The 55,151-nt window shown below is 65.2% G+C and carries 56 protein-coding genes, 1 tRNA gene and 1 other RNA gene (2 of these 58 running past the window's edge); 35 read left to right on the top strand and 23 right to left on the bottom strand.

Annotated features, from left to right (window positions below):
• Together DKT70_RS00820 and DKT70_RS00815 are read left to right on the top strand one after the other, a co-directional pair.
• Window positions 1-929, top strand: the 3' portion of a protein-coding gene (locus DKT70_RS00820; RefSeq protein ID WP_233490358.1) for an aldo/keto reductase. 58 nt of this gene lie to the left of the window's left edge; the window shows 929 of its 987 coding nt (coding positions 59-987); its start codon lies beyond the left edge, outside the window; it ends in the stop codon at window positions 927-929.
• Window positions 930-944: 15 nt separating this feature from the next.
• A complete protein-coding gene (locus tag DKT70_RS00815; RefSeq protein WP_111557386.1) occupies window positions 945-2,009 on the top strand; it encodes a patatin-like phospholipase family protein in 1,065 nt (354 codons plus the stop codon).
• On the opposite strand, the gene DKT70_RS00810 is transcribed toward DKT70_RS00815, so the two are convergent.
• The 3 genes from DKT70_RS00810 to DKT70_RS00800 are packed head-to-tail and all read right to left on the bottom strand — an operon-like array spanning window position 2,006 to window position 4,150.
• Entirely contained in the window at window positions 2,006-2,920 is a 915-nt protein-coding gene (locus DKT70_RS00810) for a pseudouridine-5'-phosphate glycosidase (protein ID WP_111557856.1), read from the bottom strand. The genes DKT70_RS00815 and DKT70_RS00810 overlap by 4 nt on opposite strands.
• Window positions 2,921-2,925: 5 nt before the next feature.
• Window positions 2,926-3,810 carry a PfkB family carbohydrate kinase gene (locus DKT70_RS00805; RefSeq protein WP_111557385.1) on the bottom strand — a complete coding sequence of 295 codons (885 nt, stop codon included), beginning with the start codon at window positions 3,808-3,810 and terminating at the stop codon, window positions 2,926-2,928.
• Complete coding sequence (locus tag DKT70_RS00800; RefSeq protein WP_072297714.1) at window positions 3,791-4,150, bottom strand: ArsR/SmtB family transcription factor; 360 nt, start codon at window positions 4,148-4,150, stop codon at window positions 3,791-3,793. Before DKT70_RS00800 ends, DKT70_RS00805 begins: the two co-directional genes overlap by 20 nt.
• A 230-nt stretch (window positions 4,151-4,380) precedes the next feature.
• On the opposite strand from DKT70_RS00800, the gene DKT70_RS00795 reads away from it, so the two are divergent.
• The 5 genes from DKT70_RS00795 (at window position 4,381) to DKT70_RS00775 (ending at window position 7,071) form a co-directional block, all read left to right on the top strand.
• A complete protein-coding gene (locus DKT70_RS00795; RefSeq protein ID WP_111557384.1) occupies window positions 4,381-4,728 on the top strand; it encodes an AtpZ/AtpI family protein in 348 nt (115 codons plus the stop codon).
• A gap of 44 nt (window positions 4,729-4,772) precedes the next feature.
• Window positions 4,773-5,480 (top strand): F0F1 ATP synthase subunit A, encoded by a 708-nt coding sequence (locus DKT70_RS00790; protein WP_199559520.1) that lies wholly within the window; start codon window positions 4,773-4,775, stop codon window positions 5,478-5,480.
• Window positions 5,481-5,568: 88 nt separating this feature from the next.
• The gene (locus DKT70_RS00785) at window positions 5,569-5,805 is read left to right on the top strand and encodes a F0F1 ATP synthase subunit C (protein WP_042244507.1); all 237 of its coding nucleotides are present in this window, start codon (window positions 5,569-5,571) and stop codon (window positions 5,803-5,805) included.
• Window positions 5,806-5,878: 73 nt separating this feature from the next.
• On the top strand, window positions 5,879-6,511 hold the full coding sequence (locus tag DKT70_RS00780; protein ID WP_111557382.1) for a F0F1 ATP synthase subunit B': 633 nt from the start codon (window positions 5,879-5,881) through the stop codon (window positions 6,509-6,511).
• Complete coding sequence (locus DKT70_RS00775; RefSeq protein ID WP_111557381.1) at window positions 6,508-7,071, top strand: F0F1 ATP synthase subunit B; 564 nt, start codon at window positions 6,508-6,510, stop codon at window positions 7,069-7,071. Before DKT70_RS00780 ends, DKT70_RS00775 begins: the two co-directional genes overlap by 4 nt.
• Window positions 7,072-7,200: 129 nt before the next feature.
• On the opposite strand, the gene DKT70_RS00770 is transcribed toward DKT70_RS00775, so the two are convergent.
• Complete coding sequence (locus tag DKT70_RS00770; protein WP_111557380.1) at window positions 7,201-7,869, bottom strand: OmpA family protein; 669 nt, start codon at window positions 7,867-7,869, stop codon at window positions 7,201-7,203.
• Window positions 7,870-8,105: 236 nt separating this feature from the next.
• Between DKT70_RS00770 and nth the strand changes: the two genes are divergently transcribed.
• The 5 genes from nth to DKT70_RS00745 all read left to right on the top strand — a co-directional run bounded on the left by nth (window position 8,106) and on the right by DKT70_RS00745 (window position 12,916).
• A complete protein-coding gene (gene nth, locus DKT70_RS00765) occupies window positions 8,106-8,768 on the top strand; it encodes an endonuclease III (RefSeq protein ID WP_111557379.1) in 663 nt (220 codons plus the stop codon).
• On the top strand, window positions 8,765-9,772 hold the full coding sequence (locus DKT70_RS00760; protein WP_111557378.1) for an adenosine kinase: 1,008 nt from the start codon (window positions 8,765-8,767) through the stop codon (window positions 9,770-9,772). The genes nth and DKT70_RS00760 overlap by 4 nt, the downstream gene beginning before the upstream one ends.
• 168 nt (window positions 9,773-9,940) lie before the next feature.
• Window positions 9,941-11,203: a beta-ketoacyl-ACP synthase II gene (gene fabF / locus DKT70_RS00755; RefSeq protein WP_111557377.1), complete on the top strand. Its 1,263-nt coding sequence runs from the start codon at window positions 9,941-9,943 to the stop codon at window positions 11,201-11,203.
• Window positions 11,203-12,384 carry an endolytic transglycosylase MltG gene (gene mltG, locus DKT70_RS00750; RefSeq protein WP_199559519.1) on the top strand — a complete coding sequence of 394 codons (1,182 nt, stop codon included), beginning with the start codon at window positions 11,203-11,205 and terminating at the stop codon, window positions 12,382-12,384. Before fabF ends, mltG begins: the two co-directional genes overlap by 1 nt.
• Window positions 12,385-12,475: 91 nt before the next feature.
• Window positions 12,476-12,916 (top strand): hypothetical protein, encoded by a 441-nt coding sequence (locus DKT70_RS00745; protein ID WP_111557375.1) that lies wholly within the window; start codon window positions 12,476-12,478, stop codon window positions 12,914-12,916.
• Between the two features lie 2 nt (window positions 12,917-12,918).
• On the opposite strand, the gene rnpB is transcribed toward DKT70_RS00745, so the two are convergent.
• From rnpB to gatC, 5 genes are all read right to left on the bottom strand, one after another.
• An RNA gene (rnpB, locus tag DKT70_RS00740) (RNase P RNA component class A) lies at window positions 12,919-13,293 on the bottom strand.
• Between the two features lie 67 nt (window positions 13,294-13,360).
• Window positions 13,361-13,996 (bottom strand): N-acetylmuramoyl-L-alanine amidase, encoded by a 636-nt coding sequence (locus DKT70_RS00735; RefSeq protein ID WP_111557374.1) that lies wholly within the window; start codon window positions 13,994-13,996, stop codon window positions 13,361-13,363.
• A gap of 17 nt (window positions 13,997-14,013) precedes the next feature.
• Window positions 14,014-14,355 carry a hypothetical protein gene (locus DKT70_RS00730; RefSeq protein WP_146612578.1) on the bottom strand — a complete coding sequence of 114 codons (342 nt, stop codon included), beginning with the start codon at window positions 14,353-14,355 and terminating at the stop codon, window positions 14,014-14,016.
• A gap of 31 nt (window positions 14,356-14,386) precedes the next feature.
• Entirely contained in the window at window positions 14,387-15,871 is a 1,485-nt protein-coding gene (gene gatA, locus DKT70_RS00725) for an Asp-tRNA(Asn)/Glu-tRNA(Gln) amidotransferase subunit GatA (RefSeq protein ID WP_111557372.1), read from the bottom strand.
• Window positions 15,868-16,155, bottom strand: coding sequence for an Asp-tRNA(Asn)/Glu-tRNA(Gln) amidotransferase subunit GatC (gatC, locus tag DKT70_RS00720; protein ID WP_072297727.1), 288 nt, complete (start codon window positions 16,153-16,155; stop codon window positions 15,868-15,870). Before gatC ends, gatA begins: the two co-directional genes overlap by 4 nt.
• A gap of 302 nt (window positions 16,156-16,457) precedes the next feature.
• On the opposite strand from gatC, the gene DKT70_RS00715 reads away from it, so the two are divergent.
• Window positions 16,458-16,532: transfer RNA gene (locus DKT70_RS00715), tRNA-Glu, on the top strand.
• Between the two features lie 259 nt (window positions 16,533-16,791).
• On the opposite strand, the gene eutC is transcribed toward DKT70_RS00715, so the two are convergent.
• The 3 genes from eutC to eat are packed head-to-tail and all read right to left on the bottom strand — an operon-like array spanning window position 16,792 to window position 20,394.
• Window positions 16,792-17,574, bottom strand: coding sequence for an ethanolamine ammonia-lyase subunit EutC (eutC, locus tag DKT70_RS00710; protein WP_111557371.1), 783 nt, complete (start codon window positions 17,572-17,574; stop codon window positions 16,792-16,794).
• Window positions 17,571-18,956 carry an ethanolamine ammonia-lyase subunit EutB gene (locus tag DKT70_RS00705; RefSeq protein ID WP_111557370.1) on the bottom strand — a complete coding sequence of 462 codons (1,386 nt, stop codon included), beginning with the start codon at window positions 18,954-18,956 and terminating at the stop codon, window positions 17,571-17,573. The genes eutC and DKT70_RS00705 overlap by 4 nt, the downstream gene beginning before the upstream one ends.
• A gap of 58 nt (window positions 18,957-19,014) precedes the next feature.
• Entirely contained in the window at window positions 19,015-20,394 is a 1,380-nt protein-coding gene (gene eat, locus DKT70_RS00700; RefSeq protein ID WP_111557369.1) for an ethanolamine permease, read from the bottom strand.
• 278 nt (window positions 20,395-20,672) lie between these two features.
• Here eat and DKT70_RS00695 point away from each other — a divergent pair, with 278 nt between their 5' ends.
• The 5 genes from DKT70_RS00695 (at window position 20,673) to DKT70_RS00680 (ending at window position 27,964) form a co-directional block, all read left to right on the top strand.
• Complete coding sequence (locus DKT70_RS00695) at window positions 20,673-21,572, top strand: helix-turn-helix domain-containing protein (protein WP_111557368.1); 900 nt, start codon at window positions 20,673-20,675, stop codon at window positions 21,570-21,572.
• Window positions 21,573-21,851: 279 nt separating this feature from the next.
• Complete coding sequence (locus DKT70_RS17975; RefSeq protein ID WP_158529920.1) at window positions 21,852-23,342, top strand: DUF6212 domain-containing protein; 1,491 nt, start codon at window positions 21,852-21,854, stop codon at window positions 23,340-23,342.
• A gap of 2 nt (window positions 23,343-23,344) precedes the next feature.
• Complete coding sequence (locus DKT70_RS00690; protein WP_158529918.1) at window positions 23,345-26,005, top strand: glycosyltransferase; 2,661 nt, start codon at window positions 23,345-23,347, stop codon at window positions 26,003-26,005.
• Window positions 26,006-26,007: 2 nt separating this feature from the next.
• Window positions 26,008-26,748, top strand: a complete 741-nt coding sequence (locus DKT70_RS00685) for a sulfotransferase (RefSeq protein ID WP_158529916.1) — start codon at window positions 26,008-26,010, stop codon at window positions 26,746-26,748.
• 133 nt (window positions 26,749-26,881) lie between these two features.
• Window positions 26,882-27,964 (top strand): polysaccharide pyruvyl transferase family protein, encoded by a 1,083-nt coding sequence (locus tag DKT70_RS00680; RefSeq protein ID WP_111557365.1) that lies wholly within the window; start codon window positions 26,882-26,884, stop codon window positions 27,962-27,964.
• 141 nt (window positions 27,965-28,105) lie between these two features.
• Here the strand turns inward: DKT70_RS00680 and DKT70_RS00675 are convergent, their stop codons facing one another.
• Together DKT70_RS00675 and DKT70_RS18605 are read right to left on the bottom strand one after the other, a co-directional pair.
• The gene (locus DKT70_RS00675) at window positions 28,106-29,194 is read right to left on the bottom strand and encodes an endonuclease/exonuclease/phosphatase family protein (RefSeq protein WP_233490357.1); all 1,089 of its coding nucleotides are present in this window, start codon (window positions 29,192-29,194) and stop codon (window positions 28,106-28,108) included.
• Between the two features lie 81 nt (window positions 29,195-29,275).
• On the bottom strand, window positions 29,276-29,407 hold the full coding sequence (locus DKT70_RS18605; RefSeq protein WP_267895636.1) for a hypothetical protein: 132 nt from the start codon (window positions 29,405-29,407) through the stop codon (window positions 29,276-29,278).
• A 72-nt stretch (window positions 29,408-29,479) separates the two neighbouring features.
• On the opposite strand from DKT70_RS18605, the gene DKT70_RS00670 reads away from it, so the two are divergent.
• The 7 genes from DKT70_RS00670 (at window position 29,480) to DKT70_RS00640 (ending at window position 36,403) form a co-directional block, all read left to right on the top strand.
• A complete protein-coding gene (locus DKT70_RS00670) occupies window positions 29,480-30,295 on the top strand; it encodes a P-loop NTPase family protein (protein WP_111557364.1) in 816 nt (271 codons plus the stop codon).
• Window positions 30,296-30,482: 187 nt separating this feature from the next.
• Window positions 30,483-30,827: a hypothetical protein gene (locus DKT70_RS00665; RefSeq protein WP_111557363.1), complete on the top strand. Its 345-nt coding sequence runs from the start codon at window positions 30,483-30,485 to the stop codon at window positions 30,825-30,827.
• Window positions 30,824-33,613 carry a response regulator gene (locus DKT70_RS00660; protein ID WP_111557362.1) on the top strand — a complete coding sequence of 930 codons (2,790 nt, stop codon included), beginning with the start codon at window positions 30,824-30,826 and terminating at the stop codon, window positions 33,611-33,613. The genes DKT70_RS00665 and DKT70_RS00660 overlap by 4 nt, the downstream gene beginning before the upstream one ends.
• Window positions 33,610-34,560 carry a diguanylate cyclase gene (locus DKT70_RS00655; protein WP_111557361.1) on the top strand — a complete coding sequence of 317 codons (951 nt, stop codon included), beginning with the start codon at window positions 33,610-33,612 and terminating at the stop codon, window positions 34,558-34,560. The genes DKT70_RS00660 and DKT70_RS00655 overlap by 4 nt, the downstream gene beginning before the upstream one ends.
• A 137-nt stretch (window positions 34,561-34,697) precedes the next feature.
• Complete coding sequence (gene rpmG, locus DKT70_RS00650) at window positions 34,698-34,865, top strand: 50S ribosomal protein L33 (RefSeq protein ID WP_072297912.1); 168 nt, start codon at window positions 34,698-34,700, stop codon at window positions 34,863-34,865.
• Window positions 34,866-35,033: 168 nt separating this feature from the next.
• The gene (locus DKT70_RS00645; RefSeq protein WP_111557360.1) at window positions 35,034-35,867 is read left to right on the top strand and encodes an XdhC family protein; all 834 of its coding nucleotides are present in this window, start codon (window positions 35,034-35,036) and stop codon (window positions 35,865-35,867) included.
• Complete coding sequence (locus tag DKT70_RS00640) at window positions 35,864-36,403, top strand: nucleotidyltransferase family protein (protein ID WP_111557359.1); 540 nt, start codon at window positions 35,864-35,866, stop codon at window positions 36,401-36,403. Before DKT70_RS00645 ends, DKT70_RS00640 begins: the two co-directional genes overlap by 4 nt.
• 72 nt (window positions 36,404-36,475) lie before the next feature.
• Here DKT70_RS00640 and DKT70_RS00635 read toward each other — a convergent pair whose 3' ends face one another.
• From DKT70_RS00635 to DKT70_RS00625, 3 genes are all read right to left on the bottom strand, one after another.
• Window positions 36,476-37,846 (bottom strand): aspartate aminotransferase family protein, encoded by a 1,371-nt coding sequence (locus DKT70_RS00635; protein ID WP_111557358.1) that lies wholly within the window; start codon window positions 37,844-37,846, stop codon window positions 36,476-36,478.
• 28 nt (window positions 37,847-37,874) lie between these two features.
• Window positions 37,875-39,332 carry an NAD-dependent succinate-semialdehyde dehydrogenase gene (locus tag DKT70_RS00630; RefSeq protein WP_111557357.1) on the bottom strand — a complete coding sequence of 486 codons (1,458 nt, stop codon included), beginning with the start codon at window positions 39,330-39,332 and terminating at the stop codon, window positions 37,875-37,877.
• 121 nt (window positions 39,333-39,453) lie between these two features.
• On the bottom strand, window positions 39,454-39,942 hold the full coding sequence (locus tag DKT70_RS00625) for an Lrp/AsnC family transcriptional regulator (RefSeq protein ID WP_111557854.1): 489 nt from the start codon (window positions 39,940-39,942) through the stop codon (window positions 39,454-39,456).
• A 73-nt stretch (window positions 39,943-40,015) separates the two neighbouring features.
• On the opposite strand from DKT70_RS00625, the gene ehuR reads away from it, so the two are divergent.
• The 9 genes from ehuR to doeB all read left to right on the top strand — a co-directional run bounded on the left by ehuR (window position 40,016) and on the right by doeB (window position 49,434).
• Window positions 40,016-41,416, top strand: coding sequence for a MocR-like ectoine utilization transcription factor EhuR (gene ehuR, locus DKT70_RS00620; RefSeq protein ID WP_158529914.1), 1,401 nt, complete (start codon window positions 40,016-40,018; stop codon window positions 41,414-41,416).
• Window positions 41,417-41,575: 159 nt separating this feature from the next.
• Entirely contained in the window at window positions 41,576-42,586 is a 1,011-nt protein-coding gene (locus DKT70_RS00615) for a TRAP transporter substrate-binding protein (RefSeq protein ID WP_111557355.1), read from the top strand.
• An 82-nt stretch (window positions 42,587-42,668) separates the two neighbouring features.
• On the top strand, window positions 42,669-43,337 hold the full coding sequence (locus DKT70_RS00610; protein WP_111557354.1) for a TRAP transporter small permease: 669 nt from the start codon (window positions 42,669-42,671) through the stop codon (window positions 43,335-43,337).
• Window positions 43,334-44,629: a TRAP transporter large permease gene (locus DKT70_RS00605; RefSeq protein WP_111557353.1), complete on the top strand. Its 1,296-nt coding sequence runs from the start codon at window positions 43,334-43,336 to the stop codon at window positions 44,627-44,629. Before DKT70_RS00610 ends, DKT70_RS00605 begins: the two co-directional genes overlap by 4 nt.
• A complete protein-coding gene (locus DKT70_RS00600; RefSeq protein WP_158529913.1) occupies window positions 44,629-45,324 on the top strand; it encodes a maleate cis-trans isomerase family protein in 696 nt (231 codons plus the stop codon). The genes DKT70_RS00605 and DKT70_RS00600 overlap by 1 nt, the downstream gene beginning before the upstream one ends.
• Window positions 45,318-46,286 carry a hydroxyectoine utilization dehydratase EutB gene (gene eutB / locus DKT70_RS00595; RefSeq protein WP_233490356.1) on the top strand — a complete coding sequence of 323 codons (969 nt, stop codon included), beginning with the start codon at window positions 45,318-45,320 and terminating at the stop codon, window positions 46,284-46,286. The genes DKT70_RS00600 and eutB overlap by 7 nt, the downstream gene beginning before the upstream one ends.
• The gene (locus DKT70_RS00590) at window positions 46,283-47,251 is read left to right on the top strand and encodes a cyclodeaminase (RefSeq protein WP_111557351.1); all 969 of its coding nucleotides are present in this window, start codon (window positions 46,283-46,285) and stop codon (window positions 47,249-47,251) included. The genes eutB and DKT70_RS00590 overlap by 4 nt, the downstream gene beginning before the upstream one ends.
• Window positions 47,252-48,448: an ectoine hydrolase DoeA gene (gene doeA / locus DKT70_RS00585; protein ID WP_111557350.1), complete on the top strand. Its 1,197-nt coding sequence runs from the start codon at window positions 47,252-47,254 to the stop codon at window positions 48,446-48,448.
• The gene (gene doeB, locus DKT70_RS00580) at window positions 48,445-49,434 is read left to right on the top strand and encodes a N(2)-acetyl-L-2,4-diaminobutanoate deacetylase DoeB (RefSeq protein WP_111557349.1); all 990 of its coding nucleotides are present in this window, start codon (window positions 48,445-48,447) and stop codon (window positions 49,432-49,434) included. The genes doeA and doeB overlap by 4 nt, the downstream gene beginning before the upstream one ends.
• On the opposite strand, the gene DKT70_RS00575 is transcribed toward doeB, so the two are convergent.
• The 6 genes from DKT70_RS00575 to DKT70_RS00550 are packed head-to-tail and all read right to left on the bottom strand — an operon-like array spanning window position 49,431 to window position 55,029.
• Entirely contained in the window at window positions 49,431-50,486 is a 1,056-nt protein-coding gene (locus DKT70_RS00575; protein WP_111557348.1) for an AbrB family transcriptional regulator, read from the bottom strand. The genes doeB and DKT70_RS00575 overlap by 4 nt on opposite strands.
• Entirely contained in the window at window positions 50,452-50,751 is a 300-nt protein-coding gene (locus DKT70_RS00570) for a DUF4387 domain-containing protein (protein ID WP_111557347.1), read from the bottom strand. Before DKT70_RS00570 ends, DKT70_RS00575 begins: the two co-directional genes overlap by 35 nt.
• Window positions 50,748-52,097, bottom strand: a complete 1,350-nt coding sequence (locus DKT70_RS00565) for an acyclic terpene utilization AtuA family protein (RefSeq protein ID WP_111557346.1) — start codon at window positions 52,095-52,097, stop codon at window positions 50,748-50,750. Before DKT70_RS00565 ends, DKT70_RS00570 begins: the two co-directional genes overlap by 4 nt.
• 1 nt (window position 52,098) lies before the next feature.
• Window positions 52,099-53,625 carry a tripartite tricarboxylate transporter permease gene (locus DKT70_RS00560; protein WP_111557345.1) on the bottom strand — a complete coding sequence of 509 codons (1,527 nt, stop codon included), beginning with the start codon at window positions 53,623-53,625 and terminating at the stop codon, window positions 52,099-52,101.
• Between the two features lie 4 nt (window positions 53,626-53,629).
• On the bottom strand, window positions 53,630-54,073 hold the full coding sequence (locus tag DKT70_RS00555) for a tripartite tricarboxylate transporter TctB family protein (RefSeq protein ID WP_233490354.1): 444 nt from the start codon (window positions 54,071-54,073) through the stop codon (window positions 53,630-53,632).
• Window positions 54,070-55,029 (bottom strand): Bug family tripartite tricarboxylate transporter substrate binding protein, encoded by a 960-nt coding sequence (locus DKT70_RS00550; protein WP_111557344.1) that lies wholly within the window; start codon window positions 55,027-55,029, stop codon window positions 54,070-54,072. The genes DKT70_RS00555 and DKT70_RS00550 overlap by 4 nt, the downstream gene beginning before the upstream one ends.
• A 107-nt stretch (window positions 55,030-55,136) precedes the next feature.
• Between DKT70_RS00550 and DKT70_RS00545 the strand changes: the two genes are divergently transcribed.
• Window positions 55,137-55,151: the 5' portion of a response regulator transcription factor gene (locus tag DKT70_RS00545; RefSeq protein ID WP_072297896.1), read on the top strand. 651 nt of this gene lie beyond the right edge of the window; the window shows 15 of its 666 coding nt (coding positions 1-15); the start codon lies at window positions 55,137-55,139; its stop codon lies beyond the right edge, outside the window.

Here is a 55,151-nt window from a genome sequence, read left to right as displayed (position 1 = left end):
GCACGATGAACTTTCTGGGCACCTATGGCGCGGCCGATCCCGGTGCCAGCCTGCGCTGCATGGCCGAATGCGTCGAGATGGGGATCGATCACATCGACACCTCGGATGTCTATGGCGCGGGCGGGGCCGAGGAATTGCTGGCCGGTTTTCTGAAAAACCATGGTGACCGCGTCACCTTAGCGACCAAAGGCGGGATCACCCGTCAGCCCGACCATCCTTTCGACAACAGCGACGCCTATCTGACCCGTGCCCTGGAAGCGTCGCTGAAACGGTTGGGGGTCGAACGGGTCGATCTGTACTATCTGCACCGCCGCCAGGCCGACCACCCCATCGAAGAGACCATGCAGACTCTGCTGCGCCTGCGCGATCAGGGCAAGATCGGGGCGATCGGCCTCTCGGAAATTGCGCCCGCGACGCTGGAACGCGCTGCTGCGGTGGGGCCTGTCGCGGCGGTCCAGTCGGAATATTCGCTGTGGACGCGCCAGCCCGAGCTGGGCCTGACCCAGGCATGCGCACGGCACGGGGCCGCGATGGTGGCCTTTTCCCCCGTCGGCCGCGGCGTCTTCGCCGACACGCCCCCCAAACCGACAACTTTTGCGCCGGGCGATCTGCGCGCCACCATGCCGCGGTTCCAGCCCGACAACTGGGCGCGGAACCTACCGCGCCTGCAGGCCTTCGGCGACTTGGCCCGCGACATGGGCCATAGCCCCGCCAGCCTGGCCATCGCCTGGGTGCTGTCGCGCGCGCCTCATGTCATCGCCCTGCCGGGGTCGCGCGACATCGCCCATTGGCGGCAACTGGCGCAGGGGGCGGACCTGTCGCTGGACGCCAAACAGCTGGCCCGGATCGAGGCCGTGCTGCCGGCCGGTTGGGCGCATGGTGCGCGCTATGGCGGTGCCATGGCCATCGGTCCCGAAAGCTATTGCTGAGGAGAGGGTCACCCCATGGAAGACAAGCGGATCAATCTGGCCCTGCAGGGCGGGGGTGCGCATGGGGCCTTTACCTGGGGCGTGTTGGACCGGCTGCTGGATGAACCGTGGTTGCAGATTGCGGCGGTCAGCGGGGCCTCGGCGGGGGCGCTGAACGGGGCGGCGCTGAAGGCGGGGCTGGCGGCACATTCCGGTCGCGCGGGCCGCGAGGCCGCCCGCCGCAATCTGGACGCGCTCTGGTCCGAGGTCGGCACCATGAGCGACAACCGCGTCATCCGCTGGATGCAATCGCTGATGCCCATGCCGCGCGGGATGCAGCGCTGGACGCAGATGGTCTCGCCCGCCGCCTGGCTGGACAACCTGACGCGGATCTTCAGCCCTTATGATTACGGGCCGTTCTATACCAACCCCTTGGGCAAGCTGCTGCGCGGGCTGCCCTATCCCGACTTCGCCCGCGACGGCGGCCCGGTGCTGTTCGTGGCGGCGACCAATGTCCGCACGGGGCGGGTCCGGGTCTTTACCGGCAGCCACGCGACGCCCGACGCGGTGATGGCATCGGCCTGCCTGCCGACGCTGTTCCAGGCGGTCGAACTGACCGATCCCCTGACCGGCCTGACCGAGGCCTATTGGGATGGTGGCTATTCGGCGAACCCGGCGCTGTTCCCGCTTTACGGCGCCCGCTTCCCGCGCGACGTGATGATCGTGGCACTGAACCCGCTGATGCGCGACGTCCTGCCCCGCACCCCGGTCGAGATCGCCGACCGCGTGAACGAGATCAGCTTCAATTCGTCCCTGATGGGTCAGCTGCGGGCGGTGAATTTCGTCAAGCGGCTGTTCGAACAGGGTCGCGTCGATGATGCGAACCTGAAGAACGTGCTGGTCCACCTGATCGACGATGACGCGCTGATGACCGACCTGACGGCCCGGACCAAGCTGATGCCCGGACCGGGGATGCTGGCATCGATGAAATCGGCGGGACAGGTGGCGGCGGACCGGTTCCTGACCGACCACGCCGACAAGCTGAACGTGGCCGACAGCTTCGACCTGTCGCAGTTCTTCCCGCCGACCCCCTTCGATTAGGCCATGGCCCGCGCGATGGCCGCGGCCAAACGCGCATTGTTCAGCACCAGTTCGATATTCGAGGCCAGCGAGCGACCTTCGGTCAGTTCGAAGATGCGCTGCAACAGGAAGGGCGTGACCTGCTTGGCGGCGATCTTCTGATCCTCGGCCTCGGCCAGGGCCTGTTCGATCACCGGCAAGATGACGTCGCGGGTGATCTCGTGTTCGGCGGGGATCGGGTTCGCGACCAGCTGTCCGCCCGTCACGCCAAGACGCGCCCGCATGGCGGCGGCGGCGGCGATGTTTTCGGGGCTGTCCATGCGCAGCGGCGCCTTGATCCCCGAGGCGCGCGACCAGAAGGCCGGCAATTCGTCCTGGCCATAGGCGATGACCGGGACGCCAAGCGTTTCCAGCACCTCCCAGGTCTTGGGCAGGTCCAGGATGGCCTTGGCACCGGCGGCCACCACCGTCACTGCCGTGCGGCCCAGTTCCTGCAGGTCGGCGGAAATGTCGAAGCTGGTTTCCGCGCCGCGATGCACGCCGCCGATCCCGCCGGTTGCAAAGACCTTGATGCCCGCCAGTTCGGCGCAGATCATCGTGGCGGCCACCGTCGTGGCGCCCGTGCGGCCATTGGCCAGACAGACGGCCAGATCGGCCCGGCTGAGCTTCATCGCCTGATCCGATGGCGTCTGCGCCAGCGCGGTCAGTGCCTCGGTGGTCAGGCCGATATGGATCTGGCCGCCCATGACCGCGATGGTGGCGGGCACAGCGCCGTTCTGGCGGATGGTGTCCTCGACCTTCTGAGCCATTTCCAGGTTCTGTGGCCAGGGCATCCCATGGGTGATGATGGTCGATTCCAGCGCGACGACGGGGCGTCCGGCTTTCAGCGCCTCGGCCACTTCGGGGGCGAAGGTCATGGGGGCATCGGTCATATGGGTCACGGAACGTCCTTTCCAGAGACATGGGCCGCGGCGGCCTCGACCGCCTGGCGCAGCGCCGCATCACGCGGCTGGTTCTTCAATTCGGCGGCCAGATGGGCGGCTAGGAAACAATCGCCCGCGCCGGTGACGCGGGCCACGGTGACGCGGGGCGGGGTGACGACCAGCGTGGGGCCGTTCGCCATGGCATCGGCCGCGCTGTGGGGTCCGTCGGTGACCAGCACGCGGGCGGCGCCGCGCGCCACCACGGCCTCGGCCGCGGTGGCGGCATCCGGGCAGGCGCGCCCGGCCAGGATCTCGGCCTCCAGCCTGTTCAGATAGAAACAGCCCCGGCGGGCGGCGATCAGGGGTTCCAGCCGTTCTGCCTTGCCGGGGCTGGCGGGCACGACGCGCAGATCGGCCCCGGCCAGCCGCCGGTCGCGCGACATGGTGGCCAGCAGATCCTCAGTCAGGTTGCCGTCCAGCACCACCGGGCCGGTCCAGTCGGCCAGCGCACCCGACAGCGGCCCAAGGATGGTGTCGCCCGCGGCCTCCAGGCTATGGGCATCGGCGATGGCGGCGATCAGCCCCTCGCTGTCCTCGATGCCCATATAGCAGTCGGTCGGCAGGCCGCTGTCGCGCGTCAGCCAGTCGGTGCGCACGCCAAGGCGGCCGGCCTGCGCGGTCAGGGCCTCGCCCTCGGGGTCGCGGCCGACGGCGGACAGGACGGCGGGCGTCAGCCCCCACCGCGCCAGTGCCACGGCCACGTTCAGCGCGACGCCGCCGGGGATGTGGCGGATGCGGCCCGGCACGTCGGCGCCTTGGGCCATGCGGCGCGGCGCGCGTCCGATCACGTCCCACAGCATCGCGCCTATGCACAGGATGTCAGGGTGCTTGTCGGTCATCGTCATCCCTCAGCTCGGTTTCCAGGAACCGTTCGAAATCGTCCAGGTCGATCGGGTCGAACTGCCCGAAGCCCTGCATCCAGACCGAGGCGCTGCGCATCCCGTCGGGGTCCAGCTTGCACCATGTGATCCTGCCGCGCCGCTCTTGCCGGATCAGACCGGCGGCTGCAAGCACCGCCAGGTGTTTCGAGATCGAGGCGAGACTGGTGTCGAAGGGCGCGGCCACGTCGCTGACCGCCATGTCATCCTCCAGCAGCATCGACAGGACCCGCCTGCGGGTCGGGTCGGCAAGGGCCGCAAAGATCAGGTCCAGCCTGTCGGGGGGTGGGATCGGGGTCATCGAGATGCCTGTCGGTCTGTCGCCAAGGGGGCAGGGGGCCGCCCGCGGGGGCTGACGCTCAACCGGGCGGTTGAATAATGTCTGCGCGCGGGGGGGATTGCAACCCTTGGAGCTGAATTGTGAGAATTGCAAAGTGAAGCATTTTCAATGGCTTGCCGTTGAGAAACGTGCGCTTGACTTGGGCGGGTCTTGCCCCTAGACAGCCCCCAACGAACACGAGGGCGTGAAAGATGGCCAGCGGGTCCCAAGGCGACAAGGACAGGGCGGCGGATGCCGAACGTCTGGCCGCCCTGGAAGCCAAGCTGGCCGCCAAGGCGCCCAAGCCGTCGGGTGCCAACCCGATGGGAAAATACGAACAGGCCAATCTGGCCTGGCGCATGGTGATCGAATTCGTGACCGGCTTGGGGCTGGGTTTCGCGGTCGGTTACGGGCTGGACTATCTCTTGGGCACCAAGCCCTTCCTGATGGTCCTCTTCATATTCTTCGGTCTTGCGGCCGGCGTCAAATCGATGATGCGGACCGCGGCCGAGCTTGACCGAAAATCCGGCGACCAGCCGGGCAGTGACGAGAGGGATTGATCGTGGCGACGGAACCGACTGGCGGCGGCCTTGAATTCCACCCTATGGACCAGTTCATCGTCAAGCCGCTGTTCGGTGCTGGCGAGGTTCACTGGTACACCCCGACCAACGTGACGCTGTGGCTGGCGCTAACTGCGCTGGCGGCGATCGCGTTGCTGGTTCTGGGCACCCGTGGCCGCGCCATCGTGCCGAACCGTGCGCAGTCGATGGCGGAAATGGCCTATGGCCTGGTCTACAAGATGATCGAGGACATCTCGGGCAAGGACGGTCTGCGTTACTTCCCCTATGTCCTGACGCTGTTCATGTTCATCGTCTTCGCCAACCTGCTGGGCCTGCTGCCGATGGCCTTCACGGTCACCTCGCATATCGCCGTCACCGGCGTGCTGGCGATGGCGGTGTTCCTGGGCGTCACGGCGATCGGCTTCATTAAGAACGGTTCGCATTTCCTGGATCTGTTCTGGGTCCGCTCGGCTCCGCTGGCCGTGCGTCCGATCCTGGCCGTCATCGAAGTCATCAGCTACTTCGTGCGCCCTCTTTCGCTGTCCATTCGTTTGGCCGGCAACATGATCGCCGGTCACGCGGTCATCAAGGTTTTCGCGGGTTTTGCAGCCATCGCAGCTGTTGCCCCCGTCGCAATCATCGCGGTCGTCGGGATGTATGCCTTCGAGGTGCTTGTCGCCTTCGTGCAGGCCTATGTCTTCACCATCCTGACCTGCGTGTACCTCAAGGATGCGCTGCACCCGTCGCACTGAGGTGACGGGCCGCGGCCCCCGGGCGATGTCGTCCTGATATCGCCACAACACGTTTAAAGCCAAACTTCCAACCGCAAGGAGAAATACCATGGAAGGCAATATCGGAGAACTGGGCCAGTACATCGGCGTCGGCCTGACCGCATTCGGCATGGGCATGGCTGCTCTGGGTGTGGGCAACGTTGCCGGCAACTTCCTGGCCGGCGCCCTGCGCAACCCTTCGGCCGCTGCAGGCCAGACCGCCACGCTGTTCATCGGCATGGCATTCGCCGAAGCACTGGGGATCTTCTCGTTCCTCGTCGCGCTTCTGCTGATGTTCGCGGTCTGATCCATCGCCATCCTTGCGGCGGGGTGGGGGCAACCCCCACCCCATCGTGATATTCAAGGCCATGGGGTAGGATATGTTCAGCCTGTTGCAAGAGGCCGCCACCACCGCGGTCGAAACCACTGAGGGCGTCGTCGTCACCGACGAAGCAGCCCACGGCGCCGATGCCGCGACCCACGGGGTCGATGCAGCGGGCCATGCCACCGAAGCCGCGGGTCTTCCGCAGCTGGATATCGCCACCTTCGGCAACCAGATCTTCTGGCTGGTCGTCACGCTTGTGGTTCTGTATCTGGTGCTGTCGCGGGTCGCTTTGCCGCGCATCGCCGCGGTGCTGTCCGACCGTCAGGGTGCCGTTACCGGCGATCTGATGGCCGCAGAGGAATTCAAGCAGAAGGCCAAAGAGGCCGAGGCAGCTTATGACAAGGCTCTGGCCGACGCGCGCAGCGAAGCCCAGGCCATCGTCGCGCAGAACCGCGCCGAGATCCAGACGGAACTGGACGCCGCCATCGCCAAGGCGGATGCCGAAATCTCGGCCCGCGCCGCCGAATCCGAGGCCCGCATCCGCGAGATCCGCGCATCGGCCGACGAAAGCGCGCGTGAGGTTGCCCGCGACGTCACCGCCCAGCTGGTCTCCAGCTTTGGTGGCAATGCCGATGATGCCGCTGTCGCGTCCGCCGTCGATGCTCGCATGAAAGGGGCCGTGCAATGACCCGCTTGTTCGCAATCGCCGCTGCCGCGGCTGTGGCGGCAGGTCCTGCCGCCGCAGCGACCGGCCCGTTCTTCTCGCTCCGCAACACGGATTTCATCGTGCTGCTGGCCTTCATCGCCTTCATTGCGGTGCTGGTCTATTTCAAGGTTCCGGCACTGATCGGCGGTCTTCTGGACAAGCGGGCCGATGGCATCCGCAATGATCTGGACGAGGCTCGTCGCCTGCGTGAAGAAGCGCAGGAGATCTATGCCAGCTATGAGCGTCGCCAGCGCGAGGTGAAGACCCAGGCCGACCAGATCGTCGCCAACGCCAAGCGTGAAGCCGAAGCGCAGGCAGCCAAGGCCAAGGAAGATCTGGCGACCTCGATAGAACGTCGCCTGCAGGGCGCGCGCGATCAGATCACCAGTGCCGAGAATGACGCGGTGCGTGCCGTTCGCGACCGTGCCGTTCAGACTGCCGTTGCGGCGGCCTCGGAAATCCTGATCCGGCAGGTCCATGCCGGTCAGCGTTCGGCCGGGATCGACGACGCCATCGAAGACGTGGCGCGCCGCCTGAACTGAGCCTTTCTTCAGGGACAGCGATCCAGACCCTCGGCGCTTTGTCGCCGGGGGTTTTTTCATGGCAGGTACAAGCCCATGAAAAAGGCCGGGCAGCGATGCCCGGCCTTTCAGATATTGCCTCCGGCGCCCTTACTGGGTGGGGCGGATGATGATTTCCACGCGACGGTTCTGTGCGCGACCGGCGGCCGTATCGTTCGATGCGACCGGTTGGGTCAGGCCACGGCCCGTGGCGGCAAGGCGGCTTTGCGACACGCCTGCGGCGGCCAGGATGCCTGCCACCGATTGCGCGCGGCGCTGTGACAGGTCCTGGTTGTAGGCTGCGGCACCGGTGTTGTCGGTATGGCCGATGACCTCGACCCGGCTGTTCGGATATTGGTTCAGGTTGCGCGCGACGGCATAGAGATCGCTTTGGGCCGGTCCCGAAACGGCGGCGCTGTCGGTGGCGAACAGGATGCCTTCGGGAAGCACGACCTGCAGGTAGGAGCCGTGGTTCACGATCTGGACATTCGGGTTCGAGATCGAGGATTTCAGCGCCGCCGCCTGGCGGTCCAGAATGTTGCCGGCCAGCGCACCGGCAGCGGCACCGACGATCGCACCGCGTGCGGCGTCGCGGCCTTGGTTGTTGCTGTCGCTGTCGCGCGTGGCGCCGTAAAGCGCGCCGACGGCGGCGCCGGCAAGGGCGCCCTGCTGGGTGCGGCTGGTGTCGCCGCCGGTGGTGCCCATCATGCCGGTATCGGCGCAGGCGCCGAGGACCAACAGGCTGGAGGCTGCAAGGACGGACGTGGTGCGGAGTTTCATCGGGCTCCCTTTCCTCTGACTGCGCGGCCTTGGGTCATGCCCGGCTGCGCGCGACGTTCTGATGGCGTTCCCGATTCCGGGATACGCGGCTAACGCGTGGCACGCTGTCGCAGTTCCGTCCCGAAAGAAAGTCACTGTTTCGTTGAGGCGGCTGAATTCACGTCACAATCGGGACAGCTGCCGCGTGATGTCGACGCGCTTGCATTAGCCCCCTCAGCCGTTCAAAAGCATGTCCCATGGCCAGCTCCAAGAAACCACCCGCCGCATTGCCCTTTGCCGATCAGGTCGCGATCTTTCAGCGGTTTCAGACCGCCGATCCCGCGCCGGAAACCGAGCTGGATTATGTGAACCCGTTCACGCTGGTCGTGGCCGTCGCGCTGTCGGCGCAGGCGACCGATGTGGGCGTGAACAAGGCCACGCGCGGGCTGTTCGCGGTGGCCGACACGCCCGAAAAGATGCTGGCCTTGGGGCTTGAGGGCGTGACCGAACATATCAAGACCATCGGGCTGTTCCGGCAGAAGGCCAAGAATGTCATGGCGCTGTCGCAGATCCTGGTCGATCAATATGGCAGCGAGGTCCCCGACAGCCGTGCCGCCCTGATGAGCCTGCCGGGGGTGGGGCGAAAGACCGCCAATGTGGTGCTGTCCTGCGCCTTTGACCATCCCGCGCAGGCGGTCGACACGCATATCTTTCGCGTCGGCAACCGCACCCGCATCGCCCCCGGCCGCGATGTCGACGAGGTCGAACGCGCCATCGAGGACCATGTCCCAGCCCGTTTTCAGGTCCATGCGCATCACTGGCTGATCCTGCATGGCCGCTATATCTGTCAGGCCAGACGGCCCCGTTGCGCGATCTGCCCGATTGCCGACCTGTGTCCCTATGAGGAGAAGACCCAATGACCACCCCCTATGTGATCGGGATCGGCAATGCCGTGATGGACGTGATCGCCCCCGTCGCCGAGGATCGCCTGGCAGCCCTGGGCGTCCAGAAGGGCATCATGCAGCTGGTCGATCTGGACCGCTCGAACGAGTTGATGGCCGCCGAGGGGCAGTTGGGCAGCGGGCAGCGGGCGCGGCTGATCCCCGGCGGATCGGTCGCCAACAGCCTGGCGGGGATCGGCAAGCTGGGCCTGAAGACCGCCTTCATCGGACGGGTCGCCGATGATGCGCTTGGCCTGTCCTATGCCGAGCAGACCGAGGCGGCGGGCACCGTCTTCGTGAACCCGCCGGTGGGGGGCGATCAGCTGCCGACCTCGCGCAGCATGATCATGGTGACGCCGGATGGCGAGCGGTCGATGAACACCTATCTGGGAATTTCCGCCGAACTGGGGCCCGATGACGTGAACCCGTCGGTCTTTCAGGGCGCGGGTTGGCTGTTCCTGGAGGGGTATCTGTTCGACAAGCCAAAGGGCAAGGATGCCTTTCTGAAGGCGGCCCGCGCCTGTCACGATGCGGGCGGGCAGGCGGGCATCGCCCTGTCGGACCCGTTCTGCGTCGATCGCCACCGCGAGGATTTCCGCAAGCTGGTGGCGGGCCCGATGGATTACGTGATCGGCAACGTGCATGAATGGACCGCGCTTTATCAGGTCGAGGACCTGGAGGAGGCGCTGCGTCTGGCCGCCGCCGATTGCGGGACGGTCATCTGCACGCGGTCGGGCGATGACGCCATCCTGATCCGCGACGGTGAACGCGTGACGGCCCCGGTCCACCGGATCGTGCCGGTCGATGCGACGGGCGCGGGCGATCAGTTCGCCGCAGGGTTGATCTATGGCCTGGCGACGGGGCGTCCGCTGGCCGTTGCGGGTCGGATGGGGTGCATCGCTGCCGCCGAGGTGATCACCCATGTCGGCGCACGCCCCGAGCGGGACGTGATGGCCGAATTCAGCGCCGAAGGGCTGATCTGATCCTGCGTCCCGCGACGGGCGGGGGGCCAGCCCCCCGCACCCCCCGGGCCGGTTCCCGCCATGGCGATGCTTTGCCTTGCGACCGGCGATCTCGGCTTCGTGACGTTGCGCGGCTGGCGCGGCGCGTGTATCAGGTTTGAAAATTGCGAAAAGCCGAAGGAAATGCCGATGCGCAGGGTTGTTGTCACCGGATTGGGAATGGTCACGCCGCTGGCCTCGGGCGTGGAGGCGACCTGGGAACGGCTTCTGGCCGGAAAATCGGGTGCGGGACCGATCACGCGCTTTGACGCCAAGGACGTGGTCACCAAATACGCCTGCGAGATCCCCTTCGGCGACGGCAATGACGGCACCTTCAATCCCGATGACTGGATGGCCCCCAAGGATCGCCGCAAGGTCGATGATTTCATCCTTTACGGCGTGGCTGCGGCGCATCAGGCCGTGACGGATGCCGGCTGGATGCCCGAGGACGAGGAAGACCGCCTGCGGACCGGCGTGATGCTGGGTTCGGGTATCGGCGGGCTGACCTCGATCGCGGAAACGGCCGTGCTGATCAAAGAACGCGGGCCCAAGCGGGTCAGCCCCTTCTTCATCCCCGGCGCGCTGATCAACCTGATCTCGGGGCAGGTGTCGATCCGCTATGGTTTCAAGGGGCCGAACCACGCGGTGGTGACGGCCTGTTCGACGGGCGCGCATGCCATCGGCGATGCGGCCCGCATGATTATGCTGGGCGATGCGGACGTGATGGTCGCGGGCGGTGCGGAAAGCCCGATCAGCGAGATCGGCATCGCGGGCTTCAACGCCTGCAAGGCGCTGTCCACCCAGCATCAGGACGATCCCACCAAGGCCAGCCGTCCCTATGACGCCGACCGCGACGGCTTCGTCATGGGTGAGGGCGCGGGTGTCGTCGTGCTGGAGGAGTACGAACACGCCAAGGCGCGCGGCGCCAAGATCTATGCCGAAGTACTGGGCTATGGTCTCTCGGGCGACGCCTATCACATCACCGCGCCATCGGAAGATGGCGATGGCGGTTTCCGCGCCATGCAGGCGGCGCTGCGTTCGGCCAAGGTCGATCCGTCGCAGATCGACTACATCAACGCCCATGGCACCAGCACCATGGCCGACACGATAGAACTGGGCGCGGTCGAGCGCCTGCTGGGCGATCATGCGGGCAACGCGGTGATGTCATCGACCAAATCCAGTATCGGCCACCTGCTGGGTGCTGCTGGCGCGGTCGAGGCGATCTTCTGCGTGCTGGCGATCCGCGACCAGATCTGCCCGCCGACGATCAACCTGGACAACCCCGCCGTGACGCCCAAGCTGGATCTGGCCGCCAATGCCGCCGTGCGCCGCAAGGTCGATGTCGTGTTGTCCAACAGCTTCGGCTTTGGTGGCACCAATGCCAGCCTGGTCATGGGGAAGGTCGCCGAATGATCTGGCGCAACATCGCCTCGAATTTTTTGACGCTGGCGATTGTTCTGCTGGTGGCCTTGGCGGGTCTGATCGCTTGGGGCAAGTCGGAATTCAGCGGCCCGGGCCCAAGCGAGGTCGCGCAATGCGTCCAGATCGCGCCCGGGGCAAGCCTGAACGCGGTCAGCAACCGGTTGGCCGAACAAGGGGCGATTTCCAACGCCTATATCTTTCGCGCAGGCGCCGATTACCTTGGCAAGTCGCGAGACCTGAAATTCGGCAGCTTTCTGATGCAGCCCAATGCCAGCATGGAACAGATCGTCGACACCGTGACGGCGGGCGGCCCGTCGACCTGCGGGACCGAGGTGCTGATCCGCGTCGGCGTGCGCGAAAACACGGTTCTTTTGCGCGACATGAACCCCGAAACCGGCGCCTATGAGGAAATGGCCCGCTATGTGCCCGGTGCCGAGGATCGTCCGCAGACCATCACTGACGCCGAGGAACAGGCCGATGTGCGCCTGTCGCTGGTCATGGCCGAGGGCGTGACCAGCTGGCAGGTCGTAGAGGCGCTGAAGGCGGCCAGTTTCCTGACCGGCGACATCGATGAAACGCCTGCCGAAGGCAGCCTGGCCCCCGACACCTATCTGCTGAAAAAGGGTGCCGACCGCAGCGCGATCCTGGCCGACATGGCCAAGCGTCAGGCCGACATCCTGGCCGCCGAATGGGAGGCCCGTCCCTTTGGCCTGCCCTATGACAACCCGCAGGAGGCGCTGATCATGGCCTCGATCGTGGAAAAGGAAACCGGCATCGCGGGGGAACGCCCGCAGGTGGCCAGCGTCTTCGTGAACCGCCTGCGCCAGGGGATGCGCCTGCAGACGGACCCGACCGTCATCTATGGCGTGACGAACGGGCAGGGCATCCTGGACCGCGGGTTGCGCCGGTCGGAGCTGAATGCCGAAACGCCCTACAACACCTATCGCATCGACGGGCTGCCGCCCACGCCCATCGCCAATCCCGGTCGCGCGGCGATCAACGCGGCGCTGAACCCCGACCAGACGGATTACATCTATTTCGTCGCCGACGGGTCGGGCGGGCACCAGTTTTCCCGCACGCTGGACGAACACAACGCCGCCGTCGCGCGTTGGCGCGAGATCGAACGGGCACGCGGTCTGCCCACCGACAGCCCGGTCCAGACGGACCAGTAGATCGCTTCGGCATTTGACAAAAAAGGCCCCCGGACGCAGGCTTGCGGTCGGGGGCCTTCTTCATTGGCCCGTCATCGGAGGAGGAACGCCCATGAAATTGTCCGACATGTTTTCCAGCCTGGCCGAGAACGCCCGCATGTTCGAGGAACGCTCGGCCAGCTGGCAGTCCGAAATGACCGCCCGCAACGACGAAATGATGGCCGGCATCAAGAAGTGGCAGGACAGCGCCGCCGAACGCCAGGACCAGATGCAGCGCCAGATGAAGGAGTATTTCGACCAGGCCGGCGATCAGGCCCGCAACCAGTGGGAGACGATGCAGAAGTCGTGGGAGGATCAGTTCGCCGCCATGAAGGCGCGCGGAGAGGAGATGCGCGCATCCGCCAGCAAGATGAAGGGCGGCGATTTCGCGGCCTGGTCCGAGGCCTATGCAGCCCAGATGGTCGGCTTTGCCCAGAAGATGCAGGACGAGGCGGCGAATGCCATCGCCCGCGCGACCGAAGCCCGCGCCACGACCGGCAAGAAGAAGACCTGAAGACGCGCGGAGGGCCTGTAAGCCGGATTTTGTCCACCGCTTGCGCGGCTGGATGACCATTCCTCTGGTCCGTCCGTTACCGGACGGATCTAGCTGCCTACCCGGATCTGCTGGGGCAAGGTGGCCCTGCGGCTTGCGCCGCGCGCGATCCCTATTCGGCATTGCTCCTGGTGGGGCTTGCCATGCGGGCGCTGTTGCCAGCCCCCCGGTGGGCTCTTACCCCACCGTTTCACCCTTACCGATCCGAAGACAGGCGGTCTGTTCTCTGTGGCGCTTTCCCTGGGGTTGCCCCCGCCGGGCGTTACCCGGCACCATTACCTCATGGAGTCCGGACTTTCCTCGACAGGTTGCCCCGCCGCGGTCATCCAGCCCTCCGCGCGCGGTCGGTATGGCGGGGATCGGACGGCGCGTCAATGGTCGATCCGGGGGGGTTACGGGGCGCAATCAGGCGGGCAGCAGGCTGGCGGCGATGCGCCGATCTTCCTCGGTTTCGGGGCCATGCGCCCAAGGGCGGAACCGCAGGCGGAAGGCCGCCAGACGTTTGGCGGGTTCGACATCGGGATAGCCGATGCGGGTCAGGCATTCCGCCAAGGGCAGGGCGGGGCCGTGACGGTCCGATGGCCAGATCGCCAGCCCTTGCCGGGCCAGCCGTTCCCAATCGAAGCGCGGGCCGGGATCGACCTTGCGCCCCGGCGACATGTCGGAATGGGCGATGACGCCCTCGGGGCCGATCTGCCAGCGGCTCATGATGCGGCCCAGCAGGTTTTCCAGTGTATCCATCTGACGGGCGGCAAAGGGGCGGTTGCCGGGGTTGGCGATCTCGATGCCGATGCTGCGGGAATTGACGTCGGCCTGGCCCTGCCAGCTGCCGTCGCCCGCGTGCCAGGCGCGGCGATCTTCAGAGACCAGCATGTCGGCATAGCCGTCTTCGTGGATCAGCCAATGGGCGCTGACCTCGGCCACCGGGTCCGACAGGCGCGCGCGGGCCGAGGCCGCATCCGCCATGCCGGTGTAATGCAGGACGATCAGCCGGGGGCGTTGGCCGCGGCGATCGCCGTGGTTCGGGCTGGGGCCGTCCATGGGTTCGTCCTTGCGGGTCAGGGCATCATTTCGGGGGACACGATCGGGATCGGCGCATCCGGATCGCGACGCGCCACAGGTTGCGCCCCGGGCTGGGTCGCAGGCTGAGTCGAAGGCAGGCCCATCGTGGCGGGCACCGGCACCGGGCTGCGACCCGCGATCTTGGTGGGCGAGGGGCTGTAGAAAGGCCGCGCCACCGGGATGGCCATGGCAGGCGACGTTCCCGCGACCAGCGCTGCTTCGCGCGCGGTGCGATACTTGCCATAGGCGTCGTTCTCGAACTGATAATTCGGGTTCCAGCCCCGGTGTTCGCCGCAGCCGGCCAGGGCCAGCACAGATAAGATCAACCAGCCGCGCATCTTGCCTCCGACATCAGGTTATCGCCGGACGTTACCACCAGCGATCCGGCTTGGCCACAAATCCTGCGGCCCGCTCCAGCACCAAGGCCTGGTTCAGCAGGTCGGCCTCGCCGAAAGGGCGACCGAACATCTGCAGACCCAAGGGCAGGCCCTTGCTGTCGCGCCCGACGGGCACGGCGATGCCCGGCAGACCGGCCAGGTTCAGCGTCACGGTGAAGACGTCGTTCAGATACATCTGAACCGGGTCGCCCTTGTCCACCGACCCAAGCGGGAAGGCCGATGACGGCGTCGTGGGCGCCAGGATCGCGTCGATGCCATCGGCGAAGGCGTTGTCGAAGTCACGCTTGATCAGCGCGCGGACCTTGCGGGCGCGGTTGTAATAGGCGTCATAGAAGCCTGCCGACAGCACATAGGTGCCGATCATGATGCGGCGCTGAACCTCGGGGCCGAAGCCTTCGGCGCGGGTCTTGGCGTAAAGATCGTCGATCCCGTCGCCCGCGCCCAGTTTCGCGCGGTGGCCATAGCGCACCCCGTCATAGCGCGCCAGGTTCGACGACGCCTCGGCCGGGGCGATGACGTAATAGGCGGGCAGGGCGTATTTCGTGTGCGGCAGGCTGATGTCGACGATCTCGGCGCCCGCGTCGCGCAGCATTTCGGCGCCTTGGGTCCACAGGGCGTCGATTTCGGGCGGCATGCCCTCCATCCGGTATTCGCGGGGGATGCCGATGCGCTTGCCGCGGATGTCGCCGGTCAGGGCGGCCTCGAAATCGGGCACGGGGATGTCGGCGCTGGTCGAATCCTGCGGATCGGCGGATGCCATCGCACCCAGCATGATCGCGGCATCGCGGACCGTCTTGGTCATCGGACCCGCCTGATCCAGGCTGGAGGCATAGGCGATCACGCCCCACCGGCTGACGCGGCCATAGGTGGGCTTCAGACCCACCGTGCCGGTGAAGGCCGCGGGCTGGCGGATCGATCCGCCGGTATCGGTGCCAGTCGCGGCCAGGCACAGATCGGCCGCCACCGCCGCCGCCGACCCGCCCGAGGACCCGCCCGGCGTCAGTTGCGTGCCGTCCGGCAGACGCCACGGGTTCACCGCCGGCCCATAGCTGCTGGATTCGTTGGTCGAACCCATCGCGAATTCGTCCTGGTTCAGCTTGCCCAGCATGACCGCGCCCGCGTTCCACAGGTTCTGCGTCACGGTGGATTCGTATTCGGGAACAAAGCCCTTCAGGATGTTGCTGGCCGCCTGGCCCGGCACGCCCTTGACGCAGAAGACGTCCTTGATCCCCAGGGGAATGCCGGTCAGCGCCGTGGCGTCGCCCGCCTTCAGCCGCGCATCCGCGGCGCGCGCCATGTCGCGGGCCATGTCGGGCGTCTTGTGGACAAAGGCGTTCAGCGCGCCCGCGCCTTCGATGGCGGTCAGGCAGGCGTCGGTCAGTTCGACCGAGGTGACGTCGCCCTTGGCCAGCGCGTCGCGGGCATCGGCGATGGTAAGCGTGTTCAGATCGGTCATTCCACCACCTTCGGGACGGCAAAGAAGCCTTCGCGCGCATCGGGCGCATTCGACAGGATACGGTCGGGCATGCCGCCCGTGGTCACGACATCCTCGCGCCGCTTCAGGCGCATGGGCGTGACGCCCGTCATCGGTTCGATGCCGTCGACATCGACCTCGGTCAGCTGTTCCATGAAGTGCAGGATGCCGCTCAGCTCGCGCGCCAGCGCCGGCAGTTGGGCGTCATCGACCGCGATGCGCGCCAGATGGGCGACCTTGCGGGCCTCGTCCTCGGTGATCGACATGACGTCTCCTTTCGTTGGGCGCGGGTCTACAACCCCGCGCGAAAGGCTGCAAGCTGCCGCATGGGGATAGGGGGTGCATTCGGGTCGGCGCCCGTGTCGTGATTCTGTCAAACAGTCGCCGCCACCCCATGGTATCGGGAAAGGGTGCCCGACGTTACGCCTTAATATCGCAGCATTTATTAGGCTTTTTCGGAATTTCGAAGTTTTTTCATCGAAAGGCGATTTTTGTGCTTGCGCCTCTCGGACGCTTTGCCTAAACACCGCTTCAACGCAGCCAAGCAAGACTGGCAGCGACACAGAGTGGCCCGTTCGTCTATCGGTTAGGACGCCAGGTTTTCAACCTGGAAAGAGGGGTTCGATTCCCCTACGGGCTGCCACTTTCTCCCTGTTTGAAGACACAAGACAACCACCACGGGCAGCCGATTGGCTTGCGCGGTTTTTCGCGTTCAGAGCGATGGACCAAGTGCGTCGGCAGGCGTCCCCGGTCGGGATTTTTCGTCCTCCCCGTGCGCGCATAGGGAAAACTTTTATATCTTCATGGCAGACTCGCCATGTCGCGACCGGTTCGTGTTGTAAGCGGTGCCGTTGTATCCCGGTCGCGACTTGCAGTGCGGCTGCGCCGTCGCCCCGGTCCCGTCATTCGATCAGGAAATTGCGGCGGGGCGGGGTGGTGGCCAGCGGTTCGGCTTCGTCCTTCAGCGGGATGCCGGTCAGGCCCAGCTGGCGGGCGCGGCTGATCAGGAAGATCAGCTTCTGCGCCGCTTCCGGATAGGACAGCCCCGCCGCCCTGACATTCGAGATGCAGTTGCGCGCCTCGTCGGTGCGGCCCGGTTTCGGGTCGTCGGTCAGGTACAACCCCATGCTGTCGGGCGAACTGAGCCCCGGCCGCTCCCCGATCAGCACCAGCACCATCCGCGCTCCAAGCGCCGCGCCGATTTCATCGCCGATGGCGACCCGCGCCTGCGTGGCGATGGTCAGGGGGCCAAGCGTCAGCCCCATCTGGCGCAGCATCGGCACGACGAGCGACAGGAAGGGTGCGGCATTCGACTGGATCGCCAGCGCCGACAGGCCGTCGGCCACCACGATGGCAAGGTCGCAGCCGCCTTCAGGGGCGTCTATCACATCGCGCGATACCGCGTCCAACTGCCGTCCCAGATCGGGGCGCTGCAGATACATCGCCCTGTCGGCGGCGGCGCTGGCCACGACCTTAACCGGCAGGTCCAGATCCGCCAAGCCGCCCTGCAGCGCGGGCAGGTCCAGCCCCAGATGCACCGCCTTGCGGGCGCGGGCATGGGCCAGTTGAAAATCCAGATGCGGCGCTGTGGGCAGGCTGCTGCCCGAACGGCCAAGCGCGATGCGGGCGGGCGTCAGGCCGCGCAGTGCCGTCCAGGGCGTCGGTGTCACATCCGACCGGGTCATGCGGCACCCGTGATGGCTTGGCGAAAGATCGGTGGCAGCTGGTCGGCCATGCGCCCTTGCGCGTCGAAGAGGCCGTGTTGCTGCAGCCATGCCTCGAATTCGGGAGCAGGGCGCAGGTCCAGCACCTTGCGGGCGTAAAGCGCGTCGTGGAACGAGGTCGTCTGATAGTTCAGCATCACGTCGTCTGACCCCGGAATGCCCATGATGAAGGTGATCCCCGCCACCCCCAGCAGCGTCAGCAAGTTGTCCATGTCGTCCTGATCGGCCTCGGCGTGGTTGGTATAGCAGATGTCGCAGCCCATCGGCAGGCCCAGCAACTTGCCGCAGAAATGATCCTCGAGCCCCGCCCGGATGATCTGGCGCCCGTCATAGAGGTATTCCGGCCCGATGAAGCCCACGACGCTGTTGACCAGCAGGGGCTTGCAGATGCGGGCCACGGCATAGGCGCGGGCCTCCAGCGTCTGCTGATCGACGCCGTGATGGGCATTGGCCGACAGGGCCGATCCCTGGCCGGTCTCCAGATACATCACGTTGTCGCCCAAGGTGCCGCGCCCTTGGGACAGGGCGGCATCGCGCCCCTCGGCCAGCAGGGCCAGGTCGATGCCAAAACTGCTGTTGGCGGCCTGTGTGCCCGCGACCGACTGGAAGACGATGTCGACGGGAACGTCGCGGCGGATCAGTTCGATTGCGTTCGTCACATGGGTCAGCACGCAGGATTGCGTGGGGATGTCGTACCTTGCGATTACCTCGTCCAGCATGTGCAGCAGGCGGGTGGCGGCGGGCAGGGAATCCGAGGCCGGGTTGATGCCGATGATCGCATCGCCATTGCCGAACATCAGCCCGTCCAGGATCGAGGCCGCGATCCCCGCCGGATCGTCGGTCGGGTGGTTGGGTTGCAGCCGCGTCGACAGCCGCCCCGGCAGCCCAAGCGTGTTGCGGAAGCGCGTCGTCACGCGGACCTTGCGCGCGATCAGGATCAGGTCCTGATTGCGGCAGATCTTGCTGGTGGCGGCGACCATTTCCGGCGTCAGGCCGGGGGCCAATGCCGCCAGCGCCGCACCGTCGGTGGCATCCGACAACAGCCAGTCTCGAAAGCCACCGACGGTCAGATGGGCCACGGGCGCAAAGGCGCGGGCGTCATGGGTGTCGATGATCAGGCGGGTGATCTCGTCCTCCTCATAGGGGACGACGGCGTCGTGAAGGAAGGCCGCCAGCGGCAGATCGGCTAGCGCCAGCTGGGCAGCGGCGCGTTCCTCGGCGTCGATGGCGGCGATGCCCGCCAGGTGATCGCCCGACCGCTCGGGCGTGGCCTTCGCCATCAGCTGGGCCAATGTGTCGAAGCGCCACGTCTGGCCGCCGATGGTGTGTGAATAGCTTGGCATCCTGCCCCCTTGGTCTTGCGGATGGACGGGGCGCGACCTGCGCCCCGACCTGTGGCCCTCAGCCGACTTGCGGCATGGCAGCGGCGCTGCGCTGGCCGCGCGTCATGCGGAAGTAGACGTATCCCAGCAGCATGATCGCCACGAAGATCACCGCAACCGTGAAGTTGTAATAGGTCATGGCGATCAGGCAGATGATGGCCGCGCCCATCGCGAAGGCCGGAAAGACCGGATAAAAGGGCGTGACATAGCTGCGCGGCATGTCGGGCCGGGTGCGGCGCAGCCGGAACAGGCTGGCCATGCTGAGGATATACATCACGATCGCCCCGAAGACTGCCATGGTCACGATGTTCGCCGTCAGGGGCTGGCCGCCGATGGTGATAAAGCTGTCGCTGAAGATCGCGATAATGCCGACGACGCCGCCTGCCAGGATCGCCCGATGGGGCGTCTTGAAGCGCGGATGGATGGCCGCCAGCGCGGGCGGCAGGTATCCGGCGCGGGCAAGGGCGAAGATCTGGCGCGAATAGCCCAGGATGATGCCGTGGAACGACGCCACGAGCCCGAACAGCCCCAGCCAGACCAGCATGTGCAGCCAGCCGCTGCTGTCGCCGACGATATAGCGCATGGCCTGCGGCAGCGGGTCGTTGATGTTGGCCAGCTGCGTCCAGTCGCCCGCGCCGCCCGCAAAGACCATCACGCCCATGGCCAGCGCGACCAGCGTCAGGATGCCCGCGACATAGGCGCGCGGGATGGAGCTCTTGGGGTCCTTCGCCTCTTCGGCGGCCATGGCGACGCCCTCGATGGCAAGGAAGAACCAGATGGCAAAGGGGATGGCTGCGAACATGCCGGGGATCGCACCCCAAGTGAAGGCGTCCTGACCGGACCAGCCGCCCGCCGTCAGGTTCGACATCCGGAAGCCCGGCGCCACGACGCCCATGAAGACCAGCAGTTCAAAGATGGCGATCAGGGTGACGACCAGCTCGAACGTGGCGGCAAACGCGACGCCGACGATGTTCAGCGCCATGAAGACGACATAGGCGCCCACCGCGGCGACCTTGGGGTCAAGCCCTGGAAACTGGATGTTCAGATAGGCGCCGATGGCCAGCGCGATGGCAGGGGGCGCAAAGACGAATTCGATCAGCGTGGCCATGCCGGCGAAATAGGCGCCGGTCTCGCCCAAGCCCGCGCGGGCATAGGCGAAGGGGCCGCCCGCATGGGGGATGGCGCTCGTCAGCTCGGTGAAGCTGAAGATGAAGGTGGTGTACATCATCGCCACGAACAGCGCGGTGATGATGAAGCCCAATGTGCCGGCCGACCCCCAGCCATAGCTCCACCCGAAATATTCGCCCGAGATGACCAGCCCGACGGCGATCCCCCAAAGCTGCACGGTCGAAAGCGTCTTGGCCAGCTGCGGCTGGCCTGACCCATGTATCTGCGTCATTGCCGTTTTCCCTTCCTGTCAGGATCTGCGCCTTTGGCGTCATGTTCTGCGATGTCGTCCTCAAGGGCTGACGCGAATCGCTCCCTGCCCGCTATCCGATTTCGGCAACAGCGACGTTCGGATGGGTTTGCAGCCGCAATCGCTGCGGGCAGGATCGCGCAGTCTGCCCATTTTACGGGCAACTGGTCGGTGGCCGTTGCGATCTGGCCCGCCCCGTCCTTGCGGTGCGCGGGGGGCAGGGCGCAGTTGTCCGCAACGGTTTATGGCAGGATCACGCGATGCATCTGGACCCTCATTCGGCGCGCCTGCGCCATGCGACCACGGTCGAGGAACAATCCACCCTGCTGGCCGGCTGGAACCAGCGCTATGCCCAGCTGTCGCGGGGCGCCTTTTCGGGCATGCTGTCCGAGGCGCATCTGCCCGGCGCCTATCTGTTCCGCGAAGTGACCAGCCGCAGCCTGCTGCAATCGGGCATCGTGGGCCATGACGTCCTGGCGGTGGGCATTCCCTTGGCCGTCAGGGGCCCGGCGCGGTTCTGCGGATCGCCCTGCGGCGGCCATCAGCTGCACGTCTTTTCGGGCCGCGAGGGCTTTCAGTTCCACACACCCTCAGATCTGGACATCATGGGCATCGTGATACCGCGGACCCAGCTGCTGGCCCATCTGGACGCCGCCGAAGGCAACCTTCTGGCCGATCGCCTGAAGCGCGCCCATCTGCTGGATCTGCCGCCACCGCTGTTTCACCGTCTGGGCCAGGTGATGCGTGACCTGATGTCGGGCCAGGCCGAGCTGGATGACATCACGCCCCTTCTGGCCGAGGCGCTTTTCCAGGCCGCCCCGTCGACGCAGGCGCCTCGGGGAGCCGAACTGGTCGACGACCTGCGCCGCATCGCCGCGGATCCTGCCCGCGAGCAGCCCCCCACCATCCACGAAGCCTGCGAATTGCTGGGCGTCAGCCGCCGCACCCTGCAATACACCCTGCGCCGGCAGATCGGCATCAGCCCTGCGGACTACATCCGTGCCTTGCGCCTGAACACGGCCCGCGCCTGCATCCTGGAGGGTGCGACGGTCACGCAGGCAGCCACCAAGACCGGCTTTTGGCATTTCGGCCGCTTTTCGCAGGAGTACCGCGCGCTTTTCGGCGAATTGCCCTCGGCCACCTTGCAGAACGCGCGCTAGCCCGTTTCCCGGGTGCCATTCGGAATAACCAACGCGGGCGGGACCGGCCTTGTTTCTGCGAGGATTGTTGGCATATCGGCGCGCCCCATTCGGCATGGATGCTTGTCGCAGGCTGCAAAGGCCATGCCCATCGTGCAAAATTGATGTACACGAAATCTGCAGAAATGGCTAAGTTTGCGTGGGTCGGCAGATATCGGTCGCATCATGGGGGCAGGCATTGCCTCTTTTGCACAAATATCGCATTTGATCGCCAAGCATTGCACAATTGATGGTATAACTATGACCCAGCAACTCGCGCCCGCCGCAAGCCCCGAGTCCAAGTCGTCCGGTCTGGCAGGGAAAGCTGCCGCAGCCGCAAGTCTTGTGGTTTCGTCGTCCGAGTTGGCCGAGGTGCAGGCGCTGAATCTGCCGGTCGCGTTGATCGCAAGCCGGGTCCTGGCCGAAGAGGTCGTCTTCCAGGACGAACAGGGGGTGACGCTCAGCTTTGAAACCGTGGCCATCCGGGCCATCGGTCGTCTGGCGCTGTCCTCGGCCGCTGCCGGGCACCTGCGCGTCTTGGGCGACATGTGGCAAGAGGTGACGGGTGCACCGGCCCCCGAATTGCTGGCGCCCGAATTGCTGGCGTCCGCATCGGCGGATGCCGCCACGCTGCGGGTTTCGATCCTTGAGCGGCTGGTTGCCGGGATGACCGCCGAACGCGGCGCCTCGGCCGTGCGTTCGGCACGGTTCATGCGCGAACTGGGTATCCTTCGTCGTCAGCACGAAGAAACCCAGGCGGGTTTTCGTGACCTCGAGGCCTTCCTTTATCGCAACACGTCGCAGAAGCGGCTTTTGGATATCACGCTGTCGCCCGTGGCCGCTCAGCCTTCGATCGTGCTGAACGGCGGCATGCAGCTGGTCCAGCGGCTGCCCGCGACCAGCATCGGTCTTAGCGACGTCTCGATTTTTGTCGCCAATGAAACGGCGCCCGCCGATGGGGTTCTGCATGTCAGCCTGTCAAGCCCGGACAGCGGCCAGACGCTGGCCATCTGGGAAGTTCCGGCCAGAAAGCTGTCTCAGGGGTGGCTGCGGCTCTCGATGGAGCGGGCGCTGGGGTCGGATGCAGTGACGGTGCTGCTGCGCGTCGCCTATCAGGGGACCGGCTCGGTCCGCATCGCCAGCTCGTTCCAGCATCCCGAAGAACGGTTCCAGCCGCTGCTGGATGACCGGCGCAGCCCGAACGTGCCGGCGCTTCAGATCTGGCGCTGGATCGCGGGTGCCAGCGCCCCCTTGGCGGCGACCGCCATCCTGCCGATCGGTGGTCGCAACCGCTTGCGGCGGGTCCTGGGTGAGACGCTGACGATGGCGCGCGATCTGAACAACCTGTCGCAGACGATGACACTGCAACCCGACAGTTCGGCCCTGCTGGTACACGTGCTGGAAGACCGGACCGCGGGCGGCATCCTCTCCGGGGTCGCCCTGCCCGGGGCGCGGCACATCTATGCCGATATCAGGACCTTCCACGGCAGCGCCAACGACATCGAATACCGCATCGCCTTGTCACCGACCTCGGATCGGCCGAGCCAGTCGGGCGATCTGCCGAATTTCAAACCCCATCTGGTGTCCGAATGGGTGCGCATGGCACCCTTGGAGGATGGTCAGGTGCATCTTGTCCTGCCCAATTCGCTGGACATGCCCTGCGATGTCTATCTGCTGACGCGTCTGCCCGAAGGCGTTCGCAGCAATGCCTATGGCTGGTCGACCTTTGCCAACCTGACATTGCAGTTTTGAGGATGGTGACGAAGATGTTCGACGATGCGCCCTTGCCGATGCCGCATGTTCCCGCGGCGGCGACTTCGCCTGCGATCGCGGTGGTGGTGCCGATCTTCCGCCACTCGGTTCTTCTGTCGGAAGCGATCGAAAGCGTCCTGGATCAGCGCGGCGATGCGCAGATCGCGATCATCCTGGTGAATGACGGCTGCCCCCACCAGGAAACGGATCGCGTCTGCCGCGACTATGCCATGGCCTATCCCGACCGGGTCACCTATCTGCGCAAGCCCAATGGCGGCTTGAGCGATGCCCGCAATCACGGCATCCGCCATGCCCTGAAGACCTGGCCGTCGGTCGAGGCGATCTACATGCTGGATGCCGACAACAGGCTGCGCCCCGATGCGCTTGGCAATGCCCTGCAGGCTCTGCGCGACGATCCTGCCGCCGATTGGATCTATCCCAATATCGACATGTTCGGCCTGCAATGGGCCGGCGATTACGGCGGCGACTATTCGCTGCTGATCCACACCGCGATGAACATCTGCGAGGCGGGCAGCCTGATCCGCCGCAAGGTCTTCGAGGCGGGCGTCTTCTTCGACACCACGTTCAAGTCCGGCTTCGAGGACTGGGATTTCTTCCTGACCGCGGCCGCAGCGGGCTTTCGCGGCAAGAACATCGAGAATTTCGGGTTTCTCTATCGCAAGCGCGCCGAATCGATGCTGGCCGATTCCGAACGTGACGCCGAAGCCATTCGCAGCGAGTTGCGCAAGAAGCACAAGGCGATCTTCAGCCCGCGCGGGCTGGCAGCGCTGGAACAGGTCGAGGCGCCTCGTTATGCGATCTGCCTTGCCGACCGCGACGAGGTCCTGCTGACCACCGATCCCGACCTGGGTGATCAGCGACGCATCCCGCTGGCCGAGTTCGAGGCGATGTGGTGGCGCACCCAGACCGACAACACGCAGCATCATTGCCCGCCCATTCTGGTTATCACGCATTCTGCCGTTCTGGCGCAGCTGAAGGCGGCCAAGCTGCTGCACGGTCTGCTCTGGACGATGGAACGCAGGCTGGCGCAAAGGCCCTTCGTCGCGTTGGAGCTGCAACCCCAGGAATCCGAGCGTCTGTCCTGGATCGAGGAGGACGTTCACGGCATTCGCGAACTGAATGCGGCGATGTTGATGATCGCGCCCAAGATCATGACCAAGATCATGCGCGACAGCTCGATCACTTGGGGGGGCGGGGTAGCCGCGCAGCCCTGCGCGACGCCGACGCTGTCGATCGGATATCGGCTGAACCATCAGTTCTTCCAAGGCCAGACGCCCTATCAGGCCGCCGCGCATGATTTCGTCGCATTGTGTTCGCAATTCCGGGCATCGCCCAAGCGGGGCGCACTTGATCTGAACTGGGACTGGCGCCGCCCCGACATCCCCTGGCGGTCGCGCACGCATGAGATCACGCGGATCCCGACCTTGGCCAACGCTGCCTATCCCCGGGTTGCGGACGGGGCCACGGATGTCGGCTTTGTCCTTCCGCTGGTGGAATTCGGCGGGGTCGAACGTGTCGCCCTGAATACTGCCCGCGCGATGAAACGTGCCGGATGGCGCCCGCATCTTTTCATCGTCGACGCGGATGGCTGTCAGTTCAGCGACGAGTGGCGTGACACATTCGACAGCGTGACCTTTCTGGCCGATACGGATTTCGCGACCTGGGGCGGGGCAGGTTCAAGCTATATCGGCACGGATGTGCCCGATTGGTCGCGCCATGGGGATCAGCGGGACGCGACGGCGATGCTGGCCTGGCTTGACGTGGTCATCAATTTCCATGGTGGCGCAATTTCCGGTCTGATGGGGCGCCTGCGCAGGTTCGGCGTCAAGACCGGCCTGTCGCTGCACCTGAACGACCACACCCCGTTCAAGCGGCTTGTGGGCAACACCTATCTGGGGCTCGCCTTCGAACACGCCTATGATCTGTTCCTGCCCTGTTCTCAACAGCTTGCCGATTGGTGCCACGCGATGGGCGTCCCCGAGGAAAAGATCGTCCCGGTTCTGAACGCGCCCAGCTTTGATCTTCCCGAAACGTCGAGGAAGGCGATCGACGCGCGGCGTGGCGGGATGGATGCCAAGGAAGGGCTGAAGGTCATCTATCTGGGCCGCCTTGATCAGCAGAAGGGCCTCGAACGCCTGATCGGGATCGTGGACCTGTCGCAAACCGAAATTCCGTCGGTGCAATGGCGCTTGATTGGCAAGCAGGTGGTGTCCGGAAACGGCGCGCGTCTGCCCACCCGCATCGTGCAGATGATAGAGCCGGCGCTCACCGACCCCGAGGAACTGGCCGCGGCTTTCGAATGGGCTGACGTCTTTGTCCTGCCCTCCTATTTCGAAGGGCTGCCGCTGACGATTCTGGAAGCGATGCGTTCGGGCGTCGTGCCGGTCGCGACCGATGCCGGGGCCGTATCCGAGGTGGTGCGCCATTGGCAGAACGGCGTGGTCTTGTCGCAGAATGACACCGTGATCGAAGCCGTCGAGGCGTTGGGCCGGATGGCGCGCGACCGGAAACTGTTGCACAAGATGTCGGGACAGGCGCGTCAGGACATGCAGGGGCGCGATTGGGACAGCGCGGTCGCCCCCGCGATGGCGCGTCTTGCAGCGATGTTGGAGGCCGGGCAGGAACGGCCCCGAGAGGAATGAAAATGCACTCACAACCCTATCCTGCGCTTTCCGCCCCCAAGGACGGCTATGTCTTTGTGGTCACATATGGGCGCTCGGGTTCCACGCTGACACAAAAATTGCTGAACGCGATCCCCGGATATCAGATCAGGGGCGAAAACGGGAATGCCCTCTATCACCTTGCCCGGGCGGCGGTGGTGACATCGAAATGGGACAACTTTATTTGGCGCAGAGAGGATCTGCACAAGGCCAAGTCGGAGCAGAAAACCTTTCTCCGAAATATTATCGGGACCAGCAGCGATCCTTGGTACGGCGCGGAACTCATCGACCCCGAGGCACTTTCCAAATCCCTTGCCGACAGCTTCGTTTCGCAGATTTTAAGGCCGGATGAAACGGTCAGGGTGTCTGGTTTCAAGGAAATCAGATGGCATGAGGACCGCGCCTTCTTTCCGAATTTCCTGGATTATATCAAGAACACTTTCCCGAACTCAAAATTCCTGTTCCAGACCCGCATGGCGGACGATGTGGCGAAATCCGCTTGGTGGAAAAATCGCAAGCATGAAGATGTCATGACCATGATCTCTAATGCCGAAAGAATGTATGCCGACTTTTCTGCGGATAATCCTGACATCAGTTTTACGGTCAAGTACGAGCGGTACGCCGAAGGTCCATCCTATGTGCAGGAGATATTCGATTTTCTGGGCGAGAAGGTGGATGAGGACGTGATCGCGCAGATTCTCGGCAGCAAGTTGAAACACTCCTGACAATGACATGCCGCTGATCGGCTTGGCCGTCGCAGCCGCCTGAATCCGACCAAGCCTGACACGAACTGCGAAGACGGCTAGTGTGGCGGTCACATGATCCGGCAATGTCGCGCTATCTTGATGTGAGAAGAAAATGAAGAAAACACTGGTCATTGGAACATCCGCGAAATCCGAGCGTGTTCCTCATGCAAATACCGGCAACATGATGCACGCCGAAACGGCACGAAGATTGTTGATGGATTACGACAACTTTCCGTTCCGGGAATGGACAGAGGAAGAGGTTGAAAAGGCCAACAGCGAATACGGACATATTCTTTTCGTAGCCGCGAACGGAATCCGGCCCGGTGCTACTGACGATCTTCCGATCGTGAAATCGCATGAAATTCTTGAGAGGAACTTTTCCAGGACCAATTTGCCGATTGTCACCTTGGGATTGGGCGCCCAGCAGCATTTCAATGCTGAAGCGACGGAATTGCCCAACGCCACGAAAAGGATGCTTGCCGTTCTGTCCGAGCGATCCAAGGAAATAGCGGTCAGGGGTGACAATACCCAAAGCATTCTGGAAAAGGCGGGGATTAAGAATACCACGGTGATGGGATGCCAATCCTGCTTCTGGTCGATGAAGCCCCAACTGGATGCGGATCATTTCAATCAATACGATGAAAATGCCAGTCTGGCTTTCAACTATACGGCCCCGGGGGCCGAATATCAAATCATAGACTTGGCCATCAAGAATGATGCCTACGTCTATGGTCAAGAGGAATATAATGAGCTTCTCGCCTCGGAGGGGGATCGCGAGGCCCTCAGGGACAGCAAGAAATTCAAGAACTACCTTCGGAAAACCTCTCTGGATGAAGCTCAGTTCCTCAACTGGATAGATACCCGATTTTCGCAAATCTATGATCTGCAGAAGTGGTTCGAGCGCATGGCCATGCACAGGTTCTGCTTCGGGACAAGATTTCATGGGAACATGGTGGCATTGCAGGCGGGTGTGAAGACTCTGTGGGTCGTTCATGACCGCAGGACCGAAGAGCTGTGCAATCACCTTGCGCTGCCCAATATCCGCGCCGGAAAGATCAAGGAAGATACCCGACTGTCTCAGTTGGAGGAGATGGCCGATTATACCGAATTTTTCAAGAAATACCCCGGGAATTACCGCAAGCTCTATGACTACCTGACAGCGGCGGGGCTTCCGCACAGGTTGCCTCGACCCTAAGTCGGCCAGCCAAGAAAAATTCCGCGCCGAAGCATCGGCGCGGGATCATCGGTCGCCAAGACGTCATCCGCGATTTGAATCGAATGGGTCGTTCGGATCGTCGCCTGCATGCCAGCGCTGCCACGAACAGTCTTGGATGTTTCAGAACTTCTCGTGGCCCAGGGTGTCGCGCATCTTGGCGACGGCATCGTTGACAAGTTCCTTCTCATCCTCGGCGATGGGTTTGGGGGTGCTGTTCAGCCGTTTGGCGACCGCGGCGTCCATGTTCAGCGTGGCGGCCATCGGGAAGTGATCCGATCCGATCGGGTCCAAGCGCTGCAGCGACGTGACGGCGACGTTATCGGTCACGTAGAGCTGGTCGATGGGAAAGCGCAGCCACCAGCGCGTGGCGTCGAAGCTGGAATACATCCCGCGCCCGATCCGCGGGTCCAGATACTGCCCGACATGCTTGAAGCTGCGCGATGTATCGGACCAGGCGACATCGTTGAAATCGCCCGTCACCACCAGGGGCATGTCCGTGGAGGCCGCGAATTTGGCTGCGTAATAGATCTGGCGGTCGCGCTTTTCGGTATCCTCGCCCGGCACGGGGGGGCGGGGGTGAAGCCCGACAAAGCGGAACGCCCGTCCTTCGGCCGAGGTCAGCTGGGCGATCAGCGAGGGGGTGTCGTCCTCGGTCAGATAGATGATGCGCGCATCCGATGCGGGCAGGCGCGTGGCAAAGATCATGCCATAGTAATTGTCCTGCGGATGGCGGATCACGGTGTCATATCCGGCCAGCGCGGGCTCCATCGCGTCCAGCCAGGTATGGTCGGTTTCCATCAGCAGCAGAATGTCGGGGTCGAACTGGCGGATCCGGTCCAGCACCAGGTCATGCCGGTCGTTTTCCATCAGCACGTTCGCCGACAGGACCCGCACCTGGTCGGTCCCTTCGGGTGCCAGCTGCAGTTCCGGCGTGGCCAGGATCGTGTAGGGATAGATCCGCGCCAGCTGATAGCACAGCGCCGCCAGCATCAGGACGGGGATGAAGACCCGCGTGGGACCCGACAGAAACAGCCCCGCCAACATGACCACCCCTGCCAGGATCGCGATCTGCAGGCGCGGGAAATCCATCGCCCTGATCCACCAGATGTTGCTGTCCGAAAACGGCAGGATCGTGACCACGGCAACCAAGGCGGCCATGCCCCAGACGGAGAGGATCGCCAGAATTTTCAGGATGAACTGCAGCGCCATGGTCTTTCCTTCCGATCTGTTCCGCGCGACCAGATCTAGAGGGAGAGGGGCCGCTGTTCCAGCAGACAAATGGATGGCAGCCTAGGCCGCGTCGGCCGGGTCGCAGATATCAAGGATGCGGACCTGGTCGGTTCCGGTCAAAGCGTGGGTGGCGTAATCCAGATCGGGCCAGTCGGCCGGGCTGATCGCCTTGATCCGGTCGAAGGCCCGCATCAGGCCCGCCTGCGTACAGTCGGCCCGGCAAAGCCGAAATGCCTAGATGAGGACCGTGCCGGCCGCCCGGCCATGGCGGTCGTGCTGGCGGGCATGGCGGCGCTGCTGGCAGTGGGCCTGTCGGAAATGCTGGACCGCAGCATCCGCAGCACCGAACAGCTGCGCCTGTCACCCGATACGGTGCCCGTGGGCCTGCTGCCCCGGCTGTGGCGGCGCGAGGCCCGCAACTTGACCCGTCTGGTGCGCTCCGATCCCGGACATCCCTTTTCCAATGCCCTGCGTGCGATGCTGGTGATGATCCAGTCGCAATCGCGCGCGGCGGTGCCGCTCAGCATGCTGGTCTGCCCCGGCGGTCGGGAAGGGGACGCGACCATGACCTCGGCGGCGCTGGCCTTGGGGCTGAACGGGCTGGGCCGGCGCGTGCTGGTGGTGGATTGCCACCCCGCTACGGCGGCACCGGATGTCGGCCAGGAATGGGGCATGCTGCGGGATGGCGGCACCATGCTGCGTCTGGTCCGGCTGGAGGACCGGCCCGACCCGGCGGCGGCACCCCTGGCCGAGCGCATCCGCACGCTGCTGGATCACGGCAGCTACAGCGACAGCGTCGTGATCTTCGATGCGCCCTCGCCGTTGGCATCCGGGGTGACGCTGCAACTGGCGGTGATGACGGCGCGGACGGTGCTGGTCTGCAGCTGGGGCCGCACGGCCCGCCAGCTGGCGCGCCTGTCCGCCGACCGGCTGATCGCGGCCAGCGATGCGCGTATCCTGATGGCGCTGGCGGATGTGAACTTGCGCCGCCATGCCCGAAGCGGCAGCCGCGACGCACCGCTTGCCGCCCAGCTGATCCTGGGCCGTGCGCGGACGTCGCGGATCAACCCGTTCGCCTGAGGGCGGCGCATCCGGCCGCGTGTCCGGGCGACCCCAAGGCGCGATGCACGGCATTTGAATTGAAACGTCAGCGTTCCATGGCTTCCGCAGGGGGCCGCGTTAAGACATCCGACAGTCCCGCGCGCTAAGACTGCACTTATTGCAGCATCAGGGATGTGACATGTCGGATTCACAAAATGGGCACCCCATGGCCCGCAGCGGCGAAGCCCCCGCAACCTGGCGGGACATGGCCCCCGCAATGATCCTGTTGCTGGCCGGCGTCGCGGCGCTGGCCGCCGCCACCCTGACCGCATCGCCCGTCCAGGGACAGTACCTGGTCCTGGCACCGGGGGCCGGGGGCGGACGGCTGACCGACCTGGTCTATCGCGCCGGGGGTGGCGTGGTGGGCCTGGGCGGCATGCGCGGCATCGCCATCGCCGCATCCGAAGACCCCGGCTTTCGCCAGGCGATGCTGGCGCAGGGGGCTTGGGCGGTGCTGCCGTCGTCACGCATGTTGGGTTGCTTCACCGACAAGACGGAGGCGCGGCCATGACCGATGAAATCCAGGTCCTTCGCGAACGGTTCGGCGGGCTGCTGGTCTGGCTGCTCTGGGCGCATGTGCCGGTTCTGGCGGCGGCGGCGGCGTGGAACCAGGTCCTGTCGGCGCCGATGGCCATGCTGTGGGGGGCGGCGCTGGCGGGGGTCTATCACCTGACATGGCAGCGCTTCGGGACCGTCCGGCTGACCCGCAACCTGGCCGGGATCGCGCTGATCGGCGAACCCGCGCTGCTGCTGATCCTGTTCGAGGGCCATCCCTGGCAGATGGACATGCACATGTATTTCTTTGCGGTCATGGCGCTGAACATCGCCTGGTTCGACCGGGGCACGCTGATCCTGTCAGCGGCGGGCATCGCCGTTCATCACCTGGTCCTGCTGTATCTGCTGCCTGTTTCGGTCTTTCCCGAACAGGGGGATTTTGCGCGGGTGATGCTGCATGCCGCGATCGTTCTGTTTCAGATGTCGGTCCTGATCTGGGTGATCCACAAGGTCCTGAGCGCCTTTGCCCGCATCCGCGTCATGAGCGACGAGCTGGTCGCCCGCAGCGCCGCGCTGGAGGAACGCAACCGCGCCGCCGAGGAATCCAGCCGCGCCAAAAGCATGTTCCTCGCCAATGTCAGCCACGAGATCCGCACCCCGATCAACGCCATCCTGGGCTTCAGCCATCTGTTGCAGCGCAGCGACCTGCAGCCGCGCCAGCGCGATCATGTGACCAAGCTGAACGGCGCGGGCGTGTCGCTGCTGCGCCAGATCAACGACATCCTGGATTTCTCGAAGAACGAGGCGGGCAAGCTGGAGCTTGAGGCCCGCGATTTCGACCTGCGCGCGGCCGTGTCGGGGCAGGTGCAGATGGTTGCCGAAAGCGCGCATGCCCGCGGCCTGACCATCCGCATGCGGATCTCGGACGATGTGCCCGTGCTGGTGGTGGGCGACGAAATGCGCCTGAACCAGGTGATCCTGAACCTGCTGAACAACGCCATCAAGTTCACCGAGGAAGGCCGCGTGGCCATTTCCGTCGGGGTGGCGGAACGCGAGGGCGCGCGCATCTGCATCGAATGCGCGGTCAGCGACAGCGGCATCGGCATGACCGCCGAACAGCGGGCAAAGCTGTTCGCGCCCTTCACCCAGGCCGACAGTTCGACGACGCGCCGCTTCGGCGGCACGGGGCTGGGGCTGGCCATCTGCCGCCAGATCGTCGAACAGATGGGTGGGGCGATCACCGTCGACAGCATGCCGGGCATCGGCAGCGCCTTTACCTTCCGTGTCTGGCTGCTTGTCGCGCAAGGCGGCGCCCTTGCCGCCGACCCCCATCCCGCCCTGCGCGCGCTGCGCATCCTGGTGGCCGATGACAACCCCGCATCCCGCGACATCATCCAGGAATTGCTGAGCCGGTGGAAGCTGTCGGGCGACCTCGTCTCCTCGGGGTCCGAGGCGCTGGCCGCGATGGAACGCGAAGCCGCCGCCGGAAGGCCCTATGACCTGGTGATGCTGGATTGGAAGATGCCCGGCATGGACGGGCTGCAGACGGTGCGCGCCATGCGCGACAACCCGCGGCTGGTCCCCATGCCCGCCACGCTGATGGTCACCGCCTATTCCATCGACGAATTCATTCGCGATGAGGATCGCCGCGCGATCAGCGGCGTGCTGCGCAAGCCGCTGGATCCCCATCACCTGCTGGACATGCTGAACCAGCTGTTCCCCGGCACGCCGGGAGACACGTCGGCCCGAATGGTGCAATCGGCACAGCCGGACCTGTCGGGGGCGCTGCGCGGACATCGGGTCCTGTTGGTCGAGGACAATGCCATCAACCAGGAAATCGCCACCGCGCTGTTGTCGGATGCGGGCCTGCAGGTGGATGTCGCAGGCGACGGGATCGCCGCCTGCCAGATGGTGCTGGACCAGGACAATGGCTATGCTGCGGTGCTGATGGATGTGCAGATGCCCCGCATGGACGGGGTCGAGGCGACCCGCCGCATTCGCCAGCGGATCGCCGCCGCAGATCTGCCGATCATCGCCCTGACCGCCCATGCCTATGCCGAGGAACGCCAGCGCTGCCTGGGGGCGGGCATGAACGACCACATGTCCAAGCCGATCGACCCGGCCTTGCTGATCGAGACCCTGTCGAAATGGCTGCCCCGCGACGCGCGACCCGGTCCCGCCATCGCAACGCTGCCCGAGCGGCTGCCACCTTTCGACCTGGCCTCTGCCCTGCGGGGGATGAACGGCAAGACCGAGCTGCTGCACCGCCTGATCTCCGAATTCGGGCGGAATTACGACGGCATCGGTCCCCGGATGGATCAGCTGATCGCCCAGGGCCGCGCCGAGGAAGCCAGCCTGGTTGCCCATACGCTGAAAAGCGTCACGGGGTCCCTGGGGTTGGCGGATATTCCCGAACTGGCGGGACGCATCGAAACGGCGCTGAACCAGGGCGATGATGCTGCCGACCTGATCAAGGATCTGACGCGGGCGCTGGCCCCCGCCATTTCCGCCGCGCGCACCCTTCGCTGCGATCCGCCAATCCCCGCGACGGACCTGCCGCCCGTCTTGGAAGCGTCGGCAGGTCCCGCGATTGCGACATTGCGCGATCAGGTCCGGCGATGCAGCCTGTCGGCACGTACGGGCTTTCACGGGCTGGCGGATGCGCTTGGTCTGTCGCCCGGCGCGCGGGCCGCACATCCGCTGATGATCGCGCTGACGCAGCTGGACTATACCCGGGCCGCGCAGCTGCTGGACCAGATGCAGTCGGACCTGGAACAGGGCCATCAGGGGGCGCCGACATGACCCGACCCGTCATCATGATCGTCGACGACGAGATCGCCAATATTGAGATGATGGCCGCAGTGCTGGAGGATGACTATGAGATCTGCTTTGCCAGGTCGGGCGCGGCCGTGCCGGGGGTCGCGATGGATGCCCGCCCCGACCTGATCCTTCTGGATATCGTCATGCCCGGCATGGACGGTTATGAAGTCTGCCGCCGCCTGAAGCGCGACCCGGTGCTGTGCGACATTCCCGTCATCTTCACCACCGGCCTGAACGACCCCGAGGATGAGGAGCGCGGCTTCGAGGCGGGGGCCGTCGATTACGTCACCAAGCCCATCCAGGCGATCAAGCTGCGCAGTCGGGTCGGCAACCATGTCGAATTGAAGCGGATGCGCGACCAGCTGTCGGCACTGGCCACCACCGATGCGCTGACCGGTCTTGGCAACCGTCGCCTGCTGGAGGAGCTGCTGCAATCGCAGCTGCACCACCTGTCCGCCAAGGGGGAATGGCTGTCCTTCATCATGATGGACATCGATTTCTTCAAGCAGTTCAACGACCTTTACGGGCACCTTGAGGGTGATGACTGCCTGCGCCGCGTGGCCCATGCCTTGCGCGACGCGATGCGCCGCAGCGACGACGTCTGCCTGCGCTATGGCGGCGAGGAATTCGCCTGCATCCTGCCGCGCACCGACCATGACGGCGCGCTGGAGGTGGCCGAGACGATCCGCCACCGGATCGAGGCCCTGGGCATTCCCCACAAGGGTTCGGGTGTCAGCCCGGTCGTCACGATCAGCGTCGGCGTCGCGACAGGTCGCAGTGCTGCGGATCTGTCGATGGAGCTGTGGATCTCGACCGCCGATGCGATGCTGTACCAGGGCAAGCGGACGGGGCGGAACCAGGTGACGGGCCATGTGATCGAACTGCCAAGACCCGTGGAACGGGCCGAACGCCCGCGTGCGGCAGGCTGAAGGCCCCGGCACGCCCGGATCGACGTTTTTCGCGCTTTGACGGTTGACTCTGGCAGGGTGGAGGATAAAAGGCAGCTTCGATAAGGAATTCCACGGGGTTTGCGGCGCGCGATTGCCCCGAAGCAGGAGCGATACACATGGCGAAGCCGACCACCATCAAGATCCGGCTGAACTCGACCGCCGGCACCGGCCACTTCTACGTGACCAAGAAGAACGCCCGTACGATGACGGAAAAGATGACCGTGCGTAAGTACGACCCCGTTCTTCGTCAGCACGTCGAATACAAGGAAGGCAAGATCAAGTAAGATCTGCCTCTCGGACTGTTCAGAAACGGGTCGCGTCCGCAAGGAACGCGGCCCTTTTCGCATGATGCGCCCCTGACGGGTTGAAAATGCGTCCTGCGGTGTTTTTCTTGCATCCGAATACGGGCCGGCTGCGTTGCCTTGTCTGTTCCCCGCACCCGGAAGACCACCATGACGATGTCCTCGCCCATTTCTGCCCTTGCCGACTGTCCGGTGAAATCCCTTCTGGCACGCCCCGGCGGGTCCTTGGCCATGCTGATCGAGGCGAAGGGCGGGTTTCCCCGCCGTCCTGGTGCAATGATGGCCCTGTGGCCAGATGGGGCGCGCGTAGGGCGTTTGGGCGCGGGGTGCATCGATGCCGATATCGCGGCGCATCTGGACCGGACCGAACCGGTGACCCATCTGATCTATGGCGAAGGCGGGCCCATCGACCTGCCGTTGCCCTGTGGGGGGCAGGTCCGGATCGCGCTGATCCACGCGCCCTGCGCCGATTGGTTGTCCTCGATCTGGGATGACCGCATCCGCCGCCGCACCGGGCATTGGGATGTCGATCTGCAAAGCGGCAAACCGCAGCGCGCGGCGCAAGGCCGGGGGCAGGGCTTTCAACTGACTCTGCCGCCCCCGCCCGCCTTCCAGATTCATGGCGAGGGCGACGAGGCACTGGCCCTTTCCCAGCTGGTCGCGGCCTTGGGCTTTCCCTCCATCGGGGCCGATGCGACGCCGGACGCCCACAGCGCTGTCGTCACGCTGTTCCATGACCATGACCGCGAAATGCCGGCCCTGAAACGGGCCTTGGCATCCCAAGCCTTCTATGTCGGTGCCTTGGGGTCGCGCAGGGCCCAGAACGTACGGCTGCAATCGCTGGCGCTGGAAGGTGTCACCCCTCAGGATCTGGACCGGATGCGCGGCCCGATCGGCGTCGTCGCGCGCGGTCGCGACCCGCGCCTGATTGCGGCTTCCGCGCTGACCGAGATCCTGGCCGAATACGAGGAGCGCTTCGGATGACCCATACAGGACTTCTTCTGGCCGCAGGCAATTCCAGCCGTTTTGGCGCGGATGACAAGCTGTTGGCCGATTTTCGCGGTGAACCGCTCATCGCCCACGCCGCGCGCGCCATGCGCGACGCGGCGCTGGACGACCGCGTGGCGGTGGTGACCAGCGACGCCGTCGCCGCGCTGTTGGACGGTTTCCGCATCATCCGCATCGCGCCCGGCCAGCAATCCGACAGCCTGCGCGCGGGGCTGGATGCGGTGGGCGATCCCGATCTGCTGCTGATCGCCTTGGGCGACATGCCTTTGGTCACGGACGAACATCTGGACGCCGTCATGCAACGCGCCACCGATGGCCATATCGCTGCCAGTCATGATGGGACGACGGCGCTGCCGCCAGCCTGTTTCCCGCGTGCGATGATCCCGGCCCTCTCAACGCTGAAAGGCGACCATGGGGCTGGCCGCCTTCTGCAGGATCTGCCGCAGCATTCCTTGGTTCACGCCCCCGATCTGCTGATCGATGTCGACACCCAGGATGACCTGACCCGCTGACCTGACCTCAAGGTGCGTCCGGGGCAGGGGGTCCGGGGGATGCGTCATCCCCCGGGCGTCGCGGGACGCAGATCAGCCCAACACTTCGGCAAGCGCCTCGGCGGTGACATTGACGATCTGATCGGCTTCGGCCTCGGTCAGGCACAGGGGCGGGGCAAAGCCCAGGATGTCGCCCTGGGGCATGGCGCGTGCAATGACGCCGCGCTTCAGCATGGCGGCCACGACCTTGGCGCCCTTGCCTTCGGAGGGGTCAAAGAACTTGCGGTTGTCGCGATCCGCCACCAGTTCCACCGCGCAGAGCATACCCTCGCCGCGAACCTCGCCCACATGGGCGTGATCGCCGATGGCGGCCTGCATGCGCTGGTTCAGATAGGCACCCGTCTTGCCGGCATTTTCGACCAGGCCCAGCTCGTCGATCAGCTTCAGGTTGGCAACGCCCGCCGCAGCCCCGATGGGGTGGGCGGAATAGGTCCAACCGTGGCCCAACACGCCGTTTTCGTCGGTGCCGCGCGACAGCACATCCCACATCTTCTGGCCGACGATTGATGCCGAGAGCGGCGCATAGGCGCTGGTCAGCCCCTTGGCACTGGTGATCAGGTCGGGCTTCATGCCGTAATGGTCGGACCCGAACATCGTGCCCAGACGACCAAAGCCGGTGACGACCTCATCCGCGATCAGCAGGATGTCGTGCTTGTCCAGAACCTTCTGGATCGCCTGCCAGTAACCGGCGGGGGGCGGGACGATGCCGCCGGTGCCCAGAACGGGTTCACCGATGAAGGCGGCGATGTTGTCGGCACCCTCGGCCTCGATCAGCGCCTCCAGCTTGTCGACGCAATAGCCGACGAAATCACCCTCGGACATGGAGGCATCGGGGCGGCGGAAGTAATAGGGTGCCTCGGTGTGGATCACATGCTCCAGCGGCAGGTCGAACTTCTTGTGGAACAGCTCAAGCCCCGTCAGCGACCCGGTGACCAGACCCGATCCGTGATACCCGCGCCAGCGGCTGATGATCTTCTTCTTCTTCGGGCGGCCCAGGATGTTGTTGTAATACCAGACCAGCTTGATGTTGGTTTCATTGGCATCCGACCCGCCAAGGCCGAAATAGACGCGCGCCATGCCTTCGGGCGCGCGGTCCATCACCATCTTGGCCAGCGTGATCGAGGTTTCCGACCCATGCCCGGCATAGGCGTGGTAATAGGCCAGTTCATGCGCCTGCTTGGCGATCGCATCCGAGATCTGCTTGCGGCCATAGCCGACATTCACACAGTAAAGCCCCGCGAAACCGTCCAGCAGGCGGTTGCCGTCGCGGTCTTGGATAAAGACGCCCTCACCGCCGGTGACGATGCGCTGCGGGGCTTCGCCACGGGCGAATTGCGCCAGGTGCGTCGAGGGATGGAAAAAGCTCTCGCGGTCCCATTTGGCCAGTTCATCATTGGTCAGCATATCGGAATTTCCTTTCATCCCCGGTTCTTCAGCCCCAGTCGCGGCAGACATATTTGATCTCGGTAAAGGCCTCGAGGCCCTGACGGGCGCCTTCGCGTCCCAGACCGGATTGTTTCATCCCCCCGAAGGGGATCGGCGCGCCCGTGACCTTGGTGCGGTTCACGGCGACCATGCCGTATTGCAACGCCCGCGTCAGGCGATAGATCCGCCGCGGGTCCTGGCTGTGGACATAGGCCACCAGCCCGTATTCGGACGCATTGGCACGTTCGATGACTTCTTCCTCGGTGTCAAAGATCGACAGGGCGGCGACGGGCCCGAAGGTTTCTTCCGTCATGATCGCCGCTTCGTCGGTGACGTCGGCCAGCACGGTCGGCTGGAAGAACAGCGGCCCCAGATCGGCATCGACCTTGCCCCCGCACAGCAGCCGCGCGCCTTTGGACAGTGCGTCCGTGACATGCGCGACTTGCTTGTCGATCTGGCGGTCATGGATCAGAGGACCGATATCGGGATCGTCCATGCCGTGGCCCATCGTCAAAGCCTGCGTCGCCTTGGTGAAACGCGCGCAGAAGTCGTCATAGACATCGCGATGGATATAGAAGCGGTTCGCCCCCAGGCAATCCTGTCCGGATGTGGCGAATTTGGCCTTGATGCCTTCGGCGACGGCGCGGTCCAGATCGGCGCTTGGGAAGACGATGAAGGGGGCATGGCCGCCAAGCTCCATCACCAACCGCTTCACGGTATCGGCCGATTGGCGGTAAAGAAGGCGGCCCACTTCGGTGGACCCGGTGAAGGACAGCGCCCGCACGCGTTTATCGGCGGTCCATTCGCCGACGATGGTGGCCGCATCGCCGATGATCGTATTGACGACGCCCTCGGGGAACCCGGCCCGCCGCGCCAGTTCCGCCAGCGCCAGCGCCGATAGCGGCGTTTCCGCCGACGGATGGATCACCACCGTGCAGCCCGCGCCCAATGCGGCCGCGGCCTTGCGGGTGATCATGGCACACGGAAAGTTCCACGGCGTGATCAGGGCGGCGACGCCGACGGGTTCGCGCCACAGTTCCATCTCGGCATCGGCCAAGTGGCTGGTGACGCCTTCGATGTTCGGGCGCAGCGCTTCCTCGGCATAGAACTGCACGAAGCTGGCGGCATAGTCGATCTCGCCCCGTGCCTCGCTGATGGGTTTGCCCTGTTCGGCGACCATGATGCGCGCCAGGTCTTCCTTGGCACCCAGGATCAGACCGTGCCAGCGATGCAGGATCGCGGCGCGGTCCTGGGGCAGGGTGGCCGACCAATCAGGAAAGGCGGCCTGGGCGGCATCGACGGCGGCCTTCGCGCCGTTCGCATCGCTGATGGCGACCTGCGCCACCAGATCGCCCGTGGCGGGGTCGCGGACGGCCAGACGTCCTTCGGCGGGGAAATCGCCTGCGGCAGGCAACAGGCCCGCATCGTCCAGACGTTCGGACAGTCGGCTTTGATCGTCAAACATGGCGCACCTCCTTGGCTTGGCGCCAATGTGACGTGGGCCGGGCAGGTGATTTCCCTAAAAATCGGGGACAGGGCAGAGGATTCCTCGCGCCAGCGATGCCCTTCCAGAGGATTCCTCGGGGTTACGGCAGCAGGGCGGTGGCGGGCGGCATGTCCTTGACGGGCTTCGTCACGATATAGCTGAAATAGCGCCGCACACCCGCGCGACTTTCCAGCAGCCCGTCCATCAGGTCCTGAAACGCCGCCACATCCGTCGCCACGACCTGCATCAGATAGTCATAGCCACCCCCGATGGCCCAGCAGCCGGTGACCTGATCCATCCGGGCGATCACGCGTTCGAAGGTCTGGAAACTTTCGGCCCGGTGGCTGTCCAGTTCCACTGTGACGAAGACCTGCACATGCTTGCCTAGGGCCGCAAGGCTGATATCGGCGCGGTATCCACGGATCAGCCCGGCCTTTTCCAGCCGCTGCATCCGGTCCCAGCAGGGGGTGGGCGACAGGTTCACCCGCGCCGCCAGGGCGGTCTTGGCGATGCGGCCTTCGCGCGACAGAACCGCAAGGATTGCGATGTCGCGGTCGTCAAGGCGCAGTTCGGGGCGGGTCGGGGTCATGGCACGGTTCTTTCCGCGCCTTTGTCGATTGTCAATCTGGACAAGCATCGACGGGGGCTGCAATCCTGTCGGCATGTCGCATTGGCCCTTACGAAAACAGGATATCACCCGCCCGGCCTATCGCAGCCTGGCCCAGGGGATCGCCGCCGCCATCGACGCGGGCAGCCTGCGCCCCGGACAGCGCCTGCCGCCGCATCGCGACCTGGCCTGGCAGCTGGGCGTCAGCGTCCAGACCGTCAGCCGCGCCTATGAGGAACTGATCCGCGCCGACCTGATCTCGGGCGAGGTGGGGCGCGGCAGCTTCGTGAAATCGGGCCCGCGCGAGACGATCGAGGTGCCGTGGTTCCGCGCGCCGACCGACCGCCCGCCGATCGATCTGTCGATGATGACGCCCGTCCGCCTGCCGATCATCGCCGATGCCTGGCGCGACAGCATGATGCGGCTGGCGGACCGGCTGCCCGAATCCGCGATGCTGTCCTTTCGCCCGCGCCAGACCATGTCGCTGTATGGGGGCATGGCGGCGGCCTGGCTGGCGCGTTGCGGCATGGTGGTCCCCGCACAGCGCATCCTGATCACCAACGGCACGACGCCCGCGATGTTCGTGGCACTGATGACGGTGGCCCAACCGGGTGACATCATCGCGACCGAAAGCTCCACCTGCCACACGCTGAAACCCGCGGCCAAGCACCTGCACCTGCGACTGCGCGGCATCGCCGGCGATGACCGCGGCATGGATCCGCAGGCGCTGATCGCGGCGGCGGGGGCGGCGGGCGGGCGGATGAAGGCGGTCTTTCTGTTGCCGGCGGGGGGCGGACCGCATGCCCGCATCATCGATCGCGAACGTCGCGCCGAACTGGCCGAGGCCGCCGCCATCGCCGGGCTGATGATCCTGGAAAGCGACCCGACCGGGCCCATGCCCCTGCGCCGCCCCGCGCCAATCGCCAGCATCGCCCCGGACCGCGGTTTCTATTTCACGGGGCTGTCGAAATGCCTGTCGCCGGGGTTGCGGCTGGGTTTTCTGGCCATGCCTGAACATTGGGCAGAGGCCGTGCTGAACCGGCACCTGTCGATGACCTGGATGGCCACGCCGCTGATGGCCGAGATCGCGCAGGACTGGATCACCTCGGGGACCGCCGATGCGCTGCTGGCCGCGCAGCGGGTGGAGCTGGCCGCCCGCAACCGCCTGGTCCAGCGCAGCCTGGGCCCCATGGCGCATGGCTTTCAGCACGGCCTTCACCGCTGGCTGGCGCTGCCGCCGGGCACGGACGAGGCCGCGCTGGTCGCGGCGGCGCTGGCCCGGCAGGTGGCCGTGGCGCCCGGATCGGGTTTCGCGGTCCTGCCCTCGGGGCCGGCGCTGCGGATCGCGGTGGGGGGACCGGGGATGGGCGAACTGGACCATGCCCTGCGCCAAATTTGTGCAATTCTTCCGGGCGGTTCGCCCGCAAAAGGCGCTCTGGACGGGCAGCCGGTTTGACACTCGGTGTCAGAATTGTCATGATTTAATATAGAAATTGACTTGGAAATCGCTTGGGCCGAACTCTCGGCGCAAGACAGGTCGGGCCAATCGGCCCGAATCCTGCAACTTTGAGGCAACGGGGCCGTTAGCCTGCGATTGTCCGCAACAGGAGGTACCATGACCATCAAGACATTGACGACCGCCAGCATCGCAGCCCTGGTTCTGGGAAGCGGCGCCGCCATGGCCGACACATGGCGCTATGCCTTCGAGGAAGCCCTGGACGAGGTTCAGGGCGTCTATGCCCAGAAGTTCAAGGAAGAGATCGAGGCCAATTCCGACCACGAGGTCCAGCTGTTCCCCTTCGGCACGCTTGGTGAATCCGACAACATCATGGAACAGGCCCAATCGGGCATCCTGCAGTTCGTGAACCAGTCGCCGGGCTTCACCGGGTCGCTGATCCCCGAGGCCCAGGTCTTCTTCGTGCCCTACCTGCTGCCCCAGGACGAGGAAACGCTGGCGACCTTCTTCCGCGACAGCAAGGCCATCAACGACATCTTCCCCGAGCTTTATGCCGAACAGGGTCTGGAACTGCTGAAGATGTATCCCGAGGGCGAGGTCATGCTGACCACGAAACAGCCCGTGGAAGGTCCCGACGACCTGGGCGACGTCAAGGTGCGCGTGATGACCAACCCGCTGCTGGTGGAAAGCTACAAGGCCTTCGGCGCGACCCCGACGCCGCTGCCTTGGGGCGAGGTCTATGGCGGTCTGCAGACCGGCATCATCGACGGCCAGGAAAACCCGGCCTTCTTCATCGAATCCACCCGCATGTACGAGGTGACCGACCACATCACCCGTCTTGGCCACAACAACTTCACCACCGCGCTGATGGCCAATAAGGAATTCTTCGACGGGCTGTCCGATGAGGACAAGAAGCTCGTGCAGGATGCCGCCGACACCGCCTTCGACACCATCCTGGAATACCAGCAGGGCCTGACCGAGGAATCGCTGGAGAAGATCAAGGAAGCCAAGCCCGAGATCACCGTGACGACGCTGTCGGAAGAACAGCGCGCCCCCTTCCGCGACACCGCCCAGCAGGTCGAGGAGACCTTCCTGGAAATCGGTGGTCCGCGCGCCCAGGAAATCCTGGACCAGATGAAGGCCGATCTTGAGGCTGCCGGTTCCAGCTGAGCACCGCACCGCTGGCCCGGCCCCGTCTTGGGGCCGGGCCTTTCATGACGACCCACGCGGTTTACCGGCAGGACATACAGCCATGAAGGCCAAGACGACCCCCCCCGAACTGGATCCCGACGTTCTGGCCGCAGCCAAGACCACGGCGTCTGACGACGACATCGACGATTCCCTTTACGATTCAGGCCTGCCCGGACCCTTGGGTCCCATCGACGCCGCCATTGCCCGGCTTGAGGCGATCCTTCTGGCGATTGGCGTCCTGCTGATGGCGCTAAACACGGTCGCCAACGTGGTGGGTCGCTATGTCTTCGGACAATCGCTCTATTTTTCGGAAGAGGTGAACCAGGCGCTGATCGTGCTGATCACCTTTGCAGGCATCTCCTATGCCGCGCGGCATGGCCGCCATATCCGCATGTCGGCCTTTTTCGACGCGCTGCCGCACAAGGGCCGTCGGTTCGGCATGGCGATCATTGCGGGGCTGACCGGTGCGCTGATGCTGCTCTTGGCGTGGTACGCGCTGTCCTATGTCATCACCCAGGCCGGTCGGGGCAGGGTGCTGCCCGCGCTGCAGATCCCCAACTGGTGGATCCTGGTCTGGGCGCCCTTGGGCTTTTTCCTGACCGGCATCCAATACCTGATGACGGCGCTGAAGAACGTCACCGATGACGGCGTCTGGCTGTCCACAAGCACGCGCGACGGATATTCCGACGCCTCCTCCGACGCTCTGGACGAAAAGGCGCAGGATCAATGACCGCTGCAATTCTGGGAACGATGATCGTCCTGCTTCTGCTGGGCTTTCCGATGATGGTGCCGCTGATCATCGGATCGATGGTCGGCTTCGTGGGCCTTTTCGGCGGGCTTGGTCAGCTGGAAACGCTGGTCCAGCAGGTCATCGCGGGCATCCAGCCCGCCAGCCTGATCGCCGTGCCGATGTTCATCTTTGCCGCCGACCTGATGACGCGCGGGCAATCGGCCGAACGGCTGATCGACCTGGTCATGGCCTTTCTGGGCCACGTCAAGGGCGGGCTGGCCATTTCGACCGCAGGCGCCTGTACGATGTTCGGCGCGGTGTCGGGGTCTACCCAAGCCACGGTGGTTGCCGTCGGCGGCCCGCTGCGCCCGCGTCTGCTGAAGGCGGGCTACAGCGACAGCTTTTCGCTGGCGCTGATCATCAACGCATCCGACATCGCCTTCCTGATCCCGCCCTCGATCGGGATGATCATCTATGGCGTGGTGTCGGGCACCTCGATTTCGGAACTGTTCATCGCGGGGATCGGGCCGGGGCTGCTGATCCTGCTGCTGTTCTCGATCTATGCCTATATCTACGCCGTCCGCCACAACGTCCCGACCGAGGAACCGGCCACCTGGTCCGAACGCCTGCGCGCCGTGCGCCGTGCACTGTGGCCCCTGGGCTTTCCGGTCATCATCATCGGCGGCATCTATGGCGGCATCTTTTCGCCTACCGAGGCCGCGGCCGCCTGCGTCCTCTATGCCCTGCTGCTGGAGCTGGTCGTGTTTCGCGAACTCAGCATGAAGCAGCTTTACGCCACCGCCAAATCCACCGGTCTGATCACGGCGGTAGTTTTCATCCTGGTCGGCGCGGGCACGGCCTTCAGCTATGTCATCAGCTTCGCGCAGATCCCCCAGGCGATCCTGGGCGGCATCGGCATCGACGGAATGGGGCCTTACGGGGTGCTGTTCACCATTTCCATCGCCTTCTTCGTGGGCTGCATGTTCGTCGATCCCATCGTGGTCATCCTGATCCTTGTGCCGATTTTTTCGCCCGTGGTGCAATCGGTCGGGCTGGACCCGGTCCTGGTCGGCACGATCATCACCCTGCAGGTCGCCATCGGCAGTGCGACACCACCCTTCGGCTGCGACATCTTCACGGCCATCGCCGTCTTCAAGCGCCCCTATCTGGAGGTCATCCGCGGCACCCCGCCCTTCATCGCGATCCTGCTGGCGGTGGCCGTCGCGCTGATCTTCTTCCCGCAGATCGCGTTGTTCCTGCGTGACCTTGCCTTTGCCCCCGGAGGTGCATGATGGCGCTGCAACGGTTCGGCCTGGTGGCCCTTGCCACCGACATGACGATCGAAGGCGACGCCGCGCGCCTGATGCCTTGGGGTACCCAGCTGCACGTGACCCGCATCGCCTTCGACAACCCCACGACCGAGGAAAACCTGCGCAACACCGGCCCGCGCCTGCGGGCGGCGGCGGATCTGCTGGTGCCGGGGGTGGACCTGGCGGCGATCGGCTTTGGCTGCACCTCGGCTTCGGCGGTGTTGGGTCCGGGGATCGGCGAACTGGTGGGCAATCGCGCACCGCTGGTCACGCCGACCTCGGCGGCGCTGCGCGGCTTTGCGGCCCTTGGCATTACGCGCCTGGCGCTGATGACCCCCTATCTTGCCGCAACGACCGATCTGGTCGGCGATTACTTCCAGAGCCACGGCATCGACGTGGTGCGGCGCAGTTCGATGAACTATGCCGATGATCGCGACATGGCGGTGCTGGATGCCGACACGATCATGCAGATGGCCGTGAACAGCGACCACCCGGACGCGCAGGCGTTGTTCATGTCCTGCACGGCACTGCCCGCCATCGGGTTGATCGAACGGATCGAAGACACCTTGGGCAAGCCGGTCATCACCTCGAACCAGGCGCTTTTCTGGGCGATGCTGGACCAGGCACAGATCCCTGCCGCGGGGCCGGGCGCGTTGTTCCGGTGCCGGTCGTGGTAGCGACGGCCATGGTGACGCTGGACGATATCATGGCGGCCCTCGACCGCATCCGCGACGATGTCCGCGTCACCCCGATGCAGGCGTCACCTTCGCTCTCGCAAATCGCGGGCGGGCCGGTCTGGCTGAAATGCGAATACCGCCAGACGACCGGCGCCTTCAAGCTGCGCGGGGCGACGAATGCGGTCGCGCGGGTGGGCAAGGTTGCCGGGGTCACGACGGCCTCGACCGGGAACCACGGGCGCGCGCTGGCCCATGCGGCACGGGCGCGGGGCATCCCCGCCATCATCTGCATGTCGCGCCTTGTGCCGCAGAACAAGCTGGACGCCATCGCCGAACTGGGCGCCGAAGCCCGCATCATCGGCGACAGCCAGGATGAGGCCTTTCTGGAAGCCATCCGCCTGCAGCGCGACGAAGGCTTTGCGCTGATCCCGCCCTTTGATCATCCCGACGTCATCGCGGGGCAGGGCACGCTGGGGCTGGAGATCCTAGACCAGGTGCCGGACGCCGCCACCATCGCCATCCCCCTGTCGGGGGGCGGCCTGCTGGCCGGGGTTGCGGCGGCGGCGAAGGCGCTGCGCCCTGATATCCGCATTGTCGGCATCAGCATGCAGCGAGGCGCCGCCATGGCCGCCAGCCTCGATGCGGGCCACCCGGTCGAGATCCGGGAACTGGAGACCCTTGCCGACAGCCTGGGTGGCGGCATCGGGCTGAAAAACCGGCTGACCTTTCCGATGGTCCGCGACCTGATGGACGACCTGATCCTGCTGTCCGAAGACCAGATCGCCGATGGCCTGCGCCACCTGGCCCAGGATGGCCACCGGGTCGAAGGCGCCGCCGCCGTTTGTGCGGGCGCGGTCCTGTCGGGGCGTCTGCGGGCCGATGACGGGCCGCTGGTCCTGATCTTGTCGGGCGAAAACATCGACCCCGCCCGCCACGCCGCCATCCTGCAGGAGGCGTCATGACCGACATCCTGGTCCTGACCGAACAGCAGCTGCGCCAGCGCATCGACCTTGACGCGGCCGTCATCGACATCGTCGAAGACGCCTTTCGCGGTCTGGCGGGCGGTCATGTCGTCATGCCGCCGGTCCTGTCCATGCACCTGCCAGACGTGAACGGAGAGGTGGACATCAAGACCGCCTATGTGCCGGGGCTGGCCGGGTTCGCGGTCAAGATCTCGCCCGGCTTCTTCGACAACCCGGCGCGCGGTCTGCCGTCCACCAGCGGCATGATGGCGGTGCTGGATGCGCAGACGGGCCGCGTACGGGCGGTGCTGCTGGATAACGGCTATCTGACCGATATTCGCACCGCGGCGGCGGGCGGCGTGGCCGCGCGTCACCTGGCGCGGGCGGATGCCAGCCGCGCTGCGATCTTTGGCGCCGGGCTGCAGGCGCGGTTGCAGCTGCAGGCGCTGCGGCTGGTGCGCCCGATCACCGATGCGGTGATATGGGCGCGTGATTTGTCCCGCGCGCAGGCGCTGGCCGCCGAACTGGACGGCCCCGACCTGCGCGTGCGCGCCACCGCGGACCCTGCCGAGGCCGCAGGTCTGGCCGATATCGTCGTCACCACCACCCCCGCGACGCAACCGATCTTTCGCGCCGAATGGCTGCGGCCGGGGATGCATGTGACCGCCATGGGCAGCGATCAGCCCGGCAAGACCGAACTGGACCCGCTTTGCCTGAAGCGCGCCGATCTTTATGTCGCCGACCGCGCCAGCCAGACCCGCCTGATGGGCGAATTGCGCCCCGCCCTGGCCGCCCAGACCTTTGACGCCGATGCGCCCGTCCCAGAACTGGGACAGATCATCGCCAAAACCCATCCCGGCCGCACCAGCCGCGACCAGATCACCATCTGCGATCTGACCGGTACCGGTGCGCAGGATACCGCGATTGCCACCCACGCGCTTGCCGCGTTTTCGAAAGACACGTGAATGCCAGAACTGCAGAGGACACCAGAACGTTTCTCGACCGCGGAATACGAGGAACGCTTGCGCAAGACCCGCGCCAGCATGGAGAAGCTGGGGCTCGACATGCTGATCGTCAGCGATCCGTCGAACATGGCGTGGCTGACCGGCTATGACGGCTGGTCCTTCTATGTCCATCAATGCGTGATCGTGGGGCCGACCGGCGCGCCGATCTGGTTCGGGCGTGGCCAGGATGCCCAGGGCGCGCTGCGCACCGTCTGGATGAGCGATGATCACATCATCGGCTATCCCGACCATTACGTGCAGTCGGTGGACCGTCATCCGATGGATTACCTCTGGGCGACGCTGGCCGACAAGGGCTGGCATACCGGCTTCATCGGCGTCGAGATGGACAATTACTGGTACACCGCCAAGGCCCATCAGCGCCTGTGCGCGGGCTTGCCCGACGCGCAGATCCTGGATGCCACAGGTCTGGTCAACTGGCAGCGCGCGATCAAGACGCCCAAGGAACTGGCCTATATGCGCAAGGCCGCGCGGATCGTGGAACGCATGCACCGCCGCATCGCCGACCGGATCGAGGTGGGCATGCGCAAATGCGACCTGGTGGCGGAAATCTATGATGCGGGGCTGCGTTACGACGAATGGTCCCAGCATGGCGGCGATTACCCGGCCATCGTGCCGCTGCTGCCATCGGGCCCTGACGCCGCCGCGCCCCACCTGACTTGGGACGACCAGCCGATGAAGCGGGACGAAGGCACCTTCTTCGAAATCGCGGGCTGTTATCAGCGATACCATGTGCCGCTTTCGCGCACGATCTTCCTGGGCACCCCGCCGCAGGAGATGCTGGACGCCGAAAAGGCCGTGCTGGAGGGGATGGATGCGGGACTTGCCGCCGCCACCGCCGGCAACACCTGCGAGGATATCGCCAATGCCTTCTTCACCGTCCTGGACCGCTATGGCATCGTCAAGGACAATCGCACCGGATACCCGATCGGCCTCTCTTATCCGCCCGACTGGGGCGAACGCACCATGTCGCTGCGCCGCGGTGACCAGACCGAGCTGAAGCCCGGCATGACCTTCCACTTCATGACCGGCCTGTGGATGGACAATTGGGGATACGAGACGACGGAATCCATCGTCATCACCGAACGGGAGCCTGAGCTGTTCTGCAACATCCCGCGCCGGATGCTGGTCAAGTCATGACCCACCCCATCGTTCCGACCATCGCGCTGGACGGCATGGGCAAGCATCACGGTTTCCTGCGCCTGCCCTACTCCCGCAATGACAGCGCATGGGGCAGCGTGATGATCCCCATCACCGTCATCGCCAATGGCGAAGGCCCGACGGCCCTGTTGACGGGGGGCAATCACGGCGACGAATACGAGGGCCCCATCGCCCTGCAGCAGCTGGCATGGGACCTGGACCCCGCCGAGATCACGGGGCGCGTCATCATCGCGCCCTATATGAACTATCCGGCGTTCCGGGCGGGCACGCGGGTCAGCCCCATCGACCAGATCAACATGAACCGCGCCTTTCCGGGGGACCCCAAGGGCAGCGTCAGCCAGAAGATCGCCAGCTATTTCAACGATGTGCTGGTGACCATGGCGGATGTCGTTCTGGATTACCATTCGGGCGGCAAGACGCTGGACTTTCTGCCCTATGCGGCGGCGCATGTGCTGGAGGACAAGACCCAGCAGGCCGCCTGCGTGGCGGGCGTCCGGGCCTTCGGTGCGCCCTATTCGATGATGATGCTGGAGATCGACGCGGTCGGCATGTTCGACACGGCGGTCGAAAGCCAGGGCAAGACCTTCGTGACGACCGAACTGGGCGGCGGTGGCACGGCCACCGCCCGCAGCGCGCGGATCGCCATCGATGGCGCACGCAACCTGCTGCGCCACGCGGGCATCCTGGCGGGCGAGGTTCCCCAGATGGACAGCGTCTGGCTGGACATGCCGGGGGATGACTGCTTCCACTTTGCCACCCGCGACGGGCTGATGCAGCCCTTGGCGGATCTGGGCGATGCGGTCACGGCGGGCCAGCCCATCGCGCAGATCTGGGCGCCTGATCGCACCGGGGTCGAACCCCAGACCATCACCGCCAACCGCGACGGCATCATCGCGGCGCGGCATTTTCCTGGGCTGATCCAGACCGGCGATTGCGCCGCCGTGATCGCGGTGGAGGGGGCCTAGCGCCCCCTTTTCCCGAACAGCCGCGACACGATGGGCGCCAGCAGGATCACGATCAGGATTCGCAGGATGTGGTGGCTGACCACATAGGCCAGATCGGCGCCTGCGATGATGGCGATGATGACCATCTCGGCCTGGCCGCCGGGCAGGAAGGCCAGGAAGGCGTCCAGCGCAGGCGCCAGATGCATCAGGTGGATGCTTTCCAGAAAGATCAGGCTGATGATCGCCAGGATCAGCGCATAGACCAGCCCCGCCGTCACGTCGACGCGCAGTTCGCGCGCGGTGATGCCTGCGTATTTCGCCCCCACCGCGATGCCGATGAAGAATTGCGCGGCCTGGATGATCTCGGCGGGGGGGCGGCTTTGGATGATACCGGTCAGCGACAGGACGGCGGTCAGGATCATCGGCCCCAGGATCGATGCGCCGAACAGCCCCAAGCGTTCGCCGCCCTTCCATCCGACCAGACCCGCCACGACCATCAGCCCGATCTGCCACCAGGGCAGGGATGAAATCGGCGCGCCGGGGGGTTGGGACAGGTCCACTTGCCAGTAAAGCGTCATGATCAGCGGCGCGACGGTCACGATGACCAGGATGCGCGTCGCATGGATCAGCGACAGGGCGCGGATGTCGCCGCCCGCTTCCTCGCCAAAGACCAGCATGTCCTGCAGCCCGCCGGGCATGGCCGCATACCAGGCGGTCGGATGGTCAAAGCCGAAGACGAAGCGCAACAGCGGATAGCCGACCAGCGCGATCACCCCGATGAAGATCGGCACCATCGCCAGCGACCCGGCGATCGCGGGCAACCCGCCCAGCACCTGCGGCGTGATCGATGCGCCGACCGCCACCCCCAGAAAGGTCCGCATGAAGATGCCGAACTGTCCCGCGCCCTGCATGCGGGCGCCCGACAGCGCCACGATCAGGCAGCCCAGCATCGGTCCCAGAAGGAAGGGCAGCGGCAGGCCCAGCAGAAGAAACAGCGCGGCCCCCGCAAGGCCCGCGCCGAAGGTCAGGATCCGTGGTCTAGTCAAGGGGCAGCTCCGCCAGCAGGGCGGCATATTGGGCGCCATGCATGTCGCGGTCATGGACCGATCCCTGCACGACCGGGCGCGGCAGGCTGAACTTGATGACCCGCAGATCGGGGATGTCGAACCGTTTCAGCCCCTCGGGCGCCACGCCGTAGAGCGCGGCGACCCGGTCGGTGTCCAGCTGAGCCGACAGCCGGTCGAAGACATCGGCGCGGTCGCAGAAGATGTCGATGGTCACCCAGAAGGGGCCGGCATTCTTGGACCGGACTTTCAGGACAAGATCACCAAGGGTCATGGGGTCACTTTCGTCGTGGTCAGGCGGAAGGCCGACATCGGATCCTCTAGCGCCATCACGTGGTTCAGCGCGAATTCGTAAAGCGCGCCGCGATCGGTGGTGGAGGGGGAAAAGGGGAAGGCGAAGGTCGGCAGTTCCTCGTCGTCGGTCAGGGGATAGTGCAGGACGAAGGGGTTGATCAGCTTGCCGATCTCCGCCGCCTGCGCCTGATCGCGCGCGGTGACGATGCCCAAGACGCCCACCTCGACCGGGTTGCCTTGGCGGTTTTCCAAGTCGCCAAGGGTCGCATCGACACCCATCAGACGGAATTGGATGTCGTAATCATCCTGCGACAGCCCCATGCGGGTGGCGATTTCGGCATGCAGGAAACCCGTCAGCCGGTCCACCCAGGCTTGGGCGTTGTCGACGTAATGAGCGTCGCGCAGGACCGCCAGGATGGTCGTCTGATATCCCGCAACGCGCGCGCCTTCCAGTTTTACGGTATAGGGCGCGGGGACCCATTTCGACCCCTCGACCCGGACGCGGCGGGCGTCCAGCGCGGTATAGCGCGCGCCGGTCACGTCCAGATATCCACCCGGTTCATGAAGGCAGAACGGGTCCGAGTTTTCATAAAGCATATGCGCCGACACGGAATGGGGCGTGCAGAACGCCCCTTCGGCCAGCGGCTGGACGGTAAAGCCCGTGTCGTCGAAATCGACCATGATCACGCCCGAGGTCGGGTTCGTGGAACACAGCGCCCCGCATTCCGCGATCTTGGCACCGTGCCAGGCCGGACCGGCGGCATCGCCGCGCGCCAAGGGCAGGGCGGCGATGGTCGCGGTGTCGGTGGTGCGCCCGGCGATGACGATATCGGCCCCAAGCGCCAGCGCCGCCTGGATCTGTTCGACGCCTGCCAGGGCCACGATGTTCGTCAGCCCCTCCAGCGCGAAATCGGGGGCGGGGGTCAGGGGGGTGACGCGGCCCGCCGCATGGGCCGTGGCCACGCGGTCGGCGGGCTGGTCGGAATAAAGCCGGACCACGGTCGGCGACTGGCCCAGTTCAGCGGCCAGTTCGGCGGTGATGTCGAACATCCAGTCCACCGTCGCATCCGTGCCGCAGGTGCCCGCAGTGCCGATGACCAGCGGAACGCCCAGTTCGGCGCGCGCCTGCATCAGGCTGCGCCATTCGGATTTCGTGGCGGCGCGGGAATATTTCGATTGGCCCGCGCCAAGGCTGAAGGGCCCACTGTCGGTGGACCCTCCGTCGATGCAAATGATGTCGGGGGCCATCGTGACACCCCGGGCAAGGGCTTCACGGTCGAAGCCCAGGCCCAGGACGCCCGAGGGCACCAGCACGCGTGTGGTCATGTCAATCCTCGTTCAGGGTCGGATCGGTTTCGGGCATGGCCGGCTTCTTCAGCAGGCGGCGCAGGAAGATCGGCGCCACGAAACCAAGAACCGCCGCCGTCCACAAGCCGATAGCGATCGGAGAGCTGAACAGGTATTGCCAGTCGCCGTTCGACAGGACCATGGCGCGGCGCAGGTTGTCCTCCATTGCGTTGCCCAGAAGGATGCCCAGGATGACCGGAACGGTCGGCATGCCCAGTTTGCGCATGACATATCCCAGGACCCCGAAGGCCACCATCATCAGCATGTCGAAGCTGGATCCGGTCAGCGAATAGATCCCCACGAAGGCGATCATTGTCACGCCCGGCAACAGCACCCATGCGGGCACCGACAGGATGCGCACGAAGACCTTGACCATCGGCACGTTCATGATCAGCAGCACGACGTTGGCGATCAGCAGCGACGCGATCAGCGACCAGACGATTTCCGGGCGTTCGGCGAACAGCAGCGGACCGGGCGTGATGTTCAGCGTCAAGAGCAGCGCCAGCAGCACGGCCGTGGTGCCCGAACCCGGCACGCCAAGCGTCAGCATCGGGACCAGCGCGCCACCGGCGGCGGCGTTGTTGCCGGCCTCGGGGGCGGCGACACCCTTGGGGTTGCCCTTGCCGAAGCTGGCCTTGTCCTTGGCCACGGATTTTTCCGCCATATAGGCCAGGAAGGACCCCAGCGATGCCCCGGCACCCGGCAGGACGCCCGCGACAAAGCCGATGCCCGTGCCACGCAGCATCGCACCCGACGTCTGTTTCAGCATCTTCCACGGCACCAGGATCTTGCCCAGCTTGACGCCGATGGCGCTGTCGCGGCCATGGCTTTCGATGAAGTGGAAAATCTCGGCCACGGCGAACAGGCCGACGATGGCCACCAGGAAATCGACGCCGTCCATCAGGTGCAGCTCACCAAAGGTGAAGCGCGGCATGCCGGTCGTCTTGTCCATGCCGATCATGGCGATGCCCAGGCCGATGGCCGCCGACATGGCCGCCTTGGCCTGGTTCGACGATCCGATGCCGCCAAGCGTGCAGAAGGCCAGCATGTACAGCGCGAAATATTCCGCCGGGCCGAACTGATAGGCGACGCGTGCCAGATAGGGCGCAAAGATCATCAGGCCGATCGTCGCCAGCAACGCGCCCACGAAAGAGGCGACGCCCGAAACGACCAGCGCCTCGGCGGCCTTGCCCTGGCGCGCCATGGGATAGCCGTCCAGCGTGGTCATCATCGCCGGTTCGTCGCCGGGGATGTTCAGCAGGATCGAACTGATCCGCCCGCCATACATCGCCCCGTAATAGACCGAGGTCAGCAGCACCAGCGCCGAGACCGCGTCCAGCCCCATCGAGAAAGAGATCGGGATCAGCAGCGCCACGCCGTTCGACGGGCCAAGGCCCGGCAGCGCGCCGATGATGGTGCCGACGAAACAGCCGATGATGGCCAGCAGCAGGGTATAGGGGGTCAGGGCGATGGACATCCCCATCGCCAGGTTTGCAAGAGTATCCATGATTTCAGAACCCCATTCCGGCCGGCAGGGCCTTCAGGCCCAGTCCCAGCAACACGCGGAACAACAAGAACAATCCGATCGACAGGCCCAGCCCCGCCAGCACCGAACGCCGCGGGTTGCCGCCGATCTGCCAGCTGAGGACGCCGGCCGCGATGGCGGTCGGGATCAGGAAGCCGAGGGGCGTGATCGCATAGGCATAGCCCGCCAGCACCGCCAGCGCCAAGGCCAGCTGGCCGACCATGGGGCCCGCAGGCCATTCCTCGTCGGGGTCGGGGCGCAGGACCATGACCAGTGCCGCGATCATCACCACGCCCCCGACCAGATAGGGAAACAGGCGCGGGCCGACCGGATCGGACATGAAGCTGGTCTGGATGCTGCTGGCGTTGAGGATATACCCCAACGCCACGATCATCATGAACGCTCCGAAGATGCGGTCACCCTTGATCATTGCAGAATCCCGATCTCTTTCGACACGTCCTGGATCTGGGCGATGTTCTCATCGACGAAGGTCTGGAAATCGGCGCCCAGGATCGTGTAGGGGGCCAGGCCGTTCTCGGTCATCACCGTCTGCCACTGTTCGGATTCGGCGACCTTGCCCAGCATGTCGACCCATTTCTGGTAATCTTCGTCGCTGATGTCCTTGGGGACATAGATGCCGCGCCAGTTCATGGCGACGATGTCGACGCCCTGTTCCTTGGCGGTGGGAACGTCCTCGAAGCCCTCGACGCGTTCTTCCGACAAGACGGCCACGGGGCGCACGTCGCCCGACTTGATGAAGCCGGTGATTTCCGACATGTCACCGGTCATCGCCTGCGCAAAACCGCCCACCGTCTGGGTGATGGCATCCGCGCCGCCGTCCAGGCCGATATACTTGATCGCCTTGGCATCGTCGAAGCCGGCCTTGTCCAGCGTCATCAGCACCTTGAGGTGATCAAAGCCGCCCACGGCCGATCCGCCCGCGAAGGCCACCTTCGAGGGGTCTTCCTTCACCGCGTCGATCAGGTCGGTCAGGTTCTGATAGGGGCTGTCCTTGGCCACGACGATGACGCCGGGATCGCCACCGATCGAACCGACCCACCGCACCTGGTCGGCGGTCGCGCCGGCAAATGCGTTCTGCGCCAGGCGCGTGGTGGTGGCCGAGGATGCCGCGACGAAGACCTCTGGGTCGTCGCTGCGCTTGCTGACGACCTGGGTGAAGGCCACGCCGCCGCCGGCGCCGGCCAGGTTCGTGACCTGCACCATGTTCGGCACCAGTCCCAGTTCGGTCATGATGCGGCCGATCTGGCGGCAGGTGAAGTCCCAGCCACCGCCGGGGTTGGCGGGGGCGATGCATTCCTCGGCCATGGCCGGGGCTGCGACGGTCATCAGCAATGCGGCAGTTGCCGCACGGGTCCAATTTTTCATGCTGTCCTCCCAGACTGGCCCGCCTGCTTAGGGGGCGGGCTTGCGGGGCACAGGTTTTGCTGAAAAGCTGACACGAACCTGTCACCATCTGCCCGAAAGTTGTGCCAATGCGTTTTCTTCTG

The organism is Paracoccus sediminilitoris (genome assembly GCF_003259195.1).
Taxonomy (GTDB): Bacteria; Pseudomonadota; Alphaproteobacteria; order Rhodobacterales; family Rhodobacteraceae; genus Paracoccus; species Paracoccus sediminilitoris.
The sequence above is the reverse complement of the archived record's forward strand: the minus strand, read 5'-3'. Positions and strand labels throughout refer to the sequence as shown.

Excerpts from the sequence above, each read along its gene's own strand:
- DKT70_RS00815 (WP_111557386.1), top strand. The coding sequence starts at position 945 with ATGGAAGACAAGCGGATCAATCTGGCCCTGCAGGGCGGGGGTGCGCAT.
- DKT70_RS00810 (WP_111557856.1), bottom strand. The coding sequence starts at position 2,920 with ATGACCGATGCCCCCATGACCTTCGCCCCCGAAGTGGCCGAGGCGCTG.
- DKT70_RS00805 (WP_111557385.1), bottom strand. The coding sequence starts at position 3,810 with ATGACCGACAAGCACCCTGACATCCTGTGCATAGGCGCGATGCTGTGG.
- DKT70_RS00800 (WP_072297714.1), bottom strand. The coding sequence starts at position 4,150 with ATGACCCCGATCCCACCCCCCGACAGGCTGGACCTGATCTTTGCGGCC.
- DKT70_RS00795 (WP_111557384.1), top strand. The coding sequence starts at position 4,381 with ATGGCCAGCGGGTCCCAAGGCGACAAGGACAGGGCGGCGGATGCCGAA.
- DKT70_RS00790 (WP_199559520.1), top strand. The coding sequence starts at position 4,773 with ATGGACCAGTTCATCGTCAAGCCGCTGTTCGGTGCTGGCGAGGTTCAC.
- DKT70_RS00785 (WP_042244507.1), top strand. The coding sequence starts at position 5,569 with ATGGAAGGCAATATCGGAGAACTGGGCCAGTACATCGGCGTCGGCCTG.
- DKT70_RS00780 (WP_111557382.1), top strand. The coding sequence starts at position 5,879 with ATGTTCAGCCTGTTGCAAGAGGCCGCCACCACCGCGGTCGAAACCACT.
- DKT70_RS00775 (WP_111557381.1), top strand. The coding sequence starts at position 6,508 with ATGACCCGCTTGTTCGCAATCGCCGCTGCCGCGGCTGTGGCGGCAGGT.
- DKT70_RS00770 (WP_111557380.1), bottom strand. The coding sequence starts at position 7,869 with ATGAAACTCCGCACCACGTCCGTCCTTGCAGCCTCCAGCCTGTTGGTC.
- nth (WP_111557379.1), top strand. The coding sequence starts at position 8,106 with ATGGCCAGCTCCAAGAAACCACCCGCCGCATTGCCCTTTGCCGATCAG.
- DKT70_RS00760 (WP_111557378.1), top strand. The coding sequence starts at position 8,765 with ATGACCACCCCCTATGTGATCGGGATCGGCAATGCCGTGATGGACGTG.
- fabF (WP_111557377.1), top strand. The coding sequence starts at position 9,941 with ATGCGCAGGGTTGTTGTCACCGGATTGGGAATGGTCACGCCGCTGGCC.
- DKT70_RS00745 (WP_111557375.1), top strand. The coding sequence starts at position 12,476 with ATGAAATTGTCCGACATGTTTTCCAGCCTGGCCGAGAACGCCCGCATG.
- DKT70_RS00735 (WP_111557374.1), bottom strand. The coding sequence starts at position 13,996 with ATGGACGGCCCCAGCCCGAACCACGGCGATCGCCGCGGCCAACGCCCC.
- DKT70_RS00730 (WP_146612578.1), bottom strand. The coding sequence starts at position 14,355 with ATGCGCGGCTGGTTGATCTTATCTGTGCTGGCCCTGGCCGGCTGCGGC.
- gatA (WP_111557372.1), bottom strand. The coding sequence starts at position 15,871 with ATGACCGATCTGAACACGCTTACCATCGCCGATGCCCGCGACGCGCTG.
- gatC (WP_072297727.1), bottom strand. The coding sequence starts at position 16,155 with ATGTCGATCACCGAGGACGAGGCCCGCAAGGTCGCCCATCTGGCGCGC.
- eutC (WP_111557371.1), bottom strand. The coding sequence starts at position 17,574 with ATGACCCGGTCGGATGTGACACCGACGCCCTGGACGGCACTGCGCGGC.
- DKT70_RS00705 (WP_111557370.1), bottom strand. The coding sequence starts at position 18,956 with ATGCCAAGCTATTCACACACCATCGGCGGCCAGACGTGGCGCTTCGAC.
- eat (WP_111557369.1), bottom strand. The coding sequence starts at position 20,394 with ATGACGCAGATACATGGGTCAGGCCAGCCGCAGCTGGCCAAGACGCTT.
- DKT70_RS00695 (WP_111557368.1), top strand. The coding sequence starts at position 20,673 with ATGCATCTGGACCCTCATTCGGCGCGCCTGCGCCATGCGACCACGGTC.
- DKT70_RS17975 (WP_158529920.1), top strand. The coding sequence starts at position 21,852 with ATGACCCAGCAACTCGCGCCCGCCGCAAGCCCCGAGTCCAAGTCGTCC.
- DKT70_RS00690 (WP_158529918.1), top strand. The coding sequence starts at position 23,345 with ATGGTGACGAAGATGTTCGACGATGCGCCCTTGCCGATGCCGCATGTT.
- DKT70_RS00685 (WP_158529916.1), top strand. The coding sequence starts at position 26,008 with ATGCACTCACAACCCTATCCTGCGCTTTCCGCCCCCAAGGACGGCTAT.
- DKT70_RS00680 (WP_111557365.1), top strand. The coding sequence starts at position 26,882 with ATGAAGAAAACACTGGTCATTGGAACATCCGCGAAATCCGAGCGTGTT.
- DKT70_RS00675 (WP_233490357.1), bottom strand. The coding sequence starts at position 29,194 with ATGGCGCTGCAGTTCATCCTGAAAATTCTGGCGATCCTCTCCGTCTGG.
- DKT70_RS18605 (WP_267895636.1), bottom strand. The coding sequence starts at position 29,407 with ATGCGGGCCTTCGACCGGATCAAGGCGATCAGCCCGGCCGACTGGCCC.
- DKT70_RS00670 (WP_111557364.1), top strand. The coding sequence starts at position 29,480 with ATGGCGGTCGTGCTGGCGGGCATGGCGGCGCTGCTGGCAGTGGGCCTG.
- DKT70_RS00665 (WP_111557363.1), top strand. The coding sequence starts at position 30,483 with ATGGCCCGCAGCGGCGAAGCCCCCGCAACCTGGCGGGACATGGCCCCC.
- DKT70_RS00660 (WP_111557362.1), top strand. The coding sequence starts at position 30,824 with ATGACCGATGAAATCCAGGTCCTTCGCGAACGGTTCGGCGGGCTGCTG.
- DKT70_RS00655 (WP_111557361.1), top strand. The coding sequence starts at position 33,610 with ATGACCCGACCCGTCATCATGATCGTCGACGACGAGATCGCCAATATT.
- rpmG (WP_072297912.1), top strand. The coding sequence starts at position 34,698 with ATGGCGAAGCCGACCACCATCAAGATCCGGCTGAACTCGACCGCCGGC.
- DKT70_RS00645 (WP_111557360.1), top strand. The coding sequence starts at position 35,034 with ATGACGATGTCCTCGCCCATTTCTGCCCTTGCCGACTGTCCGGTGAAA.
- DKT70_RS00640 (WP_111557359.1), top strand. The coding sequence starts at position 35,864 with ATGACCCATACAGGACTTCTTCTGGCCGCAGGCAATTCCAGCCGTTTT.
- DKT70_RS00635 (WP_111557358.1), bottom strand. The coding sequence starts at position 37,846 with ATGCTGACCAATGATGAACTGGCCAAATGGGACCGCGAGAGCTTTTTC.
- DKT70_RS00630 (WP_111557357.1), bottom strand. The coding sequence starts at position 39,332 with ATGTTTGACGATCAAAGCCGACTGTCCGAACGTCTGGACGATGCGGGC.
- DKT70_RS00625 (WP_111557854.1), bottom strand. The coding sequence starts at position 39,942 with ATGACCCCGACCCGCCCCGAACTGCGCCTTGACGACCGCGACATCGCA.
- ehuR (WP_158529914.1), top strand. The coding sequence starts at position 40,016 with ATGTCGCATTGGCCCTTACGAAAACAGGATATCACCCGCCCGGCCTAT.
- DKT70_RS00615 (WP_111557355.1), top strand. The coding sequence starts at position 41,576 with ATGACCATCAAGACATTGACGACCGCCAGCATCGCAGCCCTGGTTCTG.
- DKT70_RS00610 (WP_111557354.1), top strand. The coding sequence starts at position 42,669 with ATGAAGGCCAAGACGACCCCCCCCGAACTGGATCCCGACGTTCTGGCC.
- DKT70_RS00605 (WP_111557353.1), top strand. The coding sequence starts at position 43,334 with ATGACCGCTGCAATTCTGGGAACGATGATCGTCCTGCTTCTGCTGGGC.
- DKT70_RS00600 (WP_158529913.1), top strand. The coding sequence starts at position 44,629 with ATGGCGCTGCAACGGTTCGGCCTGGTGGCCCTTGCCACCGACATGACG.
- DKT70_RS00590 (WP_111557351.1), top strand. The coding sequence starts at position 46,283 with ATGACCGACATCCTGGTCCTGACCGAACAGCAGCTGCGCCAGCGCATC.
- doeA (WP_111557350.1), top strand. The coding sequence starts at position 47,252 with ATGCCAGAACTGCAGAGGACACCAGAACGTTTCTCGACCGCGGAATAC.
- doeB (WP_111557349.1), top strand. The coding sequence starts at position 48,445 with ATGACCCACCCCATCGTTCCGACCATCGCGCTGGACGGCATGGGCAAG.
- DKT70_RS00575 (WP_111557348.1), bottom strand. The coding sequence starts at position 50,486 with ATGCCGCCCTGCTGGCGGAGCTGCCCCTTGACTAGACCACGGATCCTG.
- DKT70_RS00570 (WP_111557347.1), bottom strand. The coding sequence starts at position 50,751 with ATGACCCTTGGTGATCTTGTCCTGAAAGTCCGGTCCAAGAATGCCGGC.
- DKT70_RS00565 (WP_111557346.1), bottom strand. The coding sequence starts at position 52,097 with ATGACCACACGCGTGCTGGTGCCCTCGGGCGTCCTGGGCCTGGGCTTC.
- DKT70_RS00560 (WP_111557345.1), bottom strand. The coding sequence starts at position 53,625 with ATGGATACTCTTGCAAACCTGGCGATGGGGATGTCCATCGCCCTGACC.
- DKT70_RS00555 (WP_233490354.1), bottom strand. The coding sequence starts at position 54,073 with ATGATCAAGGGTGACCGCATCTTCGGAGCGTTCATGATGATCGTGGCG.
- DKT70_RS00550 (WP_111557344.1), bottom strand. The coding sequence starts at position 55,029 with ATGAAAAATTGGACCCGTGCGGCAACTGCCGCATTGCTGATGACCGTC.